The organism is Pseudomonas sp. GD03862 (assembly GCF_029840855.1).
Classification (GTDB): domain Bacteria; phylum Pseudomonadota; class Gammaproteobacteria; order Pseudomonadales; family Pseudomonadaceae; genus Aquipseudomonas; species Aquipseudomonas alloputida.
In genome coordinates, this window is record NZ_JAOCDI010000037.1 from 1 (window position 1) to 55,768 (window position 55,768).

The 55,768-nt window shown below is 63.0% G+C and carries 45 protein-coding genes, 4 tRNA genes and 1 pseudogene; 23 read left to right on the forward strand and 27 right to left on the reverse strand.

Annotated elements, in window-relative coordinates; all coding sequences use genetic code 11:
• The first annotated feature begins 331 nt into the window (after window positions 1-331).
• The gene (gene rmuC, locus N5D53_RS20870) at window positions 332-1,705 is read left to right on the forward strand and encodes a DNA recombination protein RmuC (protein WP_162497237.1); all 1,374 of its coding nucleotides are present in this window, start codon (window positions 332-334) and stop codon (window positions 1,703-1,705) included.
• On the opposite strand, the gene N5D53_RS20875 is transcribed toward rmuC, so the two are convergent.
• On the reverse strand, window positions 1,677-5,156 hold the full coding sequence (locus N5D53_RS20875; RefSeq protein ID WP_129933919.1) for a PAS domain-containing hybrid sensor histidine kinase/response regulator: 3,480 nt from the start codon (window positions 5,154-5,156) through the stop codon (window positions 1,677-1,679). The two genes, rmuC and N5D53_RS20875, sit on opposite strands and share 29 nt — an antisense overlap.
• 126 nt (window positions 5,157-5,282) lie before the next feature.
• Window positions 5,283-6,461: an MFS transporter gene (locus N5D53_RS20880; protein WP_279840731.1), complete on the reverse strand. Its 1,179-nt coding sequence runs from the start codon at window positions 6,459-6,461 to the stop codon at window positions 5,283-5,285.
• Window positions 6,462-6,642: 181 nt separating this feature from the next.
• Here N5D53_RS20880 and N5D53_RS20885 point away from each other — a divergent pair, with 181 nt between their 5' ends.
• The 4 genes from N5D53_RS20885 (at window position 6,643) to N5D53_RS20900 (ending at window position 11,636) form a co-directional block, all read left to right on the forward strand.
• A complete protein-coding gene (locus N5D53_RS20885) occupies window positions 6,643-7,374 on the forward strand; it encodes a GntR family transcriptional regulator (protein ID WP_020189988.1) in 732 nt (243 codons plus the stop codon).
• Between the two features lie 94 nt (window positions 7,375-7,468).
• Entirely contained in the window at window positions 7,469-8,743 is a 1,275-nt protein-coding gene (locus N5D53_RS20890) for an MFS transporter (protein ID WP_014754228.1), read from the forward strand.
• Window positions 8,744-8,767: 24 nt separating this feature from the next.
• Window positions 8,768-9,601 (forward strand): amidohydrolase family protein, encoded by an 834-nt coding sequence (locus N5D53_RS20895; protein WP_279840732.1) that lies wholly within the window; start codon window positions 8,768-8,770, stop codon window positions 9,599-9,601.
• 157 nt (window positions 9,602-9,758) lie between these two features.
• Entirely contained in the window at window positions 9,759-11,636 is a 1,878-nt protein-coding gene (locus N5D53_RS20900) for an MFS transporter (protein ID WP_049587237.1), read from the forward strand.
• A 3-nt stretch (window positions 11,637-11,639) separates the two neighbouring features.
• On the opposite strand, the gene sugE is transcribed toward N5D53_RS20900, so the two are convergent.
• Complete coding sequence (gene sugE / locus N5D53_RS20905) at window positions 11,640-11,957, reverse strand: quaternary ammonium compound efflux SMR transporter SugE (RefSeq protein ID WP_010952753.1); 318 nt, start codon at window positions 11,955-11,957, stop codon at window positions 11,640-11,642.
• A gap of 313 nt (window positions 11,958-12,270) precedes the next feature.
• Complete coding sequence (gene rdgC, locus N5D53_RS20910; RefSeq protein ID WP_003252510.1) at window positions 12,271-13,191, reverse strand: recombination-associated protein RdgC; 921 nt, start codon at window positions 13,189-13,191, stop codon at window positions 12,271-12,273.
• Window positions 13,192-13,407: 216 nt separating this feature from the next.
• On the opposite strand from rdgC, the gene N5D53_RS20915 reads away from it, so the two are divergent.
• From N5D53_RS20915 to N5D53_RS20930, 4 genes are all read left to right on the forward strand, one after another.
• Window positions 13,408-13,483, forward strand: a tRNA-Val gene (locus tag N5D53_RS20915).
• 13 nt (window positions 13,484-13,496) lie between these two features.
• Window positions 13,497-13,573, forward strand: a tRNA-Asp gene (locus N5D53_RS20920).
• 170 nt (window positions 13,574-13,743) lie between these two features.
• Window positions 13,744-13,819: transfer RNA gene (locus N5D53_RS20925), tRNA-Val, on the forward strand.
• A gap of 13 nt (window positions 13,820-13,832) precedes the next feature.
• A tRNA-Asp gene (locus N5D53_RS20930) sits at window positions 13,833-13,909 on the forward strand.
• A gap of 161 nt (window positions 13,910-14,070) precedes the next feature.
• Here the strand turns inward: N5D53_RS20930 and N5D53_RS20935 are convergent.
• Window positions 14,071-14,274: pseudogene (locus tag N5D53_RS20935) on the reverse strand (type I methionyl aminopeptidase); the annotation flags it as partial.
• 318 nt (window positions 14,275-14,592) lie between these two features.
• Between N5D53_RS20935 and N5D53_RS20940 the strand changes: the two are divergent.
• The 3 genes from N5D53_RS20940 (at window position 14,593) to nirD (ending at window position 21,804) form a co-directional block, all read left to right on the forward strand.
• Window positions 14,593-18,618, forward strand: coding sequence for a bifunctional nitrate reductase/sulfite reductase flavoprotein subunit alpha (locus N5D53_RS20940; protein ID WP_279840734.1), 4,026 nt, complete (start codon window positions 14,593-14,595; stop codon window positions 18,616-18,618).
• A gap of 271 nt (window positions 18,619-18,889) precedes the next feature.
• Window positions 18,890-21,442 carry a nitrite reductase large subunit NirB gene (nirB, locus tag N5D53_RS20945; protein WP_121162070.1) on the forward strand — a complete coding sequence of 851 codons (2,553 nt, stop codon included), beginning with the start codon at window positions 18,890-18,892 and terminating at the stop codon, window positions 21,440-21,442.
• Complete coding sequence (gene nirD / locus N5D53_RS20950; RefSeq protein ID WP_104962392.1) at window positions 21,442-21,804, forward strand: nitrite reductase small subunit NirD; 363 nt, start codon at window positions 21,442-21,444, stop codon at window positions 21,802-21,804. The genes nirB and nirD overlap by 1 nt, the downstream gene beginning before the upstream one ends.
• A 130-nt stretch (window positions 21,805-21,934) precedes the next feature.
• Here nirD and N5D53_RS20955 read toward each other — a convergent pair whose 3' ends face one another.
• The 4 genes from N5D53_RS20955 to N5D53_RS20970 form a co-directional block, all read right to left on the reverse strand.
• A complete protein-coding gene (locus N5D53_RS20955) occupies window positions 21,935-22,885 on the reverse strand; it encodes a 2-hydroxyacid dehydrogenase (RefSeq protein ID WP_279840735.1) in 951 nt (316 codons plus the stop codon).
• A gap of 24 nt (window positions 22,886-22,909) precedes the next feature.
• Entirely contained in the window at window positions 22,910-23,668 is a 759-nt protein-coding gene (locus N5D53_RS20960; protein WP_129933456.1) for an SDR family oxidoreductase, read from the reverse strand.
• An 18-nt stretch (window positions 23,669-23,686) separates the two neighbouring features.
• Window positions 23,687-24,397, reverse strand: a complete 711-nt coding sequence (locus N5D53_RS20965) for a fumarylacetoacetate hydrolase family protein (RefSeq protein WP_104962391.1) — start codon at window positions 24,395-24,397, stop codon at window positions 23,687-23,689.
• A gap of 220 nt (window positions 24,398-24,617) precedes the next feature.
• Window positions 24,618-25,958, reverse strand: a complete 1,341-nt coding sequence (locus tag N5D53_RS20970) for an MFS transporter (RefSeq protein WP_104962390.1) — start codon at window positions 25,956-25,958, stop codon at window positions 24,618-24,620.
• Window positions 25,959-26,252: 294 nt separating this feature from the next.
• Between N5D53_RS20970 and N5D53_RS20975 the strand changes: the two genes are divergently transcribed.
• Entirely contained in the window at window positions 26,253-27,182 is a 930-nt protein-coding gene (locus tag N5D53_RS20975) for an AraC family transcriptional regulator (RefSeq protein WP_104962389.1), read from the forward strand.
• A gap of 606 nt (window positions 27,183-27,788) precedes the next feature.
• On the opposite strand, the gene N5D53_RS20980 is transcribed toward N5D53_RS20975, so the two are convergent.
• The gene (locus tag N5D53_RS20980) at window positions 27,789-29,117 is read right to left on the reverse strand and encodes a hypothetical protein (RefSeq protein WP_256597867.1); all 1,329 of its coding nucleotides are present in this window, start codon (window positions 29,115-29,117) and stop codon (window positions 27,789-27,791) included.
• 154 nt (window positions 29,118-29,271) lie between these two features.
• Between N5D53_RS20980 and pcaQ the strand changes: the two genes are divergently transcribed.
• From pcaQ to N5D53_RS21005, 5 genes are all read left to right on the forward strand, one after another.
• Window positions 29,272-30,204 carry a pca operon transcription factor PcaQ gene (gene pcaQ / locus N5D53_RS20985; protein ID WP_010952764.1) on the forward strand — a complete coding sequence of 311 codons (933 nt, stop codon included), beginning with the start codon at window positions 29,272-29,274 and terminating at the stop codon, window positions 30,202-30,204.
• 253 nt (window positions 30,205-30,457) lie between these two features.
• On the forward strand, window positions 30,458-31,210 hold the full coding sequence (locus N5D53_RS20990) for an FKBP-type peptidyl-prolyl cis-trans isomerase (protein ID WP_003252534.1): 753 nt from the start codon (window positions 30,458-30,460) through the stop codon (window positions 31,208-31,210).
• Between the two features lie 288 nt (window positions 31,211-31,498).
• On the forward strand, window positions 31,499-31,936 hold the full coding sequence (locus N5D53_RS20995) for a DUF1232 domain-containing protein (protein WP_010952766.1): 438 nt from the start codon (window positions 31,499-31,501) through the stop codon (window positions 31,934-31,936).
• Between the two features lie 114 nt (window positions 31,937-32,050).
• The gene (locus N5D53_RS21000; protein ID WP_104962387.1) at window positions 32,051-32,389 is read left to right on the forward strand and encodes a helix-turn-helix domain-containing protein; all 339 of its coding nucleotides are present in this window, start codon (window positions 32,051-32,053) and stop codon (window positions 32,387-32,389) included.
• On the forward strand, window positions 32,386-32,754 hold the full coding sequence (locus N5D53_RS21005) for a hypothetical protein (protein ID WP_003252539.1): 369 nt from the start codon (window positions 32,386-32,388) through the stop codon (window positions 32,752-32,754). The genes N5D53_RS21000 and N5D53_RS21005 overlap by 4 nt, the downstream gene beginning before the upstream one ends.
• Before the next feature lie 426 nt (window positions 32,755-33,180).
• On the opposite strand, the gene N5D53_RS21010 is transcribed toward N5D53_RS21005, so the two are convergent.
• Together N5D53_RS21010 and N5D53_RS21015 are read right to left on the reverse strand one after the other, a co-directional pair.
• A complete protein-coding gene (locus N5D53_RS21010; protein WP_104962386.1) occupies window positions 33,181-34,218 on the reverse strand; it encodes an EAL domain-containing protein in 1,038 nt (345 codons plus the stop codon).
• A gap of 117 nt (window positions 34,219-34,335) precedes the next feature.
• Window positions 34,336-36,417, reverse strand: coding sequence for a carboxy terminal-processing peptidase (locus N5D53_RS21015; RefSeq protein WP_162497229.1), 2,082 nt, complete (start codon window positions 36,415-36,417; stop codon window positions 34,336-34,338).
• Between the two features lie 139 nt (window positions 36,418-36,556).
• Between N5D53_RS21015 and N5D53_RS21020 the strand changes: the two genes are divergently transcribed.
• Window positions 36,557-37,519, forward strand: coding sequence for an NAD(P)H-quinone oxidoreductase (locus tag N5D53_RS21020; protein WP_190870051.1), 963 nt, complete (start codon window positions 36,557-36,559; stop codon window positions 37,517-37,519).
• A gap of 119 nt (window positions 37,520-37,638) precedes the next feature.
• Here N5D53_RS21020 and N5D53_RS21025 read toward each other — a convergent pair whose 3' ends face one another.
• From N5D53_RS21025 to N5D53_RS21050, 6 genes are all read right to left on the reverse strand, one after another.
• A complete protein-coding gene (locus N5D53_RS21025; protein WP_003252546.1) occupies window positions 37,639-38,292 on the reverse strand; it encodes an HAD family hydrolase in 654 nt (217 codons plus the stop codon).
• Between the two features lie 14 nt (window positions 38,293-38,306).
• The gene (locus tag N5D53_RS21030; RefSeq protein ID WP_010952771.1) at window positions 38,307-39,296 is read right to left on the reverse strand and encodes an ABC transporter ATP-binding protein; all 990 of its coding nucleotides are present in this window, start codon (window positions 39,294-39,296) and stop codon (window positions 38,307-38,309) included.
• A gap of 1 nt (window position 39,297) precedes the next feature.
• On the reverse strand, window positions 39,298-40,092 hold the full coding sequence (locus N5D53_RS21035; protein WP_003252553.1) for an ABC transporter permease: 795 nt from the start codon (window positions 40,090-40,092) through the stop codon (window positions 39,298-39,300).
• Window positions 40,082-40,921: an ABC transporter permease subunit gene (locus tag N5D53_RS21040; RefSeq protein ID WP_129933444.1), complete on the reverse strand. Its 840-nt coding sequence runs from the start codon at window positions 40,919-40,921 to the stop codon at window positions 40,082-40,084. The genes N5D53_RS21035 and N5D53_RS21040 overlap by 11 nt, the downstream gene beginning before the upstream one ends.
• On the reverse strand, window positions 40,918-41,724 hold the full coding sequence (locus N5D53_RS21045) for an alkaline phosphatase family protein (protein ID WP_190870052.1): 807 nt from the start codon (window positions 41,722-41,724) through the stop codon (window positions 40,918-40,920). The genes N5D53_RS21040 and N5D53_RS21045 overlap by 4 nt, the downstream gene beginning before the upstream one ends.
• 129 nt (window positions 41,725-41,853) lie before the next feature.
• Window positions 41,854-42,918 carry an ABC transporter substrate-binding protein gene (locus tag N5D53_RS21050; protein ID WP_190870053.1) on the reverse strand — a complete coding sequence of 355 codons (1,065 nt, stop codon included), beginning with the start codon at window positions 42,916-42,918 and terminating at the stop codon, window positions 41,854-41,856.
• Window positions 42,919-43,245: 327 nt separating this feature from the next.
• On the opposite strand from N5D53_RS21050, the gene N5D53_RS21055 reads away from it, so the two are divergent.
• Window positions 43,246-43,959, forward strand: a complete 714-nt coding sequence (locus N5D53_RS21055) for a UTRA domain-containing protein (RefSeq protein ID WP_003252562.1) — start codon at window positions 43,246-43,248, stop codon at window positions 43,957-43,959.
• Between the two features lie 31 nt (window positions 43,960-43,990).
• Here N5D53_RS21055 and N5D53_RS21060 read toward each other — a convergent pair whose 3' ends face one another.
• The 7 genes from N5D53_RS21060 to minC form a co-directional block, all read right to left on the reverse strand.
• Window positions 43,991-46,138 (reverse strand): mechanosensitive ion channel domain-containing protein, encoded by a 2,148-nt coding sequence (locus tag N5D53_RS21060; protein WP_049587301.1) that lies wholly within the window; start codon window positions 46,136-46,138, stop codon window positions 43,991-43,993.
• 44 nt (window positions 46,139-46,182) lie between these two features.
• Entirely contained in the window at window positions 46,183-46,350 is a 168-nt protein-coding gene (locus tag N5D53_RS21065; protein WP_003252566.1) for a hypothetical protein, read from the reverse strand.
• 140 nt (window positions 46,351-46,490) lie between these two features.
• A complete protein-coding gene (locus tag N5D53_RS21070) occupies window positions 46,491-47,780 on the reverse strand; it encodes a M18 family aminopeptidase (protein WP_004575813.1) in 1,290 nt (429 codons plus the stop codon).
• Between the two features lie 169 nt (window positions 47,781-47,949).
• Complete coding sequence (locus tag N5D53_RS21075; protein WP_019436776.1) at window positions 47,950-48,585, reverse strand: RluA family pseudouridine synthase; 636 nt, start codon at window positions 48,583-48,585, stop codon at window positions 47,950-47,952.
• A gap of 151 nt (window positions 48,586-48,736) precedes the next feature.
• The gene (minE, locus tag N5D53_RS21080) at window positions 48,737-48,991 is read right to left on the reverse strand and encodes a cell division topological specificity factor MinE (RefSeq protein WP_003252572.1); all 255 of its coding nucleotides are present in this window, start codon (window positions 48,989-48,991) and stop codon (window positions 48,737-48,739) included.
• A gap of 3 nt (window positions 48,992-48,994) precedes the next feature.
• The gene (gene minD / locus N5D53_RS21085; protein ID WP_003252574.1) at window positions 48,995-49,807 is read right to left on the reverse strand and encodes a septum site-determining protein MinD; all 813 of its coding nucleotides are present in this window, start codon (window positions 49,805-49,807) and stop codon (window positions 48,995-48,997) included.
• A gap of 109 nt (window positions 49,808-49,916) precedes the next feature.
• Complete coding sequence (minC, locus tag N5D53_RS21090; protein WP_020192896.1) at window positions 49,917-50,678, reverse strand: septum site-determining protein MinC; 762 nt, start codon at window positions 50,676-50,678, stop codon at window positions 49,917-49,919.
• 111 nt (window positions 50,679-50,789) lie between these two features.
• Between minC and N5D53_RS21095 the strand changes: the two genes are divergently transcribed.
• Both N5D53_RS21095 and N5D53_RS21100 read left to right on the forward strand, forming a co-directional pair.
• Window positions 50,790-51,725 carry a lipid A biosynthesis lauroyl acyltransferase gene (locus tag N5D53_RS21095; protein ID WP_104962383.1) on the forward strand — a complete coding sequence of 312 codons (936 nt, stop codon included), beginning with the start codon at window positions 50,790-50,792 and terminating at the stop codon, window positions 51,723-51,725.
• Between the two features lie 27 nt (window positions 51,726-51,752).
• The gene (locus N5D53_RS21100; protein ID WP_020193406.1) at window positions 51,753-52,901 is read left to right on the forward strand and encodes a patatin-like phospholipase family protein; all 1,149 of its coding nucleotides are present in this window, start codon (window positions 51,753-51,755) and stop codon (window positions 52,899-52,901) included.
• An 89-nt stretch (window positions 52,902-52,990) separates the two neighbouring features.
• Here N5D53_RS21100 and N5D53_RS21105 read toward each other — a convergent pair whose 3' ends face one another.
• Together N5D53_RS21105 and N5D53_RS21110 are read right to left on the reverse strand one after the other, a co-directional pair.
• On the reverse strand, window positions 52,991-53,818 hold the full coding sequence (locus N5D53_RS21105; RefSeq protein WP_079732502.1) for a VacJ family lipoprotein: 828 nt from the start codon (window positions 53,816-53,818) through the stop codon (window positions 52,991-52,993).
• The gene (locus N5D53_RS21110) at window positions 53,811-55,109 is read right to left on the reverse strand and encodes a serine protein kinase PrkA (protein WP_020193404.1); all 1,299 of its coding nucleotides are present in this window, start codon (window positions 55,107-55,109) and stop codon (window positions 53,811-53,813) included. The genes N5D53_RS21105 and N5D53_RS21110 overlap by 8 nt, the downstream gene beginning before the upstream one ends.
• Before the next feature lie 190 nt (window positions 55,110-55,299).
• Between N5D53_RS21110 and N5D53_RS21115 the strand changes: the two genes are divergently transcribed.
• Window positions 55,300-55,665, forward strand: a complete 366-nt coding sequence (locus N5D53_RS21115; RefSeq protein ID WP_014592050.1) for a hypothetical protein — start codon at window positions 55,300-55,302, stop codon at window positions 55,663-55,665.
• Window positions 55,666-55,768: the final 103 nt, after the last annotated feature.

Genomic DNA, 55,768 nt, shown 5'->3' on the forward strand with positions numbered 1-55,768 from the left:
ACCCGCGAATACGGTGGCGGCTGCGACGGTGAACGGCGGGTGGAAATTGGCCAGCAGGGCCGGCCTCTTCGCGGGTGAACCCGCTCCTACGGGCGACCGTGCGGGCTTTTCTTTCAGGCTTGCGCAGCGGGCTTGCCCGCAAAGAGGCGGATGCAGGCAACACACCCATCAGGCTGATAAGCTGCACTCAATTTGCATCAGAGCGTTCGGGGTAAGCATGACAGTGGATCTGGCCAGCATTCTGCTGGGCTTGGTGGCAGGCGCAATACCCTGCCTGGTGTGGGTCATGCAGGTGCAGCGCCGCCAAGGCGCCCGGCAAGCTGAGCAGGCCTTGCTCGAAGAACGCCTCAATGCAGCCCAGCTGGCCCAGGCCGGCCTGCAGGCGCAACTGGACGCCAGTCGCGACGAGGTCAGCGACCTCAGTGAGGCCAACGCCGTCAAGCAGGCCCAGTTGGCCGCCCAAAGCCGTGAGCTGGAGCTGCTGCAGATCGATCGCGACAACGCCCGTGACGCCGCCCACGCCTGGAGCCTTGAGCGCGCCAACCGCGAAGCCGAACTGCGTCGCCTGGAGGCGCAAACCGCGCGCCTGGACGCAGAGCTGCGTGAACAGCAGGAAAGCCACCAGCAACGCCTGGAAGACCTGCAGGAGGCCCGTGACACCTTGCGCGCCCAGTTCGCCGACATGGCCACCAAGATCTTCGACGAACGCGAGCAGCGCTTCGCCCAGACCAGCCAGCAGCACCTTGGCCAGTTGCTCGACCCGCTCAAGGAGCGCATCCAGGCCTTCGAAAAACGCGTGGAGGAAAGCTACCAGCAAGAGGCCCGCGAGCGCTTCTCGCTGGGCAAGGAGCTGGAGCGCCTGCAACAGCTCAACCTGCGCCTGTCCGACGAAGCCACCAACCTTACCCAGGCCTTGAAGGGCCAGAAGACCCAAGGCAACTGGGGTGAGCTTATCCTCGAACGTGTGCTGGAACATGCCGGCCTGGAAAAGGGCCGCGAATACCAGACCCAGGTCAGCCTGAAAAGCGCCGATGGCGAGCGTTTCCAGCCGGATGTGCTGATCATGCTGCCCGGCGACAAGCAGGTGGTGGTGGACGCCAAGGTCAGCCTCACGGCGTACCAGCAGTTCGTTGCCGGCAACGACGAAGCTGCGCTCAAGCAGCATGTGCAGTCGCTGCGCAGCCACGTCAAAGGCCTGTCGAGCAAGGACTACAGCCGCCTCGAAGGCCTGCACAGCCTGGATTTCGTGTTGTTGTTCGTGCCCATCGAGGCGGCCTTTTCGGCGGCCCTGCAGGCCGAGCCGAACCTGTTCCAGGAGGCCTTCGACCGGCAGATCGTGATTGTCAGCCCTACCACGTTGCTGGCCACCTTGCGGGTTATCGACAGCCTGTGGAAGCAGGAGCGTCAAGGGCAGAACGCCCGCGAAATTGCCGAGCGTGCCGGCTGGCTCTACGACAAGTTCGTGCTGTTCATCCAGGACCTGGACGAACTGGGCAGCCGCTTGCAGCAGGTGGACAAGGCTTATGCGGCAGCGCGCAACAAGCTGTGCGAAGGGCGTGGCAACCTGGTCAGCCGCAGCGAGCAGCTTAAGCTGCTGGGCGCCCGTGCCAGCAAGAGCTTGCCGGCAGACCTGCTGGAGCGGGCGCTGTCCGATGAGGCGCTGCCCGAGGTAGCGGTTACTGAGCCAGGCTCAGATGGCGATTGAGCAGGGCGCGCAAGGCCGCAGGCTTGACCGGTTTGGCCAGGTAGTCCAGCCCTGATGCATGTACCAGAGCGATGGTTTCCTTGCTGCCGTCGGCGCTGATCACTACACCGGGTACCGGCTCACCCAGCCGTGCTCGAAGCCAGCCCATCAGCCCGGTGCCGGTCTCGCCGTCGTCCAGGTGGTAGTCCACCAATGCCAGGTGCGGGCGCATGCCTTTGGCCAGCAGGGCTTCGCACTCGGCCTGGTTGCGCGCGGTCCATACCTGGCAACCCCAGCGGCTCAGCAGGCTGTTCATGCCGATCAGGATGCTGTCTTCGTTGTCCACGCAAAGCACTTGCAGCCCCGCCAGTGGCTGGCCGCCCTGTTGTTCCACGGGCGTGCTTGGCGCCGCGGCGGCCTGGCGTGCAATCGGTACGCTGACGCGGAACACCGTGCCCTTGCCTGGCCATGAGCGCACCTCCAGCGGATGCCCCAGCACCCGGCACAGACCGTCTGCGATGGCCAGGCCCAGGCCTAGCCCCTTCTCGGCGCGGGTCTGGTGGCTGTCCAGGCGCTTGAACTCCTGAAAGATCACTTGCAGCTTGTCGTCAGCAATGCCCGGGCCACGGTCCCAGACCTCCAGCCACAGGCGCTCGCCCTGTCGGCGCGCGCCCAGCAGGATCGGGCTCTTGCCGTAGCGCAGGGCATTGGTGAGGAAGTTCTGCAGCACCCGGCGTAGCAGTTTCATGTCGCTGTCCACCCGCAGGCGGCTGCCGCGCAGGCGGAACTCCAGGCCTTTCTCGGCCGCCAGCAGCTTGAACTCGGCGCCCAGGGTGTCGAACAGCTCATTGAGGGCGAAGGGTTTGGCATCCGGGGTGATCTTGCCGTTTTCCAGGCGCGAGATGTCCAGCAGGTCGCTGATCAGCTCTTCAGCCGAGCGCAGCGAGCTGTCCATGTGCTGTACCAACTGCCGGGCCTCTTCGTTCATGCCCTCGGCCTGTTGCGACAAGGCGGCAGAGAAAAGCCGTGCGGCGTTCAACGGTTGCATCAGGTCATGGCTGACGGCGGCCAGGAAGCGGGTCTTGGACTTGCTCACCGCTTCGGCCTGGCTCTTGGCTTCGGACAGCGCCTGGTTCAACTGCGACAGTTCGTGGGTGCGCTCCGCCACGCGTTGCTCAAGGCGTTCGTTGGCATCGCGCAGGGCCTGCTCGGCCTCGCGGAACGGGGTGATGTCGGTGAAGCTCATGACAAAGCCGCCGCCCGGCATCGGGTTGCCGATCAGCTCGATCACCCGGCCATTGGGGAACAGCCGCTCGGAGGAGTGCGCGCGGCCCTGGCGCATCCAGTGCAGCCGCCGCGCCACATGCACCTGTGCCTCGCCGGGGCCGCACAGGCCGCGCTCGGCGTTGTAGCGGATGATGTCGGCAATCGGCCGCCCTACGCTGATCAGCCCGTCCGGGTAGTTGAACAGTTCAAGGTAGCGGCGGTTCCAGGCCACCAGGTGCAGGTTCTGGTCGACCACGCTGATGCCTTGGTTGATGTTCTCGATGGCGCCTTGCAGCAGGGCGCGGTTGAACTGCAGCACCTCACTGGCTTCGTCAGCGATGCGCACCACGTCTTCCAGTTGCATGTCACGGCCTTCGATGGCCGCCTTGACCACCGCGCGGGTCGACGAGGTACCGAGCACCCCGGCCAGCAGGCGCTCAGTGTGCTCGATCCAGTCGCCATCGGCGTTCTGGTTAGGGTTGAAGCCTTTGCCCTGGCGGTAGGCAAAGCGGATGAAGCTCTGCCGTGCGCGCTCTTCCCCGACAAAGCGCGAGGCCAGGGTCAGCAGGTCGTCGATCTGCACCGCCAGCAGCGGCTTGCTGCTGGGCCGCGCGCTGGTCTGCTGGCCAATGAACCGGCCGGCCTGCCAGTGCTCGGAAACCCGCGTGCGCGACAGCACCGAAACCCAGGCGAACAGGGTAAAATTGCCCGCCAGTGACAGCACCACACCTTGGGTCAGTGGACTGATCGGCAGGTTCAGCGGGTTGCCGTGCAGCCACGCCAGGCCAGGGAACAACTGCAACGACCAGCCCAGGCTGTGCGCGGCAATCGGCAGCACCAAGGTGTAGAACCACAGGAAAATGCCAGCGGCCAGGCCGGCGAACACACCGCGACGGTTGGCCTGCTTCCAGTACAGCGCGCCAAGCATGGCTGGGGTGAGCTGGGTCACAGCGGCAAAGGCAATCTGGCCGATGGTCGCCAGGCTGGCGGTGGAACCCAGCAGGCGGTAGCTGACATAGGCCAGCAGCAGGATCACCACGATGGTTACCCGGCGTACCGAAAGCATCCAGTGGCGGAACGCTTCGAAAGGCCGCTCGGCGTTGTTGCGGCGCAGCAGCCAGGGCAGCAGCATGTCGTTGGACACCATGGTCGACAACGCCACGGCCTCGACGATCACCATGCCGGTGGCCGCCGAGGCACCGCCGATGAACGCCAGCAGGGCAAGGCTCGGGTGCGCCTCGGCCAGGGGCAGGCTGATGACGAACGAGTCGGAGATCACCGTGCCGGGCAGCAGCATCTGCCCGGCCAGGGCAATCGGCACCACGAACAGCGCGGCCAGTGCCAGGTACATCGGGAATACCCAGCGCGCCAGGCGCAAGTCCTGCGGTTCGATGTTCTCCACCACGGTAACGTGGAACTGCCGGGGCAGGCAGATGATTGCCATCATCGCCACGGCGGTTTGCACCACCATGGAAGGCCAATTGATGGTTTCTTTCCAATAGTCCTGCAAGTGGATCGACTGGCGGGCCTGGCTGAACAGGTCGTCGAAACCGTCATACAGGTTGAAAACGATGAAGATGCCCACGGCAAGGAACGCCAGCAACTTGATCAGCGATTCGAAGGCAATTGCCAGGACCATGCCGCGGTGGTGCTCGGTCACATCCAGGCTGCGGGTACCGAAGACGATGGCGAACAGCGCCAGTACCAGCGATATCACCAGCGCGGTGTCCTGCACGCGGGTGCCGGTGGCGTCGGCGTTGGCGCCGATCAGCAGGTTCACGCCCAGTACGATGCCCTTGAGCTGCAAGGCGATGTACGGCAGCACGCCGACCAGGCAGATAAGTGCCACCACCACTGCCAGGGTCTGCGACTTGCCGTAGCGCGCGGCAATGAAGTCGGCGATCGAGGTGATGTTCTGCTGCTTGCTGATCAGCACCATCTTCTGCAGCACCCAAGGGGCGAAGATCAGCAGCAGTACCGGGCCCAGGTAGATGGGCAGGAACGCCCAAAGCTGTTCGGCGGCCTGGCCGACCGCGCCGAAGAAGGTCCAGCTGGTGCAGTACACGGCCAGCGACAGGCTGTACACCCAGGCACGCAGCTTTGGCGGCAATGGCGTGCTGCGGCGGTCGCCATAGAAGGCGATGGCGAACATGATGGCCATATAGGCCAGGGCGACCACGGCGATCAGCCCGCTGGACAACGACATGAAGACTCCGAAGCAAAAAGGTAACGCGGTCCCGATCAATCAGTCTGGCACGCAAGTGCCGCTTCGTCAGCGCAGACGATGGTTGTAGGAGCGGGTTCACCCGCGAATGGGCCGGAACAGGCAACATCAACCCCTGCGGGTACCCAACCAATAGAACACCCCTGCCAGTATCACCGACAACACCAGCAGGTAGAAGACTGCCCCTGGCCACAGGTGTACCAGTGCAAACCCCACCATCACCGGCCCCAGCGCCGCCCCCAGGTTGGACAGGTTCTGCGCGCCGTAATACACCCCGCGCAAGTGCTCCGGTGCGATCAGGTCGATAAACATGTACTCGGCCGGGATCACGATGATTTCGCCCAGCGTGAACACCAGCATCGCCAGGCACCAGGCCAGTACCGAGCCTGCCAGCGCAAAACCCAGCAAGCCGACGATGAACAGGCCCATGCCGGCCAACAGCCACGGCATCAGGCGCTGGCGGCTGATACGCCGGCCAATCAGGTACTGCAAGGCAATGACCGTCACGGCGTTGGTGGTGACCAGATAGCCGATCAGTCGTGCCGCTTCGGCCGGGTTGCTGGTGACCACCAGGTACTGGGACAGGTAGGCGGTGAACTGGCCGAACACCACCGCGCTCAGCACCCCACCCACGGTAAAGCACACCAGCCGACGATCCCGCGCCAGCCCCAGCGCCACTTGGCCGAAGCCGGCCGCAGGCTTGTCCGGCGCGCTGGCCTGCAGGCTGCGATCACCCAGGCGCCAATAAGCCAGGCACATGGCCAGGCCAAGCAGGGCAGAGGCGAGGAACGGCACATGGTCGTTCAGTTCAAGCATGGCCACGCCCAGCAACGGGCCGGCGGCGTAGCCGACGTTGCTGAGGGTGTACTTGATGGCGAACACCTCGGCCCGCTCATCCACCGGCAGTAACGCGCAGAAGCCTGCCTTGGCGGCGATATCGACCACTGCCAGGGCCAGGTTGATCAACACCAGACAGAAGAAGAACGGCAGTGCCGAACGGCTGGCGACCGCGCCGACGAAGGCCAGGGCGAACAGCAGGGTACTGGCGCTGACCAGCGTGTGGTTGCTCAAGGTGTCGACCAGATGGCCACCGTACAGACTCAATAGCGAGGCAACGATCAGCGCGCCACCGATCAGCAGGCCGATCTGGCTGATCGGCAGCTGGAAATTGTCGGCCAGGTAAACCACCAGGTAGGGCAGGGTGAGGGCACGGGCGACGGTAAGCGTGAAGGTGGTGGTGAGCAGCAGGCGAACGGTGTGCGGGTAGCGTTTTATGGCGGCGAGCATTGCCACGTCCTTGTTGTGCGGGTTTGCCGAGCACAAGCATAAGCCACATGCGGTCCTCCCGACACAAGGACGTTTCGCCTACCAAAGGGCGACAGGCGGAGGATTGACAGCCCGTCAGGCTCAGGGAATACTCTCGAAAAATTCATATATATGTTTATATAACAAGACGAGAGCGAGACCCATGCACCCATTGACCGGTGATGCTCGACTGCCCCGCTACCAACAACTGCGCGATCACATGGTCGCGCAAATTGCCAACAACCGCTGGCGCCCGGGGGAAGCGATCCCGACCGAGGCAGCCTTGGCCACCGAGTTCGACCTGTCGATCGGTACCGTGCGCAAGGCCGTCGATGTCCTGGTGGCCGAAGGCGTGCTGGAGCGCCAGCAGGGCCGCGGCACCTTCATTCGCCGCCCACAGTTCCAGTCGTCGCTGTTCCGCTTCTTCCGTTTCGAGGCCGCCAATGGCGAGCGCATAGTGCCGGAAAGCCGCATTCTCTCCATCGAGTCGCTGCCGGCGCCTTCCGCGGTGGCCGAGGCATTGGGCCTGGCAGGGGAGGCAGAAGTGATCCGCATCATTCGCACACGTCTGCTCGGCGCCCAGCCGGTGCTGGCCGAAGAAATCTGGCTGCCGCGCCAAACCTTCCAGCCGCTGCTGGACGTGGATCTGAACAGCGAGGGCCCGCTGCTGTACCCGATCTACGAAGCGCTGTGCGGTCAGGTGGTCGCCTACGCCGAAGAAACCCTGACCGCCGAAGCGGTCGACGCGGTGCATGGCCGCTTGCTGCAACTGCCGGCCGACAGCCCGGTGGTCGTGATCGAGCGCCTGGCCCGCGATTACGCCGGCAAACCTCTGGAATGGCGCCGCTCGCGCGGCCATGCGCAGCACTTCCGCTACCGCATCGACATTCGCTAAACCGGTCGCTTCACCCTTTTACCTGTCTGCGCCGTGCTGCCACGGCGCAGTGGCTTCGCCTGCCCGTCACACCACGACTAGAAGGATAACAATCATGTTCAGCTGGTATCGCGAGATCACCTCACGGGAACGCAAGACATTCTGGGCCTGTTTCGGCGGCTGGTCGCTCGATGCGCTGGAAGTGCAGATGTTCGGCCTGGCCATCCCCGCGTTGATTGCCGCGTTCTCCCTGACCAAGGGCGATGCCGGCCTGATCAGTGGCCTGACCCTGGTGACCTCGGCAATCGGCGGCTGGCTGGGTGGCACACTGTCCGACCGCTATGGTCGCGTGCGTACCCTGCAATGGATGATTCTCTGGTTCTCGTTCTTCACCTTCCTTTCGGCGTTCGTCACCGGCTTCTACCCGTTGCTGTTCGTCAAGGCCATGCAAGGCTTTGGCATTGGTGGCGAATGGGCAGCCGGCGCTGTGCTGATGGCCGAAACCATCAACCCCAGGTATCGCGGCAAGGTCATGGGCACGGTGCAGAGTGCCTGGGCTGTGGGGTGGGGGCTGGCGGTGGCACTGTTTACGCTGATCTACTCGCTGGTGCCGCAGGAGTTTGCCTGGCGGGTGATGTTCTTCGTCGGTCTGCTGCCATCGCTGCTGATCATCTGGGTACGCCGCAACGTGCCCGAGCCGGACAGCTTCCAGCGCCTGCAGAAAGAAAAGGCCATCCCTTCCAGCTTCTTGCAGTCGATGGCTGGCATCTTCCGCCCTGAACTGCTGCGTGTGACCCTGCTGGGTGGCTTGCTCGGCCTGGGTGCCCACGGTGGCTACCACGCGGTGATGACCTGGTTGCCGACCTTCCTCAAGACAGAGCGCAACCTTTCGGTGCTGAACTCGGGCGGTTACCTGGCGGTGATCATCCTGGCCTTCTGGTGCGGCTGCGTGGTCAGCGGCCTGCTGATCGACCGTATTGGCAGGCGCAAGAACATCCTGCTGTTCGCCCTGTGCTGTGTACTGACCGTGCAGGCCTACGTGTTCTTCCCGCTGACCAATACGCAGATGCTGTTCCTCGGCTTCCCGCTGGGCTTTTTCGCCGCCGGCATCCCGGCCAGCCTGGGTGCGTTTTTCAATGAGCTGTACCCGGCTGACGTGCGCGGCGCCGGGGTGGGCTTTTGCTACAACTTCGGTCGCGTGCTGTCGGCCGTGTTCCCGTTCCTGGTCGGGCACATGAGCGAGTCGATGTCGCTGGGCAGTGCCATCGGCATCGATGCCGGCATCGCCTATGGCGTTGCGGTGATCGCAGCCCTGTGCCTGCCCGAAACCCGTGGCCGCAACCTTGAATCTGCACCTGCGCCGGAAACGGCCGGTGCCGTCGCCAAGTAACCTGAACCTGTTTGTATGAGAACCATGCCCGACGCACCCGCTTTGCACCTGACTGCCATCGACAGCCACGCCCACGTGTTCAGCCGTGGGCTGAACCTGGCCACCCAGCGGCGTTATGCGCCCAGCTACGATGCGCCGCTGGGCGACTACCTGGGCCAACTGCGGGCCCATGGTTTCAGCCATGGCGTACTGGTCCAGCCCAGCTTCCTGGGTACCGACAACCGCTACCTGCTCAGCGCCTTGCAGACCGTGCCAGGGCAACTGCGCGGGGTGGTGATGCTGGAGCGGGATGTCGAGCGGGCGACCTTGACGGAAATGGCCCGGTTGGGAGTCAGGGGGGTACGCCTCAACCTCATGGGGCAAGACATGCCTGACCTGACCGGCGCGCAGTGGCGGCCCCTGCTGGAGCGCATCGGCGAGCAGGGTTGGCACGTGGAACTGCACCGTCAGGTGGCGGACATTCCAGTGCTGGTGCGGGCATTGCAGCCCTATGGGCTGGACATCGTGATTGACCATTTCGGCCGCCCGGATGCCCGCCGTGGCCTGGGCCAGCCGGGGTTTGCCGAACTGCTGACCCTGAGCGGTCGGGGCAATGTGTGGGTGAAGGTGTCCGGCATCTACAGGCTGCAGGGCTCGCCGGAGGAGAACCTGCCATTCGCCCGTCAGGCGCTGTGCGCGCTGGAAGCCCATTACGGCGCAGAGCGGTTGATGTGGGGCAGTGACTGGCCGCATACCCAGCATGAGTCGGAGGTCAGTTTCGGCACCGCTGTCGAACAGTTCGAGGCCTTGGGTTGTTCGGCGCAGTTGCGCCAGGCACTGTTGCTGGATACCGCGCGGGCGTTGTTTGGCTTCGAGTGACCTAGCGCCAGTGCTGCAACTGCCAGCAGGTCCTTGAACGCAAGCTTGTGTGGTCATGCCTGAGCCGGTGCTTGCCAGCCAGCGCATTTCCCATGCAGATTTGTGGCCCGGCGCGCTTGGCGAGCCTCCAATTGAAAAGCCCTCAGGACCAAGGACGATGAGTCACTCTTCGCAATTCACCTTGCTCGGCAAGCGGCGTTTCCTGCCGTTTTTCATCACTCAGTCGCTGGGTGCCTTCAACGACAACCTGTTCAAGCAGTCGCTGATCCTGGCGATTTTGTTCAAGCTCAGCCTGGGCGATGGTGACCGATCGATCTGGGTCAACTTGTGTGCCTTGCTGTTCATCCTGCCGTTTTTCCTGTTTTCGGCGCTGGGTGGGCAGTTTGGCGAGAAGTTCGCCAAGGATGCGCTGATCCGGGCAATCAAACTGGCCGAAATCGTGATCATGGCGATTGGTGCGCTGGGCTTTGTCACCAACCATCTGGCGCTGATGCTGGTGGCGCTGTTCGGTATGGGGACCCACTCGGCGCTGTTCGGCCCGGTGAAGTATTCGATCCTGCCGCAGGCCCTGCGCGAGGAAGAGCTGGTGGGCGGTAACGGGCTGGTGGAAACCGGCACCTTCCTCGCCATCCTCGCCGGCACCATCGGCGCGGGCATGATGATGTCGGCCGACAGCTACGCAACGGTGGTAGCCGGGGGCGTGGTCGGCACGGCGGTACTCGGCTACCTCGCCAGCCGCTGGATCCCTCGGGCGGCTGCCGCCTCGCCGCAAATGCCGCTGGACTGGAACATCTTCAAGCAGTCGTGGGTGATCTTGCGCATGGGCCTGGGCCAGCCGCCGGCGGTGTCGCGTTCGATCGTCGGCAACTCGTGGTTCTGGTTTGTCGGCGCCATCTACCTCACGCAGATCCCGGCCTATGCCAAGGATTGGCTGCACGGTGATGGCACGGTAGTGACCCTGGTGCTGACCCTGTTCTCGGTGGGCATTGCCCTGGGCTCGCTGCTGTGCGAGCGGCTCAGTGGACGCAAGGTGGAAATCGGCCTGGTGCCGTTCGGCTCGTTCGGCCTGACCCTGTTCGGCCTGCTGTGGTGGTGGCACTCCGGTGATGTACCGGCTGCAGCAGCGCCGCACGACTGGCTGGCACTGCTGGGCATGAGCCAGGCCTGGTGGATCTTGCTGTCAATCATTGGCCTGGGTGTGTTCGGCGGCTTCTACATCGTGCCGTTGTATGCGTTGATCCAGGCCCGCACGGCCGAGGACGAGCGCGCCAGGGTGATCGCGGCCAACAACATCCTCAATGCCTTGTTCATGGTGGTGTCGGCGGTGCTCACCATCATCCTGCTAGGCGTGGCCAAGCTGAGCATCCCGCAGCTTTTCCTGGTGGTGTCGCTGCTCAATATCGCGGTCAACACCTATATCTTCAGGATCGTGCCTGAGTTCACCATGCGTTTCCTGATCTGGCTGCTCAGCCATTCGATGTACCGCGTGCAGCACCGAGACCTTGAGCGCATCCCCGACGAAGGTGCAGCGTTGCTGGTGTGCAACCACGTATCGTTCGTCGATGCGTTGCTGCTGGGCGGGGCCATACGCCGGCCGATCCGCTTTGTCATGTACTACAAGATCTACAACCTGCCGGTGCTCAACTTCGTGTTTCGCACTGCCGGTGCCATCCCGATTGCCGGGCGTAACGAAGACCAGGCGACGTACGAGCGGGCCTTCGCGCGCATTGCCGAATACCTGGCGGATGGTGAACTGGTGTGCATCTTCCCGGAAGGCAAGCTGACGGGCGATGGCGAAATCGATGTCTTCAAGGGTGGGGTCAGCCGCATCCTCGAAGAAACGCCGGTACCGGTGATTCCGCTGGCCTTGCAGGGGTTGTGGGGTAGCTTCTTCAGCCGCGACCCGGCCAAGGGCTTCTTCAAGCGCCTGTGGTCGCGGGTGACCATCGTGGCAGGCGCCGCCATCCCGGTGGAGGCGGCGCAGCCCGAGGTGTTGCGCGAACAGGTCAGCCGCCTGCGCGGCCCTCTGCGATAGGGGTTAGCTGGCGCTGACTTTCAGGCCGACAAGGCCGCAGACGATCAGCGCCACACTGACCAGCCGCACCAGGGCCATGGACTCGCCGAACAGAATGATCCCGGCGATGACCGTACCGACTGCGCCTACGCCGGTCCAGATGGCATAGGCGGTGCCCAGCGGCAACTCCTTCATGGCCAGGCCCAGCAGGCCCAGGCTGATGACCATGGCGCCGACGGTAAGGACAGTGGGTAGTGGTCGAGTGAAACCGTCGGTGTATTTGAGGCCGACGGCCCAGCCAACCTCGAACAGGCCGGCGAAAAACAGGATGATCCAGGACATGAGTGTGTCTCCATCGTTTGAATGATGGGGCCGTCCCCGGAATGGTCACGCGGTGCGTCGTGAGGTCGTCCTCACAGTGGGTGCCATGGTGCCAATCTGCGGCCTTCCGGGCAAGTCCACGCCTGCTGGCCAATTTCCACCCGTCGTTCACCGTTGCCGCCGCTACCGTATTCGCGGGTAAACCCGCTCCTACAACTGATCGGGGGTGGACACACATTGGTGATTGGGCGCAGGCCGTCGTAGGCGCGGGTTGACCCGCGAAGAGGCCGGTGCTGGCAGAAACGCTTCAAGCCAGCACCGCAACTCATACCCGTCAGACCCCTTGCGGGATCTCTTCCCCGCCCAGCGCCTCGAACAGCACCGGCAGGAATTCGGCAAAGGTCATCATCATCAGCTGGAAGCTGGCATCGAACTGCTGCGCAGCCTCATCGCCACCATCCTGCTCGGCCTGCTCCTGCAGCAGCTCTTCGAACTTCAGGCGCTTGATGACCATCTTGTCGTCGAGGATGAACGACAGCTTGTCTTGCCAGGCCAGGGCCAGCTGGGTCACCACTTTGCCGGTGCTCAGGTGCAGCTGGATCTCTTCGCCGGTCAGGTCCTGGCGCTTGCAGCGCACGATACCGCCATCTTCGGCGGTGTCGCGCAGCTCGCACTCGTCCAGCACATAGAAGCCTTCGGCGGCTTGCTGCGACTTGACCCAGTCGGTCATGGTGGCCACTGGCGCAATCTTCACCGTGGCCGGGCGCACGGGCAGCGAGCCCATCACTTCACGCAGGGTCGACAGCAGGTCTTCGGCGCGCTTGGCGCTGGCCGAGTTGACCAGGATCACGCCCAGGCGCGGGGCAATGGCAGCGAAGATCATCGAGCGGCGGATGAACGCACGCGGCAGGAACGCCTGGATGATTTCGTCCTTGATCTGGTCGCGTTCCTTTTTATAGACCTTGCGCATTTGCTCGGTCTCGATCTCTTCGACCTTTTCCTTGACCGCGTCGTTGACCACGCTGCTCGGCAGGATGCGTTCTTCCTTGCGCGCGGCAATCAGCAGGTACTCGCCGCTGACATGCACCAGGGGAGCGTCTTCGCCTTTGCCGAACGGCGCGACGAAACCATAAGTGGTCAGCTCCTGGCTGGCGCAGGGGCGGGCCGGCTTGCTGGCCAGGGCGGCTTCCAGCGCTTCAGGCTCGAACGGAACTTCCTGGGTCAGGCGGTAGGTCAGCAGGTTCTTGAACCACATGAGGGGCAATCTCTCCTTAATGCATAAGGCGGGCATTATTCTCCGAGCGGTGAATTGAGGCCAGCCCTGTCAGAGGGCCAGCAGTGACTTATGCACGAAAGAATCGCCCGACAACGCTAGGTCTTTGAAAGGCCTGAGGTTTTTTTTGCAAAAAGTTTAAAAAGTGCTTGCCAGGGTGCGGGGCGCTCCGTAGAATGCGCGCCACACCGAGACGAAGGGTGATTAGCTCAGCCGGGAGAGCATCTGCCTTACAAGCAGAGGGTCGGCGGTTCGATCCCGTCATCACCCACCACTCGATGTATAGCGCAGCGGTAGTTCAGTCGGTTAGAATACCGGCCTGTCACGCCGGGGGTCGCGGGTTCGAGTCCCGTCCGCTGCGCCATATTCCACTTCCAGGGCCCACTGAACACCCGGAAGTAACAAAGAAAGCGACCTTAGGGTCGCTTTTTTTGTGCCTGATTTTTGGTGTTTGACCGAAGTGTGAAAAAACTTCGATAAGTGCTTGCCAGAGCGCCAAGTCGCCCGTAGAATGCGCGCCACACCGAGAGACATGGGTGATTAGCTCAGCCGGGAGAGCATCTGCCTTACAAGCAGAGGGTCGGCGGTTCGATCCCGTCATCACCCACCACTCGATGTATAGCGCAGCGGTAGTTCAGTCGGTTAGAATACCGGCCTGTCACGCCGGGGGTCGCGGGTTCGAGTCCCGTCCGCTGCGCCATATTCCACTTCCAGGGCCCACTGAACACCCGGAAGTAAAAAAGAAAGCGACCTTAGGGTCGCTTTTTTTATTTCTGCATCATGCGATCGTCTCCGCCCCTCTGCAACAAGGGGCTAGCTGCGCCACTCTTATTCCCGCAGCGTCAGCACCTCAAACCCGTCCTCGGTCACCGGCCGTGCCTTGAGCGTATCGACGATGAACGCTTCGGCGCGGTCGTTGATCTGCATCGTGGTCACATCGGGGCGGATGAAGCTGTCGATTTTGGCAAACACCTGGGTCAGCAACTGGCCGGTGCGGCGCATCAGGTCGAGTTGGGCGGGGGGCTTGAGGATCACCTGGGACATGGGGGGAGGGCAGTTGCTCATGCTGGAAATTGCCCCAGCAAAGCGCCTGGGAGCGTGAGGTTGCCACCGCATGGTGCGTAACCTGTGCAGGCCTCTTCGCGGGCACGCCCGCTCCCACAGGTACTGCGCCGCCCTCAGGCCTTGCGATATCCCTGTGGGAGCGGGCATGCCCGCGAAAGGGCCGGTATAGCTGGCCCATAAATTGCTGATCTACCCTCATCCCGGGCTGTCAACGTCGACAGCCCTCACCACTTCACGACAAAGGCGCCGTGTTGCCCCGCTTGCATCAGCATGCCGGGGCAGCCGGCGCCTTTTTGCGTTTTCCACAGGAGCCCGCCCATGGCCAACAGCGAAGTACGCAGCGTCTGCCCCTACTGCGGCGTGGGCTGCGGCATCGTCATGAGCGTTGCCGATGGCAAGGTCGGCAAGATCAGCGGCGACAAGCTGCACCCGAGCAACTTTGGCCGCCTATGCACCAAAGGCCTCACCGCACACCAGCCACTGAGTGCCAGCGGGCGCATGGCCGACGCCTACCTGCGCCAGCAACGCAGCCAGCCGCCAGTGCGCACCAGCATGGACCAGGCCATCGCTGCCACCGCCGAGCGTCTGCGCGGCATCATCGACCAGCACGGCCCGGATGCCGTGGCGCTGTACGTGTCCGGGCAAATGTCGCTGGAGGCCCAGTACCTGGCCAACAAGTTGGCCAAGGGCTTTATCCGTACGCGCCATATCGAGTCCAACTCGCGCCTGTGCATGGCCAGCGCCAGCAGTGGCTACAAGCTGTCGCTTGGCGCCGATGGCCCACCTGGCAGTTACCAGGACTTCGAGCACGCCGACGTATTTCTGGTGATCGGCGCCAACATGGCCGACTGCCACCCGATCCTGTTCCTGCGCCTGCTTGATCGGGTCAAGGCCGGTGCGAAGCTGATCGTCGTCGACCCGCGGCGCAGCGCAACCGCCGATAAGGCCGACCTGTTTCTGCAGGTGCGCCCCGGCAGTGACATGGCCTTGCTCAACGGCCTTTTGCACCTGCTGCATCGCAACGGCCACACCAACCCCGATTTCATCGCCCGCCACACCGAAGGCTGGGACGAAATGCCGGCCTTCCTCGACGACTATACCCCCGAGCGCGTCGCCGCCATCACCGGGCTGGCCGAGGCCGATATCATCAAGGCCGCCGAATGGATCGGCAGCGCCAACAACTGGATGAGCTGCTGGACCATGGGCTTGAACCAGAGCATTCACGGCACCTGGCACAGCAACGCCATCTGTAACCTGCACTTGGCCACGGGTGCCATCTGCCGCCCCGGTAGCGGCCCGTTCTCGCTGACCGGCCAACCCAATGCCATGGGCGGCCGCGACATGGGCTACATGGGCCCCGGCTTGCCAGGCCAGCGCTCAGCGTTGGTGGAAGATGACCGCGCGTTCGTCGAACGGCAGTGGCAACTGCCACCCGGCAGCCTGCGCAGCGAGGGCGGCGAGGGTACGGTGGCGCTGTTCGGGCAGATGAAAGCCGGTGAAGTGAAAGCCTGCTGGGTCATCTGCAGCAACCCGGTGGCCAGTGTCGCCAACCGCCAGCAAGTGATCGACGGCCTGCGCAAGGCCGAACTGGTCATTACCCAGGACGCCTTCCTCGACACCGAAACCAACCGCTACGCCGACATCCTGCTGCCGGCCGCGTTGTGGGCCGAAGGCGAGGGTGTGATGATCAACAGCGAGCGCAACCTGACCCTGATGCCACGCGCTGTCGAGCCCCCCGGGCAAAGTCTGCCGGACTGGCAGATCATTGCCCGCGTAGCGTGCGCCATGGGCTATGCCGACGCCTTCGACTACCCCAATGCCGAAGCGGTGTATGAGGAAATACGCCGCTTCCACAACCCTGTCACCGGTTATGACCTGCGCGGTATCGGCTATGCCGAATTGCGTACGCAGCCGCGCCAGTGGCCCTGTGCACCGGGCAGCGAACAGCATCGTAGCCCGCTGCGCTACCTCAACGACGGCAGCAGCCAGGCGCTACTGCTCGATGCCCGGGGTAGGCGGCCGGCACTGGCCTTCCCCACCGTCAGCGGCAAGGCGCGCTTCTTTGCCCGGCCCTGGTTGCCGGCAGCGGAAGTGCCGGACGATGACTACCCCATGGTGCTGAATACCGGTCGCGTGCAGCACCAATGGCACACGTTGACCAAGACCGGCAAGGTGCCGGCGCTGAACAAACTGGAGCCCGGCCCCTACCTCGAGATTCACCCAGAGGATGCCGCCCGGCTGGGTGTCGCTGAAAAGGACCAGGTGGCCGTTCGCTCGCGCCGGGGGCACGCCGTGTTGCCGGCGCGCATCAGTGACCGGGTCATGCCGGGCAACTGCTTTGCGCCGTTTCACTGGAACGACCTGATCGGCGAGCAATTGGCGATCAATGCCGCGACCTGCGATGCGGTCGACCCGCTGTCGCTGCAGCCTGCTTTCAAACACTGCGCCGTAGCCCTGGAGCGGGTCGCAGGCGAGCGCATCGACGCCCTTGATCTGAACACTGCCACTGTAGAGCCTGTCCGCATGCCGACCGCCACCCTGTCCCGTCTGCTTGGCCTGCACACCCTGCCGGTTCCGGTGCTGGCCGAAGAAGAGCGTCATTACCTGCAAGGTTTCCTGCTGGGCCTGGACCAGGCCCGCGCCGAGGGCATACCCCGCCTGCCGGCCAGTGCGCCGCTGGCTGCCAGCCGTCGCTTGTTTGTCGACGGTTTGCTGGCCGGGCTGTTCGCCCAGCCTGCAACTGCGCCCATCGCGGCACAGGCCGCGCCATGGCATCAGGTGCTGTGGGCCTCGCAGACCGGCAATGGTGAGCAATTGGCCGAACGCTGTGCCGCGCGCCTGCGCGGTGCCGGTCTGAACGTGCAACTCAGCTGCCTGGAGGCGGTCAGCCCAAGCCAGCTGCAGGGTGCTGCCAGTGTGGTGTTGATCGCCAGCACCTTTGGCGATGGCGACGCGCCCGACAGCGGCGCGGCCTTCTGGCAGGCCTTGCAGGGCGAGGAGGGCGCTCACTGCGCCGGGCTGCCCTATGCCGTACTGGCCCTGGGCGACTCCAGTTACGACCAGTTCTGCGGTTTTGGCCGCAAGCTCGACCAGCGCCTGGCCGAGCTGGGAGGGCATCGCCTGCTGGCGCGGGTGGACTGCGAGCCCGACTTCGACGAAGCCTTTGCTGGCTGGCTCGAAGCGTTATTGCCTGCACTGGGCACTGCCACAGCGCCGCCTCCGGCGAGTGAACCTGCACCCGTATCGGCGTTCAGCAAGCAGCAACCCTGGATGGCCACCGTAGTGGAAAACCGCCTGCTCAATGGCCCCGGCGCCAGCAAGGAAACCCGCCAGCTGGTCTTCGACCTGGGCGGCAGCGGCTTCAGTTACGCTGCCGGCGATGCCCTGGGCGTATGGCCGCGCAACTGCCCGGCCCTGGTAGAAGAGCTGCTGACCCTGATGCAGCTCGATGGCCAGGCGATGGTCGAGCTTAAAGGTCATTGCGCCATGCCATTGGCCGAAGCCCTGCAAACACACCTGGAAATTGCCAAGGTCACTGCGCAACAACTGCAGGCATTTGCCAGCAATGCGCCTGACCTGCAGCGCTTGCTGCACCCTGAATGCAAGGCCGAGCTGCAAGATTGGCTGTGGGGCCGGCAGTTGGTCGATGTGCTGCGCGCCTTCCCCCAGCAGTTGCCGCTGGCCAGCTGGCTGGAATTGCTCAAGCCATTGCAGCCGCGGCTCTATTCGATCAGCTCCAGCCCGCTGGCGCACCCAGGCCAGGTGCATCTGACGGTATCGACGGTGCGTTATGGCGAACGTAAAGGCGTGTGCTCAAGCTTTCTTGCCGACCGTGCGCAGGTGCAGAAAGTGGCGATCTTCCCGCAGGTGTCGAAGCACTTTCGCTTGCCCGAGGACGACAGCGTGCCGGTGATCATGGTGGGCCCTGGTACCGGCATTGCACCGTTTCGTGCGTTCCTCGAGGAGCGAGAGGCACGGGGGGCAAAAGGCGACAACTGGCTGTTCTTCGGCGAGCAGTACGCAGCGACCGATTTCTACTACCAGGAGCAGTTGCAGGCCTGGCAGGCGGCGGGGCACCTGCGGCTGGACACGGCGTTCTCGCGGGACCAGGTCGAGAAGATCTATGTGCAGCAGCGCATGCTCGAGCAGGGTGCGCAGCTGTGGCAATGGCTGGAGGCGGGGGCGTATTTCTATGTGTGTGGCGATGCGCAGCGCATGGCCAGGGATGTGGATGCGGCGTTGCGGGTGATCGTCGCCGAGCATGGCCGGATGGATGCGGCTGCGGCTGCGGCTTATGTCGAAGGCTTGAGCAAGGCCCGGCGTTATCGGCGCGATGTGTACTGAAGTGCTCCAAGATGGGGTGTTGTGCACCTTGAATGTGCATTGGCTGGGCGGGCCCAGCGCAAGTGTAGGAGCGGGTTTACCCGCGAAGAGGCCGACACAGGCAACCCACGCAACCCACGCAACCCAATTGGCACGCTCCCTGCTTAACCTCGGATACAACAAAGCCCACTGATCAACGGCGATCAACCCGGGCCCCCTACCGTGATGAATACAGGCAAAGGCGCCTGGAGCTTCGGCTCCAGGCGCTTTTTTTTTGATCGAGGATCGGCTTATGAAGGCAACAGCGAGCAGCGGGCAACGAGAGCGACTGGTCATCGTCGGCAACGGCATGGTCGGCCACCATTGCGTCGAACAACTGGTCAGTCGCGGCGCCCTGCAGCGCTTCGAGGTGCGGGTATTCGGCGAAGAGCGCCAACGCGCGTATGACCGCGTGCACCTGTCCGAATACTTCGGCGGCAGCTGTGCCGAAACCCTGGCCCTGTGTGAGCACGATTTCTACGACGCCAATGGCGTGCACCTGCACCTGGGTGAGGCCGTGCTGGAGATCGACCGCGAGCGCCGCGAAGTCGTCACTGCCGCAGGTCGCTATGGCTACGACCAGCTGGTGCTGGCCACCGGCTCCTATCCCTTCGTGCCGCCGATCGAAGGCTCCAACGGCAATGCCCGCCTGGTCTACCGCACCCTGGACGACCTCGATGGCATTCGTGCTGCCGCAGCCGGTGCCCGCCGAGGGGTGGTGGTCGGCGGTGGCCTGCTTGGTCTGGAAGCTGCCAACGCCCTCAAGTCGCTGGGGCTGGAAGCCCACGTGGTGGAATTCGCCCCACGGCTGATGCCGGTACAGCTGGACGGCGAGGGCGGTGCCGCGTTGAAGGCGCAGATCGAAGCGCTGGGTGTGGGGGTGCACCTGTCGCGCGCCACCCAGTCGGTCAGTGCTGGTGAAACCTACCGCTACCGCATGAACTTCGACGGTGGTGAGCACCTGGAAACCGATCTGATCGTGTTCTCCGCCGGTATCCGCCCACAGGATGCACTGGGCCGGGGTTGCGGCCTGGACATCGCCGCGCGCGGTGGCGTGGTCATCGACAACCACTGCCGCAGCAGCGACCCACGCATCTTCGCCATCGGCGAGTGCGCCTCGTGGAACGGCAGCGTGTTCGGCCTGGTCGCCCCTGGCTACAGCATGGCGCGCAACCTGGCCGGGCTACTGATGGGCGAGGCGGCAGTGGCGTTCACCGGCGCCGACATGTCGACCAAGCTCAAGCTGCTGGGTGTGGATGTCGGTTCGATCGGCGATGCCCACGGTGCCACGCCGGGCGCGCGCAGCTATCGCTTCATCGATGAAGCCAACAGCGCTTACCGCCGTTTGGTGGTGGATGCCAGCGGCAAGCACGTGCTCGGCGCGGTGCTGGTCGGCGACAACAGCTATTACGACACCCTGTTGCAGTACGCCCAGAACGGCATCGCCCTGCCGGCCGACCCGGCAGCGCTGATCTTGCCACAAGGCGGTGGTGCGCCGGCCTTGGGCGCCGATGCGCTGCCCGACAGCGCGACCATCTGCTCCTGCCACAACGTCAGCAAGGGGGCGGTGTGCGCCGCGATCGACAGTGGCTGTAGCGACTTGGCTGCGGTCAAGGGCTGCACCAAGGCCGCGACCGGCTGCGGCGGTTGCGCGGCCCTGCTCAAGCAAGTCTTCGAGCACGAGCTGACGGCCCGCGGCGTGGCGGTGGACAAGAGCCTGTGCGAGCACTTTGCCTACACCCGGCAGGAGTTGTACGGGTTGGTGCGGGTGGAGGGTATCCGCACCTTCAGCGAACTGCTCGAACGCCATGGCAAGGGCCATCTGGGTTGTGACATCTGCAAGCCGGCGGTGGGCAACATTCTCGCCTCGTGCTGGAACCAGCCGATCATGGACCCGGCGCTGGTGCCGCTGCAGGACACCAACGACACCTTCATGGCCAACATGCAGAAAAACGGCACCTATTCGGTGGTGCCGCGCATTCCCGGTGGTGAAATAACCCCCGACAAACTCATCGTCATCGGCCAGGTGGCCAAGAAATACGACCTGTACACCAAGATCACCGGTGGCCAGCGCATCGACCTGTTCGGCGCCCAGTTGCACGAGCTGCCTCTGATCTGGGGCGAACTGATCGAGGCCGGTTTCGAAACCGGCCACGCCTACGGCAAGTCGACCCGCACGGTAAAGTCGTGCGTGGGCAGCACCTGGTGCCGTTACGGCGTGCAGGACAGTGTCGCCATGGCCCTGCGCCTGGAAGATCGCTACAAGGGCCTGCGCAGCCCCCACAAGCTCAAGTTCGCGGTATCGGGATGCACCCGTGAATGCGCCGAGGCGCAGAGCAAGGACATCGGCGTTATCGCCACCGACAAGGGCTGGAACCTGTACGTGTGCGGCAACGGCGGCATGCGCCCGCGGCATGCCGAGCTGTTCGCCACTGACCTGGACGACGAAACCCTGGTACGCCTGATCGACCGCGTGCTGATGTTCTATATCCGCACGGCCGACAAGCTGCAGCGCACCTCGGTGTGGCGTGAAAACCTGGAAGGCGGGCTGGACTACCTGAAGCAGGTGATCATCGACGACAGCCTGGGCCTGGCCAGCGAGCTGGAAGCGCAGATGCAGCATGTGGTCGACCAATATGAATGCGAATGGGCCAATGCCCTCAACGATCCGGAGAAGCTCAAGCGCTTCCGTACCTTCGTCAACGACCGACGCGCCGACCCGGACGTGCACTTCGTGCGCGAACGCGAACAACGCCGGCCCGCTGCACCGCTGCACCTGATCCCAACTGTCGAGGAGGCTGTCTGATGAACCTGGCCAATGTTGCTGTGAACACGCAAGAAAACTGGCAGACGGTGTGCCAGGCGCAAGACCTAGTGGCCGATTCCGGGGTCGTGGTTTGGTTCGATGGGGCCCAGGTGGCGTTGTTCTATCTGCCGGGGCAGGCGCAGCCGTTATACGCGGTGGACAACCGTGACCCGCGCTCCGGTGCCAATATCATCGGCCGTGGGCTGGTGGGCAGTGTGCAGGGCAAGCTGGTGGTGGCGGCGCCGTTGTACAAGCAGCATTTCAGCCTGCTGAGTGGGGAGTGCCTGGAGGATGCCGGGCAGAGGTTGCGGGTGTGGCCGGTGCGGTTGAAGGGGGAGGCGGTGGAGCTGGCGGTGGCCTGATACCCCTTTGCTGCCTGTGCCGGCCTCTTCGCGGGCAAGCCCGCTCCTACGGAATCTGCACCGCCTTCAAATACGGCGCTGTTGGACCTGTGGGAGCGGGCTTGCCCGCGAAGAGGCCAGCACAAGCCGACTAGATAACCAACCCCTGCGGCGTGCGCCCGGCAAACACATCCACCAGGCTGGCCACCACCATCTCGCCCATGCGCGTGCGTGTCTGTACCGTGGCACTGGCGCGATGCGGTTGCAGCACCACATCTTCACGCTCGAACAACGCCTCGGGCGCTCGCGGTTCATCGGCAAACACATCCAGCGCCGCGCCAGCGATCTCGCCGGCCTGCAGCGCGGCGATCAACGCAGGCTCATCTACCAGCTTGCCGCGTGCGATGTTGATCAGGTACCCCTCGCTGCCCAACGCCTGAAGCACGTCGCGATTGATCAGCGCCTCGCCCTTGTCAGCCGCCGCCGCGAGGATCAGCGCATCGCTGTCCTTGGCCAACTGCAGCAGATCTGCCTCGAACCCGTAGGGCACATCCAGCGCCTGTAGATCGGTGTAGCGGATCGGGCAACCGAAAGCTGCCGCCCGCTGCGCTACTGCCCGACCGACCCGGCCCATGCCGACGATGCCCACGCGCATGCCCGACACCTGCCGGGCCAGTGGCAGCGGTGCCAGCGGCGTGGTGCTGGTGGCCCAACGGCCGGCGCGAACGAAGCGGTCACCGGTGCAGATCCCCCGGCACAAGCCGATCAGCAGGCCGATGGCAAGATCGGCGACGTCCTCGGTGAGCGCACCGATGGTCGCCGTCACCTGGATGCCGCGATCGCGGGCATAGGCCAGGTCTACCGCGTCGGTGCCGACGCCATTGACGGCGATCACTTCGAGGTTGGGCAGGCGCGCCATCAGCGCCTGGCTGATGCCGGTGTGGCCGCCGGTGATCACACCGCGAATATTGCCAGCATGCTGGCTGACGTAGGCCTCCTTGTCGGCCTGTTCGTAGTAGCGGTGTACGGTGAACAGCTGTTCCAGGCGCTCACGGATCTGCGGGATCAGGATAGGGCTCAGTTGCAGGACTTCTGGTTTCATCGGTTACTCCATCATAAACAGGGATCAGCCACGGCCAACGAATGGCATGTTGCTGGCCATCACGGTCATGTTCAGTACGTTGGCGTCGAGCGGCAGCGCAGCGATGTAGCGCACCGCATCGGCCACATGGCGCACGTCGAGCATCGGCTCGGCGGCGATCTCGCCATTGGCCTGGCGCACCCCCCGGGTCATGCGCTCGGACAACTCGGTCAGGGCGTTGCCGATGTCCACCTGGCTGCACACGATGTTGTAAGGCCGACCATCCAGCGCCAGCGCCTTGGTCAGGCCCAGTACCGCATGCTTGCTGGCGGTGTAAGGTGCGGTGAACGGGCGTGGGGTGTGCGCCGAGATCGAGCCGTTGTTGATGATCCGCCCGCCTTGCGGCTGCTGGCGGCGCATCAGGCCGAAGGCGGCGCGGGCGCACAGGAATACACCATCGACGTTGGTGGCGATGACGTTGCGCCAGTTCTCCAACGGCAGCTCGTCGACGGGGACAGCGGGGGCGTTGATGCCGGCATTGTTGAACATCACGTCGAGGCGGCCATGCACCTCCTCGATGGTGGCGAACAATTGCGCAACGCTTTGCTCATCGCGCACGTCAGTGGGAACGGCCAAGGCCTCACCGCCCGCTGCTAGCGCTTGCTCGACGACGGCTTGTAGCGGTTCGGCGCGGCGCCCGGCGAGGACCAGGCTGAAGTTGTCCTCGAGCAGGGCGAGGGCGACGGCACGGCCGATGCCACTGCCAGCACCGGTGACCAGCGCGACTTTCTTGTTTTGGCTCATCGATAGGCTCCAGCAGGTTCAGGCGGCGTTGGCGGCATGCCCGGCAGGGCGAGGACCGACGTGCAGGTGCAATTCGCCGATACCATCGATGCCGGCGTGAAGGGTGTCGCCCGGGTTCAGCGGTGCCACGCCGGGCGGGCTGCCGGTCATGATCAGGTCGCCCGGGCGCAGTGGCAGTTGGCGAGACAGCCTGCTGATCACTTCGGCCAATGCCCAGGTCTGCTGGCTGAGGTGTGCACGTTGGCGCTCCTGGCCATTGACCTGCAGCCATAGCGACGTATCCAGCGGCCAGTCGCATTCGCTGGCGGGAACGATGGCGGTCATCGGTGCCGAAGCCTCGAACACCTTGGCGCCTTCCCACGGCAGGCCCTCGGCCTTGGCCTTGCGCTGGTGATCGCGACGGGTCATGTCCAGACCGGCGGCAAAGCCGAACACGTGCTCCAGGGCATGCTCGTGGGCGATGTTGACGCCGCCTTTGGCGATGGCCGCGACCAGCTCGATTTCATGGCAGAACTCGTCGGTCTGCGGCGGGAAGGGCAGTTCGCCCAGTGCCTCGACCACGTTGCTTGCCGGTTTCATGAAAAACACAGGCTCCTGCGGCGCCGCGCCGTAGGATTCCGGCCACGGGTAGTTGCGGCCGAGGCAGAACACCCGGCCGACCGGGAAGCGCGCATCGCTGCCACGGATCGGCAGGCTGACGATGGCCGGCGGGTTGAACAGGTAGGTCATGGTTAGATCCTCCGTACTGGAGTGGACAGCGTATCCAGCGGCTGGCCGGCAAAGTTGGACGAAAGCGGGGTTGGGTTGGACTATCCAAGGCACCTGTACCGGCCCTTTCGCGGCTAAAGCCGCTCCTACAGGGATAGCGTCAAACCCAGGGCCAATACCGTCCCCCCGTAGGAGCGGCTTTAGCCGCGAAGAGGCCGGTACCGTCAATACACGCCTTGGCTCAGCCCGCAGTCTTCAGCTCGATGCGATACAGCTTCCCAAGCAGCAGCGAGTAAGACAGCGTGCCCATCAACGCCACACCACCGATGAACCAGAACGCCATGGCGAACGAGCCACTGGCGTGCACGATCGCGCCGATCACGATCGGGGTGACAATGCCTCCAATGTTCGCGGCCAGGCTGGTGACGCCGCCGGTCAGACCGATCAGTTCCTTGGGTGCCACTTCCGATACCGCCGCCCACGACGACGAGGCGATGCCCTGGGCGAAGAACGCCAGGGTCAGCACGGCGATGCACAGCACATTGGAGTCGGTGAAGTTCACCAGCACGATCGACATGCCCAGCATCGAGCCCACCACCAGTGGCAGCTTGCGGGCGAACGACAGCGAGTAGCCCTTGCGGATTAGAAGGTCAGAGACGATGCCCGCCAGGAGGATGCCGACCGTGGCACCAATGAACGGCATGACCGCGAAGATGCCGACCTTGATCAACGTCAGCTGACGCTCTTCGATCAGGTAGGTGGGGAACCAGGTGAGGAAGAAGTACAGCGCCGAAGTGCTGGCGAACTTGCCCAGGCAGATCGCCCAGATCTGGCGATAGCGGAACAGTTCGGCAACCTGGCGCCAGTCGAAGCGCGTACGTTCCTGGCTGCTTTTCACCAGGCCGCCGCCGTGCTCGATATAGGCCAGTTCTTCCTTGCTGACCTTCTTGCAGTTGAGCGGGTCGCGATACAGGAACAGCCACACTGCACCGAACAGGATGCCGACCAGACCGGTGCTGTAGAACACGTGGCGCCAGTCATAGGTGGTCGCCAGCCACAGGAGCGCGCCGGTGAACAGCGCGGTGCCCAGGTACTGGCCACATACGTAGATGCTGCTGGCCATGCCGCGCTCGCGAGCGGGGAACCATACCGTAACCGCACGGCTGTTGGCCGGGAAGGCCGGGGCCTCCATGGCGCCGACCGCCAGGCGCAGGCCGAACAGCGAGGCGAAGCCACTGGCCAGGCCCTGGGCCACGGTGACCGCCGACCAGCTGATCAGCGACACGCCATAGGTCAGGCGTGAGCCGAAGCGGTCGGCAATGAAGCCAGCCGGTACCAGGGCCAACGCGTAGGTCCAGGCGAAAGCGGAGAAAATCAGGCCCATCTCGACCTTGTCCAGGCCCAGGTCTTTGGCCATGAACGGCGCTGCGATGGAAATGTTCACCCGGTCGACGTAGTTGATGATGGTCGCCACCAGCAGCAGCGACAGCATGAACCAGCGGCGGCGGGTAGGCAGGCGCTGGGCGGGGGCCGCGTCCAGCGTGTACGACGACGCGGCGCGGGGGGTAGGCGTGCTCGACATGAGTCGACCTCGTTTGTTGTTGTTGGTAGAGGTTGGGCTGCAGTCCCTTTTCTAAGGTGGTCGTACAACGAGGTGAATGCAACGGGGTATTTAGACCGTTTTTTTCATTGGAGGCGGGGCAGTGCTGTGCTGTCCAAGAAATTTCTCAGCCGGGGTTTCGCCTGAAAAATTGGCTGAATAGCGCATTTTCAGAGGGCTGCGTGGATTTGCGGTTGCGCAGGTTTTTGCATAAGGGGTTAAATGCAGAGTTTGGACGTCGTACAACTTAAAGCGCCTGTATCCCGGAGATTGCCCATGCCCCCCAAGCGCGAGGTTCCGACCTATGTCATGCAGCAGCGCAGCGAGCTGATGGATTTCTACATCCGCGACCAGCGCGGGCGTCCCGCCGAGACCGCGCCGCATCGTCATGAGTACTTCCAGATCCAGGTCAATCTCGGCGGCGACACGGTGCAACACATCGGCAGCGTGCAACGCCCATTCAGACGCAACACCCTGGCCTTCATCCTGCCGCACCGGGTGCATGTGATCCCGCATCCGGAGGACAGCGACTTCGTGGTGATCAATTTCTCCCAGACGTTCCTGCTGCCGCACCTGGCCTGCGACCCGATGGACCTGGAGGAAGTGTCGATCCTGCAGGCGCCGGAGCTGTCGCCGTTCCGCTTTCAGGAGCATCTCGACTTCCACCTGAGTGACCCGGACTTTGCCGAGGTACGGCAAACCCTCGAGCGCATGCGTGCGCTGGATGCCAACCGCCGTTTCGGCACCCGCGAAATCCTCAAAGGCCTGTTGCTGCAGCTGATCGGCCAGGTCTGTGGCCTGTATGCCGAGCCGCTGCGCGAACTGGCCGACAGCAACGCGGCCCAGCTCAGCCGCCGCGCCGCGCTGGGCCGCATGAGCGACTACCTGCGCCGGCATATCGACGACCCCGATCTGAACCTGCAGAAAGTCGCCGCCGCCACTTACCTGTCGCCGACCTACCTGACCCACTGGCTGCGCAAGGAAATCGGCAAGACCTTCAGCGAGCTGGTGCTGGAGCGGCGCATGCACGCCGCACGCAACTACCTGCTCAACGGCAGCCGCCCAGTGGGCGAGGTGGCGCGGCTTTGTGGCTTTGCGGACGAAGCCTACTTCTCTCGACGTTTCCGCCAGATCCACGGCCTGCCACCTGGCCAGTTCCGCCGCCAGCAACGCGACCCGGATACGCCGCAGGCGGCAATGCTTTAAGCCTGCCCGCTTCTGCCGTGGCGTACTACTGGTCCGGTTTCAGAGAGAGGGCGAGCATGCAGGGGGGGCGGTAGCCCTGCTGTACGTCTTGCCCGCTCACCAGCATGCGCTGGTTGTCGGTATCGATTGCCATCGAGTCGGTGTGGGTGACGAAACCAAATTCCCCCGAAAACGCTCCAAACTGACCGTAGCCATAAGGGGGGCAAAGCGAGTGTCCAGTTGGCTGCTTGAGTGGTAGCGCACCGCCATGTTGAAGGCATAGAAACCACCGTAACCGATCAGGCCACCCTCGGCATTCTTGATTCGGACCATGGTATTGAGCTCCACTCACAATAATCGCTGAACACCTATTGAGCGATGCTTCGCCAGGATCGGCTACTGGCAGAAGTGACAGGTGCGTCAACGATCTGGACATGCAGGGCAGCCTGGCCAGGGCGTCCGATATCCTGTCGAGCACTTAAGTCTTGATACTCGTTGATACTGCGTTGAAAACAGCCTCGGAATGTTGATTTACAGTCCGTACCGTCCGCTTCCTCGGCTGTTTTCGCCTTGCCTGAACTTCGCCTCAAGACTTTTATGCAGTCTCTGGTGAAGTGCCAGTTTGTCTCATTTTTGTTGCTTCAATGAGACAGCAATGACACAAGGGGTGGAGCCCGTCTGTTCTTCCCGCCCCGCTACGAGTAGACGTTGGCTTTCTGACATTACCGTCGCGGAAAAGCTGTAACTATAAAATCCTGGATCCCACCCGATTGCCGTAAAAACACCGTAACCATTCGGCGGCACGAATGTAGTATCGAGTTGGCCGTCCAGACGGTAACGCACCGCCATGCTGCGATTGAAAAATGAACCATAACCTACCAGTTTTCCATCGGCCTCTGTCATATAGTCCCAGCCACCCTGAATGGGGAATAATACGACACGACCCTCGTTGAATTCTTTAGCAGGTTTTCCTGTGTAGTCTAGCCGATAGATCATGGGAGTACTGGTCCCTTCGGACCACAACTGGCCGTGGACGGTGATGCGCTGACTGGCGTTATTTAGCGTGAAACCATAAAAGATAATGCCAGGCTTTGACCAATAGACCCCGTTGTCAGCGAAGCGCTGGTCAAGCTCTCCGGACAATGTCAGTGCTGCGATTCCGTCTACGCTCCCCGAATCGGTGAAATAGCGCGTGGAGATGATGATGCGCACCTTCTCACCAACCTCCAGCATCTTAGGCACCCCAATGACATATCGGAGGTCCGGAATAAGATCTTGCATCTTGAGGATACCTAGCTTACCAAAGCTCTTGCGTGGGACACCTTCATGGGTGAGCACGAAAAGGATTGGAGCGTCTTCAAGGGAACCTGAGAAGATATAGTCGTTCTTGTAAGTGGTGAATCGGTAGAGCGTGATATCTTTAAAATTGAAAAAATTATTTAGGATGATGTAGCCGTTGTTGCTGCCGAAATCAGTATCTGGCTTTCCGTTTGGCTTAAGCTTCCACAGGTGGGTGAAGCCTTGGGTTCGATCAATCATAGTGAGCAGGATGTGACCCTCCGCATCCTCGGCCATATGAGAGAAACTATGATAATCAAAAACTGTGCTCAGGTCAGTCAGATAGACAAGACCTGTTTTGTTGAAAGACGTATCCAGCTCGCCATCTTTCAAGGTGCGCGCAATGAAAGGTTTCGTGCCGTTGTGGACGCCTCTCAAGTACGTTCGCTCGGGATAGTAGTTGCTTGCCAGGATTTGCGAAACCGCGTTTCTAGGATCCGCGGTAGGCTCGCCGATGTGAAGGTGCCCTTTGTCGGCATAGGTTACGTCAATGGGCGCCTTGAGTTCCTGACTCTCGCCTTGGTAATCACGGGGGGTGTGTTGAGTCTGGGCAAAAAAAACCATATTTGGATGCATGATATGACCTGTCACTTGGGGAAGTGGTTTTTGCGATCTCATTTAATGCGATCCGGATGGTTGCGGGTACTGGCAAAAATGATAGGCGTTGGTGGTCGATGGATAACGATCCGGTCCTGGAGTTTGGGCTGCAACGGGGAGCACGGGGCGGCAGACCTGGATACGCCGCAGGTAGCGATGCGGTAAGCTTGCTGCCATGAACCTCGACACCCGCATCAAATACCGCCACTTGCTGTGCTTCCTGGAGATTGCCCGGCAGGGCAGCCTGGCCAGGGCGGCCGATATCCTGTCGATCAGCCAGCCGGCGATTTCCAAGACCCTCAAGGAGCTTGAGGACCTGCTCGAGGCGCGCCTGTTCGAGCGCAGCCGCCAGGGTGTCGAGCTGACCCCGGCCGGCACCCGCTTCATGCGTTACGCCGGGCCCAGCGTGCAGGCGCTGCGCGATGGCGTCAGCAGCCTGCGCGGTGAAGCGCGGGCGCCGTCGCAGGTGCGCATTGGCGTGCTGTCCACGGTCGAAGGCCTGCTCATGCCCGAGGTACTGTGCCGCCTCCACCAGCGCCATGAAGCGCTGGTGATCAGCGTGGTCACCGGGGTCAGCGCGCAGTTGCTTGGCCAACTTCACCTGGGGGAGCTGGAACTGGTGGTCGGGCGCATGACCGACAGCCCACAGATCCAGGGCCTGTCGTTCGAGCACCTGTACAGCGAGTCGATGAGCCTGGTGGTGCGCCCGGGTCACCCGCTGCTGGCCAGCACGCCCGTGGAGCGGGGGCAGGTGGGGCGCTACCCGCTGGTGCTGCCACCGGCCGGCACCACCATCCGCCAGCATGCCGACAGCCTGTTCGTGCAATGCGGCATCCAGATGCCGGCCCAGCGCCTGGAAACCCTGTCGCTGGCCCTGAGCCGGCGCTACCTGCTGGGCAGCGATGGCCTGTGGGTGGCGCCGCGTGATGCCGTGCTGCTCGACCTGCGCCGTGGCGAACTGGTCGAGCTTGACCTGGGTGTGCGTGAGCCGGGAGGGTCGGTGGGGATTTGCCGCAATGCCGCCTTGCCGTTGAGTTTGCCTGGGCAGTGGGTGGGTGAGGTGCTGCGGGAGGTGGCAGGGGAATATCGAGAGGGTCGGTATCCCTGAGGTTCCGGGGGGCTGCCTGGCCTGATGTTTCCCTCCTCAGAACCCGCAGAAATAAAAGGCCACAAAAAATCGGCAAACCAGGCACAAAGGGTCAATACTGGCCAATGGCTGTAAAGCTTCGATGAAGAAGCTTTTAACGACTGAACTTCCTTACGAAAACCCGCTCCTATGCCGGTAGCCATTGGTCATGGCCGCCTGATAAGCTCGCGGCTTTACCCTGATTGCCCTCATGGCGCATGAACAAGGAAATAGCATGAAACAGCATCGTTTGGCGGCTGCGGTTGCCCTGGTAGGCCTGGTACTGGCTGGCTGCGATCAACAAGCCAGCAGCCCCGAGCTGAAGACTCCGGCGCAGAAAGCCTCCTACGGTATCGGCCTGAACATGGGCAAGAGCCTGGCTCAGGAAGGCATGGAAGACCTTGATTCGAAAGCAGTCGCCCTCGGCATCGAAGACGCCGTTAGCAAGAAAGAACAACGCATCAAGGACGAAGAGCTGGTAGAAGCTTTCACCGCGTTGCAGAAACGCGCCGAGGAGCGCCTGGCCAAGGCCAGCGAAGAAGCCGCCTCCGCCGGCAAGAAATTCCTCGAAGAAAACGCCAAGAAGCCAGGCGTGGTCACCACGGCCTCGGGCCTGCAGTACGAAGTGGTCAAGAAGGCCGACGGCCCGCAGCCCAAACCGACTGACGTGGTCACTGTCCACTACGAAGGCAAGCTGATCGATGGCAAGGTATTCGACAGCTCCGTCGAGCGTGGCAGCCCGATCGACCTGCCTGTCAGCGGTGTGATCCCAGGTTGGGTCGAAGGTTTGCAGCTGATGCACGTCGGCGAGAAGTACAAGTTGTTCATCCCGGCTGAACTGGCCTATGGCGCACAAAGCCCAAGCCCGCTGATCCCGGCCAACTCGGTACTGGTGTTCGACCTGGAACTGATCGCCATCAAGGACCCGGCCCAGTTGCAAGGCGCCGAGCCGCAGGCCGAAGCCCCTGAAGAAGCACCTGCCCAGTAACATTGGCTGGTTGTTGAAAACGCCCCACATTGATGGGGCGTTTTCGTTTGTGCCGATTGGACGAACCTGCAACAGCTGATACTGTCCGAGGAAATGCAGCGTGAAGAAGTAGGATGTTTCTGACGCAAATCGTTTGCGGCGCAGGTAGTCATGGCGTGAAACGACTGTGTAAAAAACGCCCGATCTGACCGGGCCCCTTGCCTGGCAGGCACCTGGGGTCGGAAACGTCGCCCTGTTCACAAGGTTATCCACAATAAATGTGGATAACCTTTTCCTCTCGGAGGCTCCATGAGCGCACCCTGGAATTTCGCCCGTTTCCTGCCATTGGCCGAGCGCCTGCTCAGCCGCGGTCGTTTGCCGGCCTTGTTGTTCGCGGTGGCGCGCAAAGGCCCGCGCCTCGGCCAACTGCGTGAAGATGTGAAGCTGCTGCAGTCGCTGTGCCTGGCCTGGTGGAGGGGGGAGTACCGCGCCATCAGCCCCAAGGCACTGGTCACTGTCGTGGCGGGCCTGCTGTATTTCGTCAGCCCCATCGATGCCATCCCGGACTGGTTGCTGGGGGTGGGTTTCCTCGATGACATCGCGGTGCTGGGCTGGGTGCTGAAAACCGTGGCCGACGAGTTGGCGCGCTTCAAGGCCTGGCGCGATAGCCAGGCACCCGAACGGCTACGCGTGGTCGAGCGCCTGCCGGCTACCCCGGAAGCGCTGCGGCTGGAGCGCAACAAGTAATGAAACCGGCCTGAATCTCACCTCAACTGCACAGACCTCGGAGTTGGTAATATAATTGGCATAAGGGTTATGCCTACGGATTACATGCTGTAATCCTTTTTAAAGGGGTTTGTAATGGGTATTCAGGTCATCAGCCGGGACGGTCAACCCGAGTACGCTGTCGTTCCCTGGGAGCAATACCAGGCGTTGCTCAGCGCTGCAGGGCAGGCACCAGCCGAGGCGGTTTCCAGTGAGGCGCAGGGCGTTACTGCCAGCGCGCCCCTGCCAGCCTTCAGCGAAGTCGCCCAGATTCGCCAGGCCAAGGGCATTGCCCCGGAGCAGCTGGCGCGCAATGTCGGGGTGAGCCCGGCGTATCTGGCCATGATCGAATCGGGTGAACGCCAGCCAGATGCTGCCATCCGCCGCGCCCTGGCATGGCATCTGGGGGTGGCTGGCTGGAGCGAGCCATCATGAGCCAGGTCAGGATCAGCCGTCAGCACTGGGATAACCTGCTGGGCGAGCTTGACCTGGCCCGTCGTCAACGTCACTTGCTGACATACCGAGCGCTGATCGAGCGCTTGCAGCTCCCCAGCCCGGCCATGCAGACGCTGACTGCCGCGCTGGAATACCTGGCGGTGCTGGATGCCCGTGCCGAGCAGCCATTGCGCAGTTCGCTGGTGATCAGCCAAGGCGCCAGCCGTTTGCCGCGTACTGGCTTCTTTGAGTGCGTCGAGCGCCTGGGGCGGTTTACCGGGCCGGTCGATGGCATGGAGGCCGCCTCGTGGCATGCCTCTGAGGTGGTTCGGGTGTTCGAGTACAGCTATCCCGAAACGGCCTGAAGCGTTGCCCGTTCCAGCCTGTTCGCTACAGGTGGTGACCCTGAGCGAGAGGGCAGGGCCTGCTGGCCAATTTCCACCCGTCGGTCACCGTTGCCGCTGCTACCGTATTCGCGGGTAAACCCGCTCCTACACGCCTGATCGAGGGTGGACACATGTCTGTGGTTGGGCACAGGCCGCCGTGTAGGAGCGGGGGTGGACACAGGTCGGTGGTTGGGCACAGGCCGCCGTGTAGGAGCGGGTTCACCCGCGAAAGGGCCGGGCCTGCTGGCCAATTACCACCCGCCATTCACCGTTGCCGCCGCTACCGTATTCGCGGGTAAACCCGCTCCTACACGCCTGATCGAGGGTGGACACATGTCTGTGGTTGGGCACAGGCCGCCGTGTAGGAGCGGGTTTACCCGCGAAAGGGCCGGGCCTGCTGGCCATTTACCACCCGCCGTTCACCGTTGTCGCCGCTACTGTATTCGCGGGTAAACCCGCTCCTACGCCGGATCGGTGGTTGGGCACAGGCCCCCGTAGGAGCGGGTTCACCCGCGAATAGGCCGGCACAGGCAGCGCATCCCTGTGAATCAACCCGCACCCCCTGCCATCGGCATCCACCACTTCCAATGCCTCCAGGTGCTGGTATCGGCCAAACAGCTCCAGCAGCTGCCCGATCGTGGCATTCAAGTGCACTGTCGGTTGTTCAGCCAGTGGCACCTGCGTCAGTGCTGGTAAAAGCCCGCTGTCGCGCACCCCCATCTCCTGTGGCCGCCCTAGCAAATAGCCCTGCACCAGGTCCACGCCCATCTCCACCAGCACCGCCAGCTCTTCCGCCAGCTCGATGCCCTCGGCAATCACCTGTGCCTTCGATGCCCGGGCGATCTGCAAGATAGAGCCTACAAACTCGCGCTTGAGCGGGTCACGGTGGATGCCATCAATGAAGTGCCGGTCGATCTTCACGTACTCGGGGCGCAGCTCCGACCACAGGCGCAGGCTGGAATAGCCCGCGCCCAGGTCGTCGATGGCAATCGAGAAGCCCATGTCGCGATAGTGGTGCACGGCATTGGACAGCAGCTGGAAGTCGTCGGTGGGCGTGTGCTCGGTCAACTCGATCACCACCCGGCTGGGCGGCAGGCCAACCTGTTCGAGCAGTTTCAGGGTCAGGCCGGAGGGGTAGTGCGGCTCCAGCAGCGATTCAGGTGAGATGTTGAGAAACAGTTTGCCCTGCAGTTGCTGCTCGCTGAAGCGTCGGCAGGCGCTTTCTCGGCAAGCGGCCTCCAGCTCGGTCAGGCGGCCGGCCTGGCGGGCGATGGTAAACAGGTTGAGCGGTGCATGCAGCGGGCTGTTGGACGGGCCACGGCTCAGCGCCTCATGGCCGAACACCCTATGTTCACTCAGGCACATGATTGGCTGGAACAGACTGTGAATACTGCGCTGAGCCAGGATGGCACTCAAGGCACTGAGCTGTTCGGCAACGGTCATGATGGATTCCTGAAAAGTAAGGGCCGGGCATCTGCATGCCCGGCCCTCATATTTCACGACAGCACGATGACTGTTTGATGACAGGTCACATTATTCTGCCATCATTGCTGAGGTGCCTTACTTCTTGGCCACCTTGGTGCTGGCACTGAGGTAGTCGATCAGGATGCGACCGGTTTCCGCGAGGTAAGCATCGTCTTCCGGCTTGGTATTTTCATCCTCGACCGGCAGAGCGTCTTCGTCCTCTTTCTTCAGCTCTTTCAGCGGTTCTTCACCCTTGGCCTTGCGGCGGGTGTTTTCCAGCGCCAGTTGCTTGCTCTCGATGCTGTCGTGGCGTGCGCGGCGTTCCTGCTCGTTGAGGCTGACGGTTTTCTCGTTCATCAGCTTCTGGGTGAGGGCCAGGCGGTCGCGGATGTAGGTGAACTCGGCATCCTTGTCGCTGCGCGCCTCATGTTGCGCCTTGAGCTGGGCCAGGAACGGCCTGAACGGATCGGCCGCAGGCTTGACCACCGGGCGGATGGTGTCCCACGGCATGGCCTCTGGCAGGGCGCTCTCGCCGATTTCCTTGGTGTCGATGATCGATGGGTAGTCGATGTCCGGCAGCACCCCCTGATGTTGCGTACTCTGCCCGGAAACCCGGTAGAACTTGGCCAGGGTCAGCTTCAGCTCGCCATGGTTGAGCGGCTGGATGGTCTGCACGGTGCCTTTGCCGAAGGTCTGGCCACCGATGATCAGCGCGCGGTGGTAGTCCTGCATGGCACCGGCGAAGATCTCCGATGCCGAGGCCGACAGGCGGTTGACCAGCAGTGCCAGCGGGCCCTTGTAGAAGGCCCCCGGGTTTTCGTCTTCCAGCACGTCGACGCGGCCATCGCTGTTGCGCACCAGCACGGTCGGGCCTTTCTCGATGAACAGGCTGGTCAGCTCGGTGGCTTCCTGCAGCGAGCCGCCGCCGTTGTTGCGCAGGTCGATGACCACGCCGTCGACTTTCTCTTTCTGCAGTTCGGTGAGCAACTTCTTCACGTCACGCGTGGTGCTCTTGTACTCGGGGTCGCCAGCGCGGTAGGCCTTGAAGTCCAGGTAGAAGGCCGGGATCTCGATGATGCCCAGCTTGTAGTCACGCCCGTCCTGCTTGAGCTTGAGCACCGACTTCTTCGCCGCCTGTTCTTCAAGCTTCACCGCTTCACGGGTGATCGACACAATCTTGCTGGTCTGGTCGCTAGGCGCATTGCTGGCCGGGATGATTTCCAGGCGCACCACCGAGCCTTTCGGGCCACGGATCAGCTTGACCACTTCATCCAGGCGCCAGCCCACCACGTCGACCATTTCCTTGTTGCCCTGGGCCACGCCGATGATCTTGTCAGCCGGGGCCACCTGCTTGGTCTTGGCTGCCGGGCCTGCTGGCACCAGGCGCACGATCTTGACCTGGTCGTTGTCGCTTTGCAGCACTGCACCAATGCCTTCGAGCGACAGGCTCATGTTGATGTCGAAGTTTTCGGCGTTGTCCGGCGACAGGTAGTTGGTGTGTGGGTCGTAGGACTGGGCGAAGGTGTTGATGTAGGCCTGGAAGATGTCCTCGGCACGGGTCTGGTCCAGGCGCGTGAGCTGGTTCTTGTAGCGCTTGATCAGGGTTTCCTGGATCTGCTTGGGTTCCTTGCCGGCGATCTTCTGGCGCAGCACTTCGTCTTTGACGCGTTTGCGCCACAAGTCGTCGAGCTCGGCCTGGTTCTTCATCCACGGCGCGTCCTTGCGGTCGATCAGCAAGGTTTCCCTGGTGGTGAAGTCAATCTTGTCCACACCCTTGTTCAGCTCGGCCAGGGCGAAGTCCAGGCGTTGCTTGACGCGGTCGAGGTAGCGCTTGTAGATGGTGAAGCCCGGGTCCAGGTTGCCGCTCTTAAGGAAATCGTCGAATTGCGTTTTCCATTTATCGAATTCGGCAATGTCGGCAGCGGTAAAGTAGCTGCGCGCCGGGTCCAGCAGCTTGATGTAGCTGTCGTAGATAATGACCGAACGGGCATCGTCCAGGGGCGGCTTGCTGTAGTGGTGGCGCTTGAGCAATTCCACCACGTTGAGGCTGGCGACGATCTCGTCGCGGTCGGGCTGCAGGCTGTCCCACTTGTTGGCGGCCGCCGCATTGCCGCCGAGCGTGAGGCTGCCCAGGCCGATCATCACAGCCAGTGCGGTGCTTGGAAGGAAATGCTTCATGCTGATTCGACGTGGAGGCAATTGATCACGCATAGTAGGCCGTCTTTTCCGTTGCCGGTTCCATGGAGCCGGGCAAATACTGCAAAAGGCCTGAGGTAAGCGACCTCAGGCCCAGTCATGATTCAACTATGGAGGCACTGTGAAGGCATTGCAAGGCGTTGACGGACATGTGGAGTGGGTCGAGGCCGAACGCCCGACCTGTGACGCGGGCCAAGTGCGCATTCGCGTGGCCGCTGCGGGGCTGAACCGCGCCGATCTGCTGCAGATGAAAGGTTTGTACCCGCCACCACCAGGTGCCAGCCCATACATGGGGCTGGAGTGTTCCGGGGTGGTTGAAGAGGTGGGGGCTGGTGCCGCCTGGCGCGTGGGTGACCGCGTTTGCGCCCTGCTGGCCAGCGGCGCCATGGCCGAGGAAGTGGTGGTCGATGCCCGTCACGTATTGCCGGTACCCGAAGGCCTTGGCCTGCATGAGGCGGCAGCGTTGCCGGAGGTGTATGCCACCGCTTGGCTGAACATCTTCCAGCTCGGGGCAGTGAAGGCTGGCGAGAAGGTGCTGGTGCACGCCGGCGCCAGTGGCGTTGGCTCGGCCGCCATCCAGCTGTGCAAGGCGTTCGGCAGCCCGGTATGGGTCAGCGTCGGTTCTCAGGACCGCCTGGCCTACTGCCAGGCGCTGGGCGCTGCGGGGGGTGTGGTACGTAACGAGAACCTGGACGAGCTGGAAGGTTTCGGCCCGTTCGATGTGATTCTCGACCCGGTGGGCGCCAGCTACGGTGAGCTGAACCTCAAGCTGTTGGCCCGTGACGGGCGCTGGGTGATCATCGGCCTGATGGGCGGACGCAAGTTCGAGCTGGACCTGGCCCAGGTGCTGGGCAAGCGTCTGGAAATTACCGGTTCCACCCTGCGCAACCGTGATGACGGCTACAAGGCCGAGTTGCTGCGCGAACTGCAGCAGCAAGTATGGCCGCTGTTCGCCGAGGGGCGGTTGTCGCCGCAGCTGGTCGATACCTACCCGGTGGAGTTTGCCCAGGCGGCGTATGCCGAGCTGGAGACCAACCAGGTGTCGGGCAAGCTGGTGATGGTGATCGACCCTAGCCTGGTGTAAGCAGGCCTGGCCCCTTCGCGGGTAAACCCGCTCCTACATCGGGATCGCCATAATTTGAACACTGTGCGATGTAGGAGCGGGTTTACCCGCGAAGGGGCCGGCACAGCCCATAAAAACCTTCAGCTCCAGCTCAGAATCGGCCACCCATTGATCTCGGCATGCTCGCGCAACACCGCGTCCGGGTTCACCACATGCGGGTGATCCACTCTCAACAACAACGGCAAGTCATTCCTCGAATCGGAATAGAAACTCGCGCCCTCCAGGTTTTCCTGCTCCTGATCCAGCCACTCCAGCAACCGGGTGATCTTGCCCTCACGATAGGTCAGCACCCCGTGGGTCTTGCCGGTGTACACCCCGTTCACTGCCTCCAGCTCGATGGCCAGGTACTCATCCACGCCCAGTCTCGCGGCAATCGGCCCGACCAAGTGCGTCCCCGAAGCGGAAATGATCAGGATGCGATCCCCACGCTTGCGGTGCTCGGCAATGCAGCGGCAGGCGTCACCGTAGATGATCGGCTCGATCACTTCTTCGACCCACGGTGCCACCAGGTGCTCGACTTCTTCCAGGGTACGCCCGGCAATCGGCTCCAGGCTGAAGGCCATGTAGTCCTCCATCTGCAGGTGGCCCCTGCCATAGGCTTCCATCAGTTCATGGTCGCGGCGCAGGAAATCCTTGCCGTCGACCCAGCCCAGCCGGGCCATCTGCTCGCTCCACAGTGATGCGCAGTCGCCGTGGATCAGGGTTTCGTCCAGATCGAAAATTGCCAGTGCCATTGTGTTGAGTCTCCTTAAGCCACTTCCCGCAGCGCAGTGGGGTCGATCGACACGCTTACCCGTTTTCCGTCCGCATGCAAGTCGGCCGGCGAGCGGTTGAGCACATCGACCACCAGCTCCACTTCGCGCACCCGCACCCGGTAGCGGATCACGTTGCCCAGCAGGCTGTGGCTGCGCACCTCGGCGTCCAGCTCGCCGTGCTCGCCAAGGGTGATCGACTCCGGGCGGATCGCCAGGCGGCTGGCCACCGGGCGCTGCAGCAGGCGGCTGGCGCTGTCGGCGTCGAGCAGGTTGTAGTTGCCGATGAAACCGGCGGCAAACAGGTCCACGGGGGCGGTATAGAGGGTTTCGGCATCGCCGCTCTGAACAATGCGCCCCTGGTTCATCAGGAAGATGCGGTCGGACATGGTCAGCGCTTCCTCCTGATCGTGAGTGACGAAGATGGTGGTCAGCCCCAGTTCGCGCTGGATGGCGCGGATCTGCTCGCGCAGGTGCTTGCGGATACGCGCATCCAGCGCCGACAACGGTTCGTCGAGCAGCAGCAGGCGCGGGCGGGTGACCAGTGAGCGTGCCAGGGCCACGCGCTGGCACTGGCCGCCGGAAAGCTGGTGCGGGTAGCGCCCGGCGAACTTGCCCAGCTCCACCAGCTCCAGCACCTCGCGTACCCGCAGCTGGCTTTCGTCGGCCTTGACCTTCTGCATGCGCAGGCCGAAGGCGACATTCTGCTCCACGGTCATGTTAGGGAATAGCGCGTAGCTCTGGAACACCATGCCGATGCCACGCTTTTGCGGGCTTAGCGGCACGATGTCGTGGCCGTCGAGCAGTATCTGCCCGCTGTCCACCGAGGTCAGCCCGGCAATGCAGCGCAGCAGGGTGGACTTGCCGCAGCCGGACGGGCCGAGCAGGGTGACGAATTCGCCGCGTTCGATGTGGCAGTCGATGCGCTCGAACACCGGGCTGCCGGCGTAGCTTTTCTGCAGTTTCTGTACGCTGACGAAGCTCATGTCAGGTCTTGTCCTTGTTCAGGCGGTTGGCGACCCAGGTCAGTACCAGCACGAAGGCGAAGTAGGAGATGACCAGCGCGCTGTTGAAGTGGCCGCTGCTGTTGCGCATGTTGTTCAGGTACACCTGCAGGGTCTCGTAGCGGGTGCCGACCAGCAGGTTGGCAAACACGAATTCGCCGAACAGGAACGAGAACGACAGCAGCACTGCCACCATCAGGCCCTGGCGCAGGTTCGGCAGCACCACCAGCAGTGCGGCCTGCCAGGTGCTGGCGCCGAGCAACTGCGCGGCGTCCATCAGGTCGCGCAGGTTGATGGCCTGCAGGTTGTTGGTGATGGCCCGGTACATGAACGGCAGGGCGATGGTGAAGTAGCAGCCGATCAGGATCCACGGTGTGCCGACCATGGCCATCGGCCCGCTGCCATACAGCTGCAGCAGCCCCACCGACGACACCACCGGCGGGACCGCGAATGGCAGCAGGATGAGGATGTTCATCAGCGCGTCGAGCCGCGGGAAGTGGTAATGCACCACGAACAGCAGTGGCAAGATCAGCACCACCGACAGCAGCAGTGCTCCTACGCACACCAGCAGCGACTGGCCGAACGCGGCGAGGAAACGTGGCTCGCTCCACAGCGCCGCATACCACTTCAGGGTCAGGCCACTGGGCAGCAGGCTCGCCGACCAGCTGGTGGCCAGCGAGTAGAGCAGGGTGCCGGCCAGGGGCAGCAGCAGGATCAGGAACAGCAGGTAGACCACGAGGCGGTGGTACCAGCCGCCGGAGCGGATGTCAGCGCGCATGGTAGCTCCTTTTCAGCAGCCATTGATGCACCACCGTGACCAGCGTCATCAGCCCCACCAGCACCATCGCCAGGGCGCTGGCCAGGTTCGGATCGAGGCTGATGTCGCCCGCCACCAGGCCAGCGATGCGGATCGGCAGTACGTTGAAGTTGCCGGTGGTCAGTGCGTACACGGTGGCGTAGGCGCCCAGGGCGTTGGCCAGCAGGATGACGAAGGTGCCCAGCAGTGCCGGGGCCAGCACCGGCAGGCCGATGTGTCGCCAGAACTGCCAGTGGTTGGCGCCCAGCAGCGCGGCTGACTCGCGCCAGTCTTCGCGCAGGGCGTCGAAGGCGGGGTACAGCAGCAAGACGCCCAGCGGGATCTGGAAGTAGGTGTACACCAGGATCAAGCCGCTTTTGGAATAGATACTGAAGTCTTCCAGCAGGCCGACCTGCTTCAGCAGCAGCGTCAGCGCGCCGTTGAAGCCAAGCAGGATGATGAAGGCAAAGGCCAGCGGTACGCCGGCAAAGTTGCTGGTCATGTTGGCGAAGGCGCTGACGAAGTCGCGCAGCTTCGAGTCCACCTGGCGCAGTGAATAGGCGCCGAGGGTAGCGATGACGATGCCGAACACGCTCGACCAGAAGCTGATTTCCAGGCTGCGTTGCAACGCCTGCAGGTAGAACTTGGAGGCGAACACCTTGCTGAAGTTGTCGATGCCCCAGCCGGCCTCCGATTGCAGGCTGTTGATCGCCACCCAGGCCAGCGGGGCGACCTGGAAAATGACGAAGAACACGGCGAACGGCAGCAGGCAGAGCAGGGCCAGGTAGCGGCCACGTATGCCGCCATTCACTTCAGCAACTCCCGGCAAACTGTCTTGTCGTGCGCGGCGCCCAGCAGCTCGCAGATGGTGCCGCACAGTTCGGTCTGCAGCGGTTTGGCGGCCGGGTCCAGGCTGAAGGCATCGCCGAAGACGAACAGCGGCACTTCACGTTCTTCAGCCAGCAGGCCGTTGTGCGAGCGGTCGTTGTTCATGCCGTGGTCGGCGGTGACCAACACCTGATAGCCCTCTTCGAGCCAGCCAGGCAGGTAGTCGGCCAGCAGGATGTCGACGCTGCGCGCAGCGTTGCGATACTGGCTGCTGTCCAGGCCGTGGCGGTGACCTATGTCGTCAACACTCATCGGATGCACCAGCAGGAAGTTGGGCGCGTGGCGGCGGCGCAGGTACTCGCCATCGGCCAGAAGGTGCGAATCGGGGTAGCGGTCGTCCCAGTAGAACAGCCCGTGCTGGATCGGCAGTTTCGGCGCGTGGGTATGGCGGTCGCGCTGCGGATCGAAGGGCGAGCGGTTGTACAGCTCGCTCATCCAGTGATAGGCCGCCGCCGCGGTGCCCAGGTTGGCCTCGCGGGCGTAGTGAAACACGCTGCGTTGGTTGGACAAGCGGTTGATGTTGTTGTGCACGATGCCGCTGTCGATCGGTGGCACGCCGGTGAGGATGCATTCGTACAGCGGCCGCGACAGCGAGGGCAGCTCGCATTCCACGCGGTACAGCGCGGCACGGTCGGCCTCGACGTAGGCGTGCAGGTGGCCCATCGCATGGTGAGCGACCTGATAGTTGAGGCCGTCGAGCAGGACCAGGATGACGTTGTGTTGCATGTTTTCTCCAGTAATGAACCGCGTTGGCATCTTCGCGGGTAAACCCGCTCCTACATGTATCGCGTATCCCTGTGTAGGAGCGGGTTTACCCGCGAAAGGGCCGGATCAGGCACTACAAAGCCCAGCCCCTTACTCCATCTCGATGATCACCTGCTCCTGCCACATCTGCGGCAGTTTCTTCGAGGTGGCTTCCCAGGCTTCGGCATTCTTGATCGGCTGGGCGGCAGCGTACTGGTCGTTGGGCAGCAGCTTGGCCTGCACATCCGCCGGCAGCTTCAGGTGCTCGGCCCGGATCGGCCGCGCATGGCCCTTGGCCAGGTTGATCTGCCCGGCGTCGCTGAAGATGTATTCACGGGTAAGCTTGGCCGCGTTGGGGTGCTTGGCGTACTTGTTGATGACCGTGGTATAGCCGGAAATCACCGAGCCGTCCGAGGGGATCAGCACGTCAAAACGTTTTGGGTCGATCTGTTCACGGTAGCTCAGGCCGTTGAAGTCCCACACCACGCCAACTTCCACTTCGCCTTTTTCCAGGGTCTGGATGGTCGGGTTGGCCAGTGACAGGCGCTTCTGCTGCGCCAGCTTGGTGAACAGCTGCAGGCCCGGCGCCACGTTGGTTTCGTCACCCTTGTAGGCGATGGCCGCAGCCAGCACACCGTTGGCGGCCTGGGCAGCGGTGCCGACGTCACCGATGGCGACCTTGTACTTGCCTTTTTCCAGGTCATGCCAGGTTTTCGGCCGTTCCTCTTCCTTGACCAGGTCCTTGTTGATGATGAAAGCGATGGTGCCGGTATAGGCCAGCGCCCAGTGGCCGTCCTTGTCCTTGGCCCATTCCGGCACCTGGTCCCAGGTGCTTGGCTTGTAAGGCTGGCTGACGCCCTTGGTCACCGCGATCGGGCCGAAGGCGGCACCCACGTCACCGATGTCGGCGCTGGCGTTGTCCTTCTCGGCTTCGAACTTGGCCAGTTCCTGGGCTGAGCTCATGTCGGTGTCGCTGTGCTTGAGGCCGTACTTGCTGGCCAGGTCTTCCCAGGTGCCTTTCCAGTTTGCCCAGGCGTCGGGCATGCCCACGCTGTTGACAGTGCCTTCCTTGCGGGCGGCGTCTTCCAGGGCCTTGAGGTCAGTGCCGGCGGCCATGGCCGTGGTGCACAACGCGATGGCCGAACCAAGCAGTGACGCCATGAAGAACTTTTTCATCCGAAGCTCCTTTGGGTGGGTGCCTTTGCGATCGTTGTTCTGGGTAAAGCCGTTGCAAGCCTTTGACTGGCACCTTTGGTCTAGGTCAGCAAACCTTGAGCCAAAGTAGGCCGCTTGCGTGACAGTTTGATGTAGGGAGGGGGCCGGCAAGGGCCCTGAAGCTACAGCGTAGACCAGGTAATCGCCCCGGTTCTGCTGGCTTGGCGCGTTTCTGGCAGTGCCTGGCTCAAGCTTTGTCACAGGATGTTCATCAGCCCTGCCTAGGCTTGCACTATTCTCAACCTGCCCTGTGATGGGGCTGGACTAGTCCAGATAGGTAACCTTTCGATGCAGTCGACGCCCCCGCGTGCGGTAACAGCCATCTGCCATGCCCTGCAGGAGCAGATCGAGCATGGCCTGCTGGCGCCGGGCGGCAAGCTGCCGGCCGAGCGGCGGCTCAGCGAGGTGTTCGACACCACGCGCATTACCCTGCGTGAGGCGTTGGTGCAGCTGGAGGCCCAAGGCTTGATCTACCGAGAAGAGCGGCGAGGCTGGTTCGTTGCGCCGCAGCGCTTGACCTACGACCTGATCGAGCGCAGCCATTTCCATGCCATGGTGCGCGATCAGGGGCGGGTGGCCAGTACCGAACTGCTGTCGGCGAGGCTGCAGCCGGCTTCGGCGGCCATCTGTGCACGCTTGCAGCTGCCGGCGTTGTCCAGTGTGGTGCGCGTCTGCCGGTTACGGCGGATTGACGGGCGGGCGGTGCTGTATGCCGAGCATTACCTCAACCCCCGGTACTTTCCAGGCATTCTCGAACACGACCTGGCGCAGTCACTGACCGAGATTTATGGGCGGGTGTATGGCATCGAGTACGGGCAGGTGTGCTTCGAGATCCTGCCGACAGCGTTGCCGGTGGAGGCGGCAAGCGCTTTGAAAGTGTCGGCGGGCAGCCCGGGGTTGCACATTACCCGGGTCAACAGCGACCAGCATGGGCACTTGATCGACTGTGACCTCGAGTATTGGCGGCATGATGCGATCCGCATTCGTGCCCAGGCTGGATGATGTGTTGCCTTCTTCGCGGGTAAACCCGCTCCTACGAGCCGGCCTCGGTCATTCCACCCCCACCGGCTGTCACCACCTGCACCGACAACCGCGGCGTCGCCAGGTCCAGCCCGGCTTCATCCAGCTGCCGCTTCAAGGCCAGGTTGAACGCCCGCGACACCTCCCACTGCTTGATCGGCGCGGTCTTGAACCGCGCCCGCAAGATCGCCGACCCTGACTCGAAGCTCTCCACCCCCTGTAGCTCGAGCGGCGACCAGATATTGCGGCGCATCAGCGGGTCGTTGCGCAGCTTCTGCCCCACTTCGCGAACCAGCGAGATCGCCTGGTCGATGTTCATGCTGTGCGGGATTGCCACGCGGAAGATCGCGTAGCCGAACTCCCGCGAGTAGTTCTTGATGCTCTTGATCTCGCTGAACGGGATGGTATGCACAATGCCGTCGATGTCGCGCAGGCGCACGGTACGAATGGTCAACCCTTCCACCGTGCCCAGGTGGCCGCCGACATCCACGTAATCGTCGATGGCCAGTGAATCTTCGATGATGATGAACAGGCCGGTGATCAGGTCGGCTACCAGCGACTGCGCGCCAAAACCGATGGCCAGGCCGATCACACCGGCACCGGCCAGCAGTGGGGTGACGTTCATGCCCATGTTGGCCAGGGCGACGATGACCGCGATGATGAAGATGACCACGAACATCACGTTGCGAATCAACGGCATCATGGTTTGCGCACGGGCGTTGGCCAGCCCCCGGCGCGAGCGCACCAGGGCATGGTGTACGGCGGTGTCTGCAAGGATCCACACCAGCCAGGCCACGATCAGCGTGCCGGCCAGGCCCAGCAGGCGCAGGCTGATGTCATGGCCGTCGCCCTCGGCGAAGCTGATCATCGACACGCCCCACACGCGCAGGCCCAACTCGATGAACACCAGCCAGATGAACAGGTGCACCAGCAGGTAGCCGAAGTTGCGCAGGCGCTCGGTGTACACCGCCTGGCGCTTGCTGGCCCGCTTGGGGTTGGCGGCATGGCGGCGCACCAGGCCGTTGAGCACCATGCACACCACCACCAGCACGGTGCACATCAGCGACTGGCGCAGGGCGGTGCTGGTGTCGCCGGCGGAGACGAAGGTGGCGAACAGCGAAATGGCCACCAGGATCAGCGCCGGAATGAACCAGAAGCTGCCGAGGATCTCGATGGTATCGCTGAGGGTACGTCGGGTCAGGCGCCGCGACAGTGGCTGGTTGCGGATCAGGTGGGCGATCGGCCGGCGGAAGCGCAGGATGAACAGCCCGGTACACAGTGCCGCAATCACATTGGCCAAGGTAGCCAGGGTGTGGGCCAGGTGGGTACCGAGGGCAACCAGCATGCGTGGATCGCTCATCGCCTCGCCAAACGCGGCGAAGCTGCCGATCAGCCACAACGGGCGAAACGCCTGGCGCCGCAGGATGTGCAGGGCGCGGTGGCGGTGTGGGCCGTCCAGCAAGGAAAAGGCGATGACGCAAATGGCCGAAAAGCAGGTGCCGACCACCAGCGCATAGGCCAGCACCATTGCCAGGGATTTGCCCAGTGATGGCGGCAGCACGAAACTCAGGTACACCGTGAACACCAGTGCTACCAACCAGGGGCCGAGCTTGCGCAAGGCAAAGCGCACCAGGTCCCAGGTCCGCGGGTGCTGTGGCAGTTCCTCGCTCAGGCCAAAGCGCAGGCGGACCCGATGGCCGACCCAGTTGAAGGCATAGGCCAGCACGCTCCACACGGCAATCACTGCAGCAAAACCGAACAGGATCGCCGGCCACTGGTGCACGGGCACCACCAGTTCCGCCAGTTCGGCCTGGGCCTGTTCGATTTCCGCGGCCCAGCGGTGGAATGGGCTGGCATCGCCGCTGAACTGTTTTTCAAAGTCATGCAGGGCACCGCCGATCAGGCCGAGTACGCCCTGTTCAACGCTGGGTTGCGATTGCCGGGTGGCGTCGCGCAGTTTTTTCAGGTCGGCCAGCAGCTTGGCCCGTTGCTGGTCGTTTTCGAGGTTCTTGATCACCTCGTCCAGCGACTTGCCCAGCGGCTCGGTGGCCTCTGGTTGCGCGGGCGCACTGCCGCCCAGCAGGCCAGGCAAGCCCGCCGCTTGTACCGGGGCAATGAAAAGCAAGAGCAACAGGAACAGGTAACGCAGGAGGGCAGGCACTGGCAAATCTACCTCAGGTCAAACGATTGACCGAGTGTAGAGGTTTATGTCGGCAGTTTCTCGAGGATCTTCCAGCAGGTGAGGCCGAAAATACCCAAGGTGCCGACCCACATCATCAGTACACCGATGTTGCGTTCGCGCATGCTGAAGCCGATGGTCAGCAGCATCAGGAACAGGAACACCGGGACGAACAGTGACAGGAACGGGGACATGGACAGCAATCCTTTTGCAGTGGGGCCATGTAACAAGCATAGCGCTTGGCCAACGAGGCGTGATTGACCTTGAGCACGTTTAAGCAGGCGCGGCCTGTTCGAGGCGTCGAACCGCCGCGAACAGGCCGCGCCTGCTTACATCAAGGCAGCTCGCGGCTACGGTAGAACGCGGTCAGTACCTTCACCAGGTGCGCCAGGTCATGGCTGCCACACAGCTCGCGAATGGAGTGCATGGCAAATGTCGGCAAACCGATATCCACCGTGCGCACACCCAGGTGGCTGGCGGTGATCGGCCCGATGGTCGAGCCACAGCCCATGTCGCTGCGCACCACAAAGCTCTGCACCGGTACTTCCTCGGCCATGCACAAGTGGCGGAAGAACCCGGCCGTCTCGCTGTTGGTGGCGTAGCGCTGGTTGTTGTTCACTTTGATCACGGGCCCGGCGTTGAGCTTCGGCCCGTGGTTGCCGTCATGCTTGTCGGCGTAGTTGGGGTGCACGCCGTGGGCATTGTCGGCCGACACCATCAGCGAGCGCTGGACGGTGCGCACATAGGTGTCGCCATCGGGTAGCAGGCGCTGCAGGGTCTGCTCCAGCATCGGGCCATCGGCACCGCAGGCCGAGCAACTGCCGACTTCTTCGTGGTCGTTGCACACCAGCACACAGGTTTCGTCGCTGTCGGCGGCCAGCAGGGCCTGCAAACCGGCGTAGCACGACAGCAGGTTGTCCAGGCGGGCGCCGGCGATGAAGTCGCCATTCAGACCGATCAGCGCGGCGTCCTGCGTGTCATAGAAGCTCAGCTCGTAGTCCAGCACCACGTCGGCGATCAGCTCATGCTCGCGGGCCAGTTGCTCGGTGAGCAGGGCGCGGAAGTCGATGCGTTCGTCACCGGCCACTTGGGCGAGGATGGGGGGCAGTTCGTTCTGCGGGTTGATCGCCCAGCCTTCGTTGGCGGTGCGGTTCAGGTGGATCGCCAGGTTGGGGATGATCGCGATTGGCAGCTTGAAGTCGATCAGCTGGCTTTCGACCTTGCCGTCACGGCGGTAGGTGACGCGGCCGGCCAGCGACAGATCGCGGTCGAACCAGGGGGCCAGCAACGCGCCGCCATACACTTCCACGCCCAGTTGCAGGAAGCCCTGGCGCTGCAGCTCGGGCTGAGGCTTGACCCGCAAGCACGGGCTGTCAGTGTGGGCGCCGACCATGCGGATGCCATTGAGCAGCGGCGACTGCTTGCCCAGTTTGATGGCGATGATTGAAGAATCGTTGCGGGTGACGTAGTAGCGGCCGCCAGTCTCGGGGTCCCAACTGTCGCGCTCGTCCAGGCGCTTGTAGCCGGCCGCCTCAAGGCGCTGGACCAGGCTGGCGGTGGCATGGAAGGGCGTGGGGGAGGCCTTGAGAAATTCGATGAGGCCGGTATTCAGTGCGTCGCGCATAGCTCACTCCAGACAGCAGTGGCGCGAGTTTAACGCAGAATGTCGACAATTTGTGTCTGCATCTTCGCAGCTAACGCCGCTCCCACAGGTATTGCACAGCCCCTGAGCGCAGTGCGGTCCTTGCAGGAGCGGCTTTAGCCGCGAAGAGGCCGTTACAGGCCCTGCAAAATCAGAACGGTGCCGGGCACTCGAACTTCAACCGCTGCCCGGACACCGGGTGGGTAAAGCTCAGCATCGAGGCATGCAGGCACAGCCGCTCATGGGCCGCCAGGGCTTGCGGGTTGGCGTACAGGCGATCACCCAGCAGAGGGTGCCCGATCGACAGCATGTGCACGCGCAGCTGGTGCGAACGCCCGGTAATCGGCGTCAGCTCCACCCGACAGTGATCGCCGCAGCGTTCCACGATACGCCAGAAGGTCAGGGCGTGCTTGCCCTGCTCGTGGTCCACCACATGCCGTGGTTTGGTCGGTGGGTCGTAGCGCAGCGGCAGGTCGATGCTGCCGCTGTCCAGCGCCGGCTGGCCCCAGCACAGTGCGGTGTAGGCTTTTTCGGTTTCACGGTCGTGGAACTGGCGCGACAGCTCGCGGTGGCTGTCGGCATCGCGGGCCAGCAGGATGATGCCGGAGGTTTCCCAGTCCAGACGGTGCACGATCAGCGCATCGGGGTAGCCGTTTTCCTGCAGACGGGTGATCAGGCAGTCCTTGTTGTCCTCGGCACGGCCAGGTACCGACAGCAGCAGGGTCGGTTTGTTGATCACCAGGATGGCGGCGTCTTCGAAGAGGATCTGGACATTCGACAGCGGCATTGCAGGTCTCACGAAAATAGCAGTAAACGCTGGGGCCGCTTTGCGGCCCTTCGCGGGCAAGCCCGCTCCTACAAAGGATATGCGTTCCCCTGTAGGGGCGGGCTTGCCCGCGAAGGGCTGCAAGGCAGCCCCAAATTGTCGACTACGCGGATCAGCGATCCGGCAGGGTGATGTTCAGCTCCAGAATCGAGCAGCTGCCCTGGTTTTCCAGCTCGATATGCACATCATCGTTGCCGATGTTCACATATTTGCGGATCACTTCCAGCAGTTCTTTCTGCAGCGCGGGCAGGTAGTCCGGTTCGCTGCGTTGGCCGCGCTCGTGCGCCACGATGATCTGTAGACGCTCTTTCGCTACCGACGCGCTGGTCTGTTTCTGTCTGCCACGAAAGAAGTCAAAAAGGTTCATGGTTTATTTGCTCCCGAAAATGCGCTCGAAGAATCCCTTCTTCTGTACATCGATGAAGCGCATCGGCTTCTCTTTGCCCAGCAGGCGGTCGACCGCATCACTGTAGGCCTGGCCGGCATCGCTCTGGTCATCGAGAATGACCGGGATACCCTGGTTGGACGCCTTGAGGACGGCCTGCGATTCCGGGATCACACCCTTGAGCTTGATCGACAGGATTTCTTCCACGTCGGCCACGCTCAGCATTTCGCCTTTGACGACGCGCTCAGGGTGGTAGCGGGTGATCAGCAAATGCTCCTTGATCGGCTCTTCACCGTTTTCGGAGCGGCGCGACTTGCTCGACAGAATGCCCAGCATGCGGTCGGAGTCACGTACCGACGAAACTTCCGGGTTGGTCACCACGATGGCTTCGTCAGCGAAGTACATGGCCAGGTGAGCACCTTTTTCGATACCGGCAGGCGAGTCGCAGATGACGTACTCGAAGTCCTTCTTCAGGTCCATCAGTACCTTTTCCACGCCTTCCTGGGTCAGCGCGTCCTTGTCACGGGTCTGGCTGGCGGCCAGCACGTACAGGTTCTCGAGGCGCTTGTCCTTGATCAGGGCCTGTTGCAGGTTGGCTTCGCCGTTGACCACGTTGACGAAGTCGTACACCACGCGGCGTTCGCAGCCCATGATCAGGTCGAGGTTACGCAGGCCCACGTCGAAGTCGACAATGACGGTCTTGTGGCCGCGCAGTGCGAGGCCGGTACCAATGGCGGCGCTGGTAGTGGTCTTGCCCACACCCCCCTTGCCGGAAGTAACCACGAGAATCTTGGCCAAGGTGTTTCACCCCTAAAAATAGTCGGGACACTTGTCCCTGCAAAAAACTGAAATAGCTAAATAAAGGCAACGGTAAAAAAGTTGCTCTAAAAATGCTGGCAAGTATCCGTTAAAGACGGGTGATGTTCAACACGTCACCAGACAGGCTGACTTGCACGCTGGTCCCCCACAGTGGATCCCGGCGCAGGTCTTCGCAGACTTTGTACTGGCCGGCGATCGAGACCATTTCGGCGGTCATCTGCTGGCAGAAGATACGCGCCTTGGTGTTGCCTTTGATGCCGGCCAGGGCGCGGCCGCGCATGGCGCCGTACACATGGATGTTGCCATCGGCCAGAAGTTCCGCACCTGGGCTGACCGAAGCCGTCACAACCAGATCACCTCCCTGAGCATAGATCTGTTGGCCACCGCGTACTGGCGAAGTAATGATGCGGGTCGGGCGCACCTCGGGTTCGGGGGGCGGTGGTGGCGCCGGGGCCGGTTCGGGCTTTTTGACCACCTCGGGCTCGGGCTCCAGCGGCCGTTCGCGGGCCCCTGACGGCGGCAGCACCGGCAGGTCGATGGCGATGGCGGCGGCGATGTCCTCGATGCGGTTGGCGCGGATGGCCAGGGTACGCAGGCCGTGGTGGCGGCAGATTCGCATCAAGCCGGGCAGGTCGACCGCCCCTTCGTCGGCCGGCAGCTTGTCCAGCGCCAGCACCAGCGGTGTATTGCTGAAGAAGTTCGGGGCCTGGGCGACTTTGGCCGCCAACTGGCGGTCGAGGGCTTCAAGGTCATTGCGTGCCAGTTCCAGTACCGTAATGGCGAGCATGCTGCCCTTGAGCTGGAACACGGAGGCGGTGTCGGATGTGTGGTTTGGGCTCATGGTCTGCATAGACGGCTTGTTGCGAAAAAAGTGCCCTGACTTATAACGAGAACACCGGTTGCCCGCAACATGCGCTGATCCGTTGTAGAATGCGCGGCCTTTGTCTTTCCGGATGCTTCAATGGAACGCCCGCGTTTTCGTCCCTATTTCCTTCACCCCAAGTTCTGGGGCCTGTGGCTGGGCCTGGGCCTGCTGTGGCTGGTGGTTCAGTTGCCGTACCGGGTGCTGCTGAAGATCGGTGCCGCGCTGGGCGCCGTCATGTATCGCTTTGCCGGTGAACGTCGGCGCATCGCCGCGCGCAACCTGGAGCTGTGCTTCCCGGAGCTGTCGGTCGACGAACGGCAGCGTTTGCTCAAGGCCAACTTCGCCTCCACCGGCATCGCCTTCTTCGAAATGGCCATGAGCTGGTGGTGGCCCAAGGCCAGGCTGGCGCGCCTGGCCCATATCGAGGGCCTTGAGCACCTGCAGGCCGCCCAGCAGGCGGGGCAGGGCGCGATCCTCATGGCGGTGCACTTCACTACCCTTGAAATCGGCGCCGCGCTGCTCGGCCAGCAGCACACCATCGACGGCATGTACCGCGAACACGGCAATGCACTGTTCGACTTCATCCAGCGCAGCGGCCGCGAGCGTCACAACCTCGATTCGCTGGCGGTGGAGCGCGAGGACGTACGTGGCATGCTCAAGCTGCTGCGTTCGGGCCGGGCGATCTGGTACGCACCGGACCAGGACTACGGCGCCAAGCAGAGCATCTTCGTACCGTTGTTTGGCATCCCCGCGGCGACGGTGACCGCTACCACCAAGTTCGCCCGGTTGGGGAAGGCGCAGGTGATTCCGTTCACCCAGAAGCGGCTGGAGGATGGCAGCGGCTATCGGCTGGTCATCCACCCGCCGCTGACGGATTTCCCCGGGGAAAGCGAAGAGGCCGATTGCCTGCGCATCAACCAATGGGTCGAGAGCGTGTTGCGCGAGTGCCCCGAGCAGTACCTGTGGGCGCACCGCCGGTTCAAGTCGCGGCCCGAGGGTGCGCCGCGGCTGTATGACAAGAAGAAGCGCTGAAAACACATCAACCCCAGGAAGGACGCCATGGCACCACCCCCGGTAACCGGTCTCATCCTGTCTGGCGGCGGCGCCCGCGCCGCCTACCAGGTCGGTGTGCTGGCGGGCATCGCCGAGTTGCTGCCCGCCGGCGCGGACAACCCTTTTCCGGTCATCGTCGGCACCTCCGCCGGGGCCATCAACGCCGTCACCCTGGCCAGTGGAGCCGTGCACTTCAACGACGCCGTGCAGCGGCTCACTGCCTTCTGGCAGAATTTCCGCAGCCATCTGGTCATCCGCAGCGACTGGCCCGGGGTCGTGCGCCAGGCCAGCCGTTTCGTCGGCCACAGCCTGCTGGGGCTGGGTGGTCAGGCCCCCGTGGCGTTGCTCGACAGCAGCCCGTTGCGCAGCCTGCTGCAAACGCACCTGAACCTGGATGGCATCGGCCACGCCTTGGCCGCCGAGCAACTGCGCGCCGTGGCGGTGACCGCCTTTGGCTACGAGTCTGGCCAGGCGGTGACCTTCTACCAGGGCCGCGGCACCATCGAGGCCTGGCTGCGCCACCGGCGTATCGGCGTACCCGCACCGTTGACCATCGACCACCTGCTGGCCAGTGCGGCGATCCCGCTGCTGTTCGCCCCGGTGCAACTGGGCGGCGAGTATTACGGCGACGGTGCAGTGCGCCAGTCGGCGCCGATCAGCCCGGCCTTGCACCTGGGCGCCAGCCGGGTGCTGGTGGTCGGGGTCAGCGGAAACCCGCAGCGGCCAGCGCCACCGGTGCCGCCCCAGCGCGTGTTCAGCGGGCAGCAGCCGAGCCTGGCGCAGATCGGCGGGCACATGCTCAACAGTACGTTCATTGACAGCCTGGAAGGCGATATCGAACTGCTGCAGCGCCTCAACCACTTGAGCGGGCTGTTGCCGGCGCACCTGGATGCCCGGCGCCTGGGGCTGGCACCGATCGACGTGCTGGTGGTGGCGCCCAGCCAGCCGCTGGATGAGATTGCCGCTCGGCACCGCCGCGAGTTGCCGGCGGCGTTACGCCTGTTCTTACGGGGGCCGGGGGCGACGCGCACCAGCGGGGCGGGAGTGTTGAGCTATTTGCTGTTCGAGGCCAGCTATTGCAGTGAACTGATCGAGCTGGGGCGGCGCGATGCCCTGGCCAAGAAGCGCGAGCTTTGCGAATTCCTGGGGATTTGATGTTGCCTTTGCGGGCCCTTTCGCGGGTGAACCCGCTCCTACAAGGGATTGTGTAATGCCTGTGCAGGAGCGAAAGGGCCGCAGCAGGCTTACTCGGCTATCTGCAACTTGCGCGCCTGGGTATACACATACCGCACCTTTTCATACTCGAACGGCGAATTCAGCTGGCCATAGCGGAATTTGGTCGTATAGCGCTTGTCCACCACACGCAGGGCGAAGATTTCCGGATGATCGGTGCTGGCTTCGGCCACGTTCAGGTAGTTGACCGCCTGCTCTCCCGCATAGTCCACCACCAGCCCGGTGGTATCGCGCAGGTTCGATGGCCCTAACACCGGCAGCATCAGGTACGGCCCATCCGGTACGCCATAGAAGCCCAGGGTCTGGCCAAAGTCCTCGCTCTGGCGCGGCAGGCCCATGCTGGTCGCCGGGTCCCACAGCCCACCCACGCCGATAATCGTGTTGAACATCAGTCGCGCAGTGATTTCTGCCGAGCGCTTGGCTTTGAGCTGCAACACGCTGTTGAACAGGTTCGGCACATCGCCAAGGTTGTTGAAGAAGTTGCTCACCCCCGTGCGCACGAAGCTTGGGGTGACATACTGATAGCCATTTACCAGCGGCAGCAGCACCCATTGGTCCAATCGGTAGTTGAAGTGGTAGATGCGCCGGTTGATCGACTCCAGCGGGTCGTACACGTTCAGCGCCTGCAGGGTTGAGCGCTCGAACTCGCGCTGGTCCAGCCCCGGGTTGAATTTCAGCTCACGCAGCGGGTCGAGGAAGCCATCGGCTTCGGGCACCAGTGGCGCGGTGCCGATCACCTGCGGGTCGGCCTCGACCACACTGGCTCGGGGTGCGGTTTCGGCGGCCAGGGTGTGGCCAGCGGCAAGCAGGGCAGTGGCGAAGAGGAGTTTGTTAACCACGGAAGAACTCCAGCATGGCGTCACTGTTGACGCGGTAGTTGAGGTTGCCGCAATGGCCGCCATGGGGGTAGAGGGTCAGCCGTTCGCCGAACACCTTGCGCAGGAAGCCAATGTCGCCCGGGCCGAGAATGACGTCGTCGGCGTTGTGCATCACGGCGATCTTGTCACTGCTGCGCAGATAGTCTTCCAGGGCATACAGACTGACCTGGTTGACCAACTGCAGGATGCTGTTGCCGTCGGTGCGGGCGCGCCACATCGGAATTACCTGTTCGGTCATGTAGCAGTCGAAGTCGCACTGCAGGGCGCGCTTGAAGAACGGCGTGAGGCTGCTGCCTTCAGTGATCGGGAACTTCGGCGGAATGATCAGGCCGCGGCGGTTGATCAGGTCGGAAGTGAAAGCGATGTCCGCTGCCGAGAAGCGGAACGAAGTGCCGATCAGCATGGCCATCTGTTCGTTGGACAGGTGCTGGCGCGACTGCTGGAAGTCGTACAGCAGGGCGTCGTTCAGGTCGATGTAGCCCTTGTCCTGGAAGTAACGGGTGAGTTTTTCCAGCATCAGCTCGTAGAACGTGGTGCTGCGGTCGATGCCCTTGACCTGGGTCTGCACCAGCTTGTCGAGGTTGTTGATCGAGGTGTAGAGGTTGACCGGTGGGTTGAGCAGCAGCACACGCTTGAAGTTGAAGCTGCGGCGGGTTTCGTCCAGGTGGCTGACGAAGGCGGCGTCCAGCGCACCCAGGCTGTAACCGGTGAGGTAGAAATCACTGACCGGCAGGCGTGGATGCTGGGCGCGCACGGCCTGCATGACCCGGTACATGTCTTCGGCGTCTTCCTGGCTGATGCCGGGGGTAGCAAAGCGCGAGGCTGCACTCATGAAGTCATAGCTGGTGGGCGATGACAGTTGCACCACGTGGAAGCCGGCCTGGTAGAACAGCTTTTTCAGGTATTCATTGATGCTGCTGCTATAGGGCGCACCGGTGCCGGCGATGATGAAGATCAGCGGCGCTTCGCGATCCTGGCGGGCCAGGCGGTACTTGAGCTTCTTCACTGCCCAGAAGTTGTCGGGCAACGTGAACTCGCGTTCCGGGCGCAAGTTCAGGCTGTAGTCGGACTGAGTGATTTCATCGTCGCTGGGCAGGTCAGGGCGCTTGTCCGGCGGCGTGGTGGCGATGGTGGCCTCGAACGGGTTGGTAAGAGGGTAGCCATAGCTGGCAGCGTCGATATCCCGCGCTGAAGCGGCCACAGCCATGAGCAAGCTGCCGAGCAGGGCAGCGAGGCGCAAAGATCGAAGCATGTAATCCCCCAAAAGAACGCAAGGTCGAGCAGTGTGCAGGCTAGGACCACAGCCAGGTGGGCAAAGTTGCCCGCTGCGGTGGCATTTGGCGTACTTGCTATCTGCAACATAGCTGCCGGGGTGTGATTTTGCCTTAGAAACGGGCATAAGCGATCATGGACGTTTTCGATTACCGCTATTGGAGAACAGGATGTCTCGTTCGCTGCCGACGGCGCTGTTGCTGCTGTTCCTGGGGGGTTGGCTCGCGGCCAGTTATGGCGTGCGTTACGGCCTGATGGAGGACGGCCAGTGGGTAGGGCTGTGCGCAGTGCCGACCGCCTATTGGCAGTGCGAGGTGCGTTCGCTGCTGGGGTTGGGCATTCACCATCAAGTCATGGCCTGGGGCGGATTGGGCCTTGCGCTACTGGCCCAGTTCGTTTCCGCGCGTGCCGGCTGGTGGCTGGCAGTGTTGGCACTGGTGTTCGCGGTGCCGGCGCTGGTGCTGTACACCGCCAGCATTGCGGTGTTTGCGCTGGTGCTGGCGGGGTTGCGCCTGGTCAGGCAACCCCCATTGTAGGCAGCTGCGTGTACCTGTGGGAGAGGGCTTGCCCGCGAAGCCAACACCGTGGTGGATGGCACGGGCTTCGCCCGTGTTCGCGGGCAAGCCCGCTCCCACAGTC

Excerpts from the sequence above, each read along its gene's own strand:
- N5D53_RS21110 (WP_020193404.1), bottom strand. The coding sequence starts at position 55,109 with ATGCTTCGATCTTTGCGCCTCGCTGCCCTGCTCGGCAGCTTGCTCATG.
- N5D53_RS21075 (WP_019436776.1), bottom strand. The coding sequence starts at position 48,585 with ATGCCGCTGTCGAATGTCCAGATCCTCTTCGAAGACGCCGCCATCCTG.
- N5D53_RS21095 (WP_104962383.1), top strand. The coding sequence starts at position 50,790 with ATGGAACGCCCGCGTTTTCGTCCCTATTTCCTTCACCCCAAGTTCTGG.
- N5D53_RS20890 (WP_014754228.1), top strand. The coding sequence starts at position 7,469 with ATGTTCAGCTGGTATCGCGAGATCACCTCACGGGAACGCAAGACATTC.
- N5D53_RS20975 (WP_104962389.1), top strand. The coding sequence starts at position 26,253 with ATGCCCCCCAAGCGCGAGGTTCCGACCTATGTCATGCAGCAGCGCAGC.
- N5D53_RS20980 (WP_256597867.1), bottom strand. The coding sequence starts at position 29,117 with ATGAGATCGCAAAAACCACTTCCCCAAGTGACAGGTCATATCATGCAT.
- N5D53_RS20995 (WP_010952766.1), top strand. The coding sequence starts at position 31,499 with ATGAGCGCACCCTGGAATTTCGCCCGTTTCCTGCCATTGGCCGAGCGC.
- N5D53_RS21015 (WP_162497229.1), bottom strand. The coding sequence starts at position 36,417 with ATGAAGCATTTCCTTCCAAGCACCGCACTGGCTGTGATGATCGGCCTG.
- N5D53_RS21115 (WP_014592050.1), top strand. The coding sequence starts at position 55,300 with ATGTCTCGTTCGCTGCCGACGGCGCTGTTGCTGCTGTTCCTGGGGGGT.
- N5D53_RS21005 (WP_003252539.1), top strand. The coding sequence starts at position 32,386 with ATGAGCCAGGTCAGGATCAGCCGTCAGCACTGGGATAACCTGCTGGGC.
- minE (WP_003252572.1), bottom strand. The coding sequence starts at position 48,991 with ATGAACCTTTTTGACTTCTTTCGTGGCAGACAGAAACAGACCAGCGCG.
- N5D53_RS20965 (WP_104962391.1), bottom strand. The coding sequence starts at position 24,397 with ATGACCTACCTGTTCAACCCGCCGGCCATCGTCAGCCTGCCGATCCGT.
- N5D53_RS21025 (WP_003252546.1), bottom strand. The coding sequence starts at position 38,292 with ATGGCACTGGCAATTTTCGATCTGGACGAAACCCTGATCCACGGCGAC.
- N5D53_RS20900 (WP_049587237.1), top strand. The coding sequence starts at position 9,759 with ATGAGTCACTCTTCGCAATTCACCTTGCTCGGCAAGCGGCGTTTCCTG.
- N5D53_RS21070 (WP_004575813.1), bottom strand. The coding sequence starts at position 47,780 with ATGCGCGACGCACTGAATACCGGCCTCATCGAATTTCTCAAGGCCTCC.
- N5D53_RS21035 (WP_003252553.1), bottom strand. The coding sequence starts at position 40,092 with ATGCGCGCTGACATCCGCTCCGGCGGCTGGTACCACCGCCTCGTGGTC.
- N5D53_RS21050 (WP_190870053.1), bottom strand. The coding sequence starts at position 42,918 with ATGAAAAAGTTCTTCATGGCGTCACTGCTTGGTTCGGCCATCGCGTTG.
- nirB (WP_121162070.1), top strand. The coding sequence starts at position 18,890 with ATGAAGGCAACAGCGAGCAGCGGGCAACGAGAGCGACTGGTCATCGTC.
- N5D53_RS20895 (WP_279840732.1), top strand. The coding sequence starts at position 8,768 with ATGCCCGACGCACCCGCTTTGCACCTGACTGCCATCGACAGCCACGCC.
- N5D53_RS20955 (WP_279840735.1), bottom strand. The coding sequence starts at position 22,885 with ATGAAACCAGAAGTCCTGCAACTGAGCCCTATCCTGATCCCGCAGATC.
- N5D53_RS20970 (WP_104962390.1), bottom strand. The coding sequence starts at position 25,958 with ATGTCGAGCACGCCTACCCCCCGCGCCGCGTCGTCGTACACGCTGGAC.
- minC (WP_020192896.1), bottom strand. The coding sequence starts at position 50,678 with ATGCAGACCATGAGCCCAAACCACACATCCGACACCGCCTCCGTGTTC.
- nirD (WP_104962392.1), top strand. The coding sequence starts at position 21,442 with ATGAACCTGGCCAATGTTGCTGTGAACACGCAAGAAAACTGGCAGACG.
- N5D53_RS20885 (WP_020189988.1), top strand. The coding sequence starts at position 6,643 with ATGCACCCATTGACCGGTGATGCTCGACTGCCCCGCTACCAACAACTG.
- N5D53_RS21000 (WP_104962387.1), top strand. The coding sequence starts at position 32,051 with ATGGGTATTCAGGTCATCAGCCGGGACGGTCAACCCGAGTACGCTGTC.
- N5D53_RS21100 (WP_020193406.1), top strand. The coding sequence starts at position 51,753 with ATGGCACCACCCCCGGTAACCGGTCTCATCCTGTCTGGCGGCGGCGCC.
- N5D53_RS21030 (WP_010952771.1), bottom strand. The coding sequence starts at position 39,296 with ATGAGCTTCGTCAGCGTACAGAAACTGCAGAAAAGCTACGCCGGCAGC.
- sugE (WP_010952753.1), bottom strand. The coding sequence starts at position 11,957 with ATGTCCTGGATCATCCTGTTTTTCGCCGGCCTGTTCGAGGTTGGCTGG.
- N5D53_RS20940 (WP_279840734.1), top strand. The coding sequence starts at position 14,593 with ATGGCCAACAGCGAAGTACGCAGCGTCTGCCCCTACTGCGGCGTGGGC.
- N5D53_RS20875 (WP_129933919.1), bottom strand. The coding sequence starts at position 5,156 with ATGTCGTTGTCCAGCGGGCTGATCGCCGTGGTCGCCCTGGCCTATATG.
- N5D53_RS21010 (WP_104962386.1), bottom strand. The coding sequence starts at position 34,218 with ATGACCGTTGCCGAACAGCTCAGTGCCTTGAGTGCCATCCTGGCTCAG.
- N5D53_RS21045 (WP_190870052.1), bottom strand. The coding sequence starts at position 41,724 with ATGCAACACAACGTCATCCTGGTCCTGCTCGACGGCCTCAACTATCAG.
- N5D53_RS21065 (WP_003252566.1), bottom strand. The coding sequence starts at position 46,350 with ATGTCCCCGTTCCTGTCACTGTTCGTCCCGGTGTTCCTGTTCCTGATG.
- N5D53_RS20990 (WP_003252534.1), top strand. The coding sequence starts at position 30,458 with ATGAAACAGCATCGTTTGGCGGCTGCGGTTGCCCTGGTAGGCCTGGTA.
- N5D53_RS20880 (WP_279840731.1), bottom strand. The coding sequence starts at position 6,461 with ATGCTCGCCGCCATAAAACGCTACCCGCACACCGTTCGCCTGCTGCTC.
- pcaQ (WP_010952764.1), top strand. The coding sequence starts at position 29,272 with ATGAACCTCGACACCCGCATCAAATACCGCCACTTGCTGTGCTTCCTG.
- N5D53_RS20960 (WP_129933456.1), bottom strand. The coding sequence starts at position 23,668 with ATGAGCCAAAACAAGAAAGTCGCGCTGGTCACCGGTGCTGGCAGTGGC.
- N5D53_RS21055 (WP_003252562.1), top strand. The coding sequence starts at position 43,246 with ATGCAGTCGACGCCCCCGCGTGCGGTAACAGCCATCTGCCATGCCCTG.
- rdgC (WP_003252510.1), bottom strand. The coding sequence starts at position 13,191 with ATGTGGTTCAAGAACCTGCTGACCTACCGCCTGACCCAGGAAGTTCCG.